52 protein-coding genes (2 of these 52 cut by a window edge) are annotated in these 57,671 nt (G+C 41.5%); 43 read left to right on the plus strand and 9 right to left on the minus strand.

The features are described 5' to 3' along the window. The 6 genes in view from HKX39_RS05855 to fdx are tightly spaced (at most 24 nt apart) and all read left to right on the plus strand, a layout consistent with a single transcriptional unit that may run on beyond the window. On the plus strand, window positions 1–698 hold the 3' portion of the coding sequence (locus HKX39_RS05855; RefSeq protein ID WP_171680391.1) for an IscS subfamily cysteine desulfurase. The gene continues 514 nt to the left of window position 1, outside the view; the window shows 698 of its 1,212 coding nt (coding positions 515–1,212); its start codon lies off the left edge, out of view; it ends in the stop codon at window positions 696–698. A 24-nt stretch (window positions 699–722) separates the two neighbouring features. Next, window positions 723–1,103, plus strand: a complete 381-nt coding sequence (gene iscU / locus HKX39_RS05860) for a Fe-S cluster assembly scaffold IscU (protein ID WP_171680392.1) — start codon at window positions 723–725, stop codon at window positions 1,101–1,103. 10 nt (window positions 1,104–1,113) lie between these two features. After that, complete coding sequence (iscA, locus tag HKX39_RS05865) at window positions 1,114–1,437, plus strand: iron-sulfur cluster assembly protein IscA (RefSeq protein ID WP_171680393.1); 324 nt, start codon at window positions 1,114–1,116, stop codon at window positions 1,435–1,437. A gap of 12 nt (window positions 1,438–1,449) precedes the next feature. Continuing rightward, on the plus strand, window positions 1,450–1,950 hold the full coding sequence (gene hscB / locus HKX39_RS05870) for a Fe-S protein assembly co-chaperone HscB (RefSeq protein ID WP_171680394.1): 501 nt from the start codon (window positions 1,450–1,452) through the stop codon (window positions 1,948–1,950). A 6-nt stretch (window positions 1,951–1,956) separates the two neighbouring features. Continuing rightward, window positions 1,957–3,816 (plus strand): Fe-S protein assembly chaperone HscA, encoded by a 1,860-nt coding sequence (hscA, locus tag HKX39_RS05875; protein WP_171680395.1) that lies wholly within the window; start codon window positions 1,957–1,959, stop codon window positions 3,814–3,816. A gap of 14 nt (window positions 3,817–3,830) precedes the next feature. Further along, the gene (gene fdx, locus HKX39_RS05880; protein WP_171680396.1) at window positions 3,831–4,172 is read left to right on the plus strand and encodes an ISC system 2Fe-2S type ferredoxin; all 342 of its coding nucleotides are present in this window, start codon (window positions 3,831–3,833) and stop codon (window positions 4,170–4,172) included. Between the two features lie 96 nt (window positions 4,173–4,268). Here fdx and HKX39_RS05885 read toward each other — a convergent pair whose 3' ends face one another. Continuing rightward, window positions 4,269–5,432: an NAD(P)H-dependent flavin oxidoreductase gene (locus HKX39_RS05885; protein WP_171680397.1), complete on the minus strand. Its 1,164-nt coding sequence runs from the start codon at window positions 5,430–5,432 to the stop codon at window positions 4,269–4,271. Between the two features lie 336 nt (window positions 5,433–5,768). On the opposite strand from HKX39_RS05885, the gene HKX39_RS05890 reads away from it, so the two are divergent. The 11 genes from HKX39_RS05890 to HKX39_RS05940 all read left to right on the plus strand — a co-directional run bounded on the left by HKX39_RS05890 (window position 5,769) and on the right by HKX39_RS05940 (window position 14,294). Further along, a complete protein-coding gene (locus tag HKX39_RS05890; RefSeq protein ID WP_171680398.1) occupies window positions 5,769–6,623 on the plus strand; it encodes a peptidoglycan DD-metalloendopeptidase family protein in 855 nt (284 codons plus the stop codon). Beyond that, entirely contained in the window at window positions 6,623–7,057 is a 435-nt protein-coding gene (locus HKX39_RS05895; RefSeq protein ID WP_171680399.1) for a GNAT family N-acetyltransferase, read from the plus strand. The genes HKX39_RS05890 and HKX39_RS05895 overlap by 1 nt, the downstream gene beginning before the upstream one ends. Window positions 7,058–7,198: 141 nt before the next feature. Next, on the plus strand, window positions 7,199–7,507 hold the full coding sequence (locus HKX39_RS05900; protein ID WP_171680400.1) for a type II toxin-antitoxin system RelE/ParE family toxin: 309 nt from the start codon (window positions 7,199–7,201) through the stop codon (window positions 7,505–7,507). Further along, window positions 7,500–7,790 (plus strand): helix-turn-helix domain-containing protein, encoded by a 291-nt coding sequence (locus HKX39_RS05905; protein ID WP_171680401.1) that lies wholly within the window; start codon window positions 7,500–7,502, stop codon window positions 7,788–7,790. The genes HKX39_RS05900 and HKX39_RS05905 overlap by 8 nt, the downstream gene beginning before the upstream one ends. A gap of 118 nt (window positions 7,791–7,908) precedes the next feature. Continuing rightward, entirely contained in the window at window positions 7,909–9,105 is a 1,197-nt protein-coding gene (locus HKX39_RS05910; protein ID WP_171680402.1) for an ATP-binding protein, read from the plus strand. A gap of 196 nt (window positions 9,106–9,301) precedes the next feature. Continuing rightward, a complete protein-coding gene (rpmI, locus tag HKX39_RS05915) occupies window positions 9,302–9,499 on the plus strand; it encodes a 50S ribosomal protein L35 (protein ID WP_171680403.1) in 198 nt (65 codons plus the stop codon). 12 nt (window positions 9,500–9,511) lie between these two features. Then, complete coding sequence (gene rplT, locus HKX39_RS05920; protein ID WP_171680404.1) at window positions 9,512–9,871, plus strand: 50S ribosomal protein L20; 360 nt, start codon at window positions 9,512–9,514, stop codon at window positions 9,869–9,871. Between the two features lie 87 nt (window positions 9,872–9,958). Beyond that, window positions 9,959–10,981, plus strand: coding sequence for a phenylalanine--tRNA ligase subunit alpha (gene pheS / locus HKX39_RS05925; RefSeq protein WP_171680405.1), 1,023 nt, complete (start codon window positions 9,959–9,961; stop codon window positions 10,979–10,981). A 27-nt stretch (window positions 10,982–11,008) separates the two neighbouring features. Continuing rightward, window positions 11,009–13,411: a phenylalanine--tRNA ligase subunit beta gene (gene pheT, locus HKX39_RS05930; protein WP_171680406.1), complete on the plus strand. Its 2,403-nt coding sequence runs from the start codon at window positions 11,009–11,011 to the stop codon at window positions 13,409–13,411. Continuing rightward, entirely contained in the window at window positions 13,395–13,751 is a 357-nt protein-coding gene (locus tag HKX39_RS05935; RefSeq protein WP_257050422.1) for an integration host factor subunit alpha, read from the plus strand. Before pheT ends, HKX39_RS05935 begins: the two co-directional genes overlap by 17 nt. A 162-nt stretch (window positions 13,752–13,913) precedes the next feature. After that, window positions 13,914–14,294: a MerR family transcriptional regulator gene (locus tag HKX39_RS05940; protein WP_171680407.1), complete on the plus strand. Its 381-nt coding sequence runs from the start codon at window positions 13,914–13,916 to the stop codon at window positions 14,292–14,294. 116 nt (window positions 14,295–14,410) lie between these two features. On the opposite strand, the gene HKX39_RS05945 is transcribed toward HKX39_RS05940, so the two are convergent. From HKX39_RS05945 to HKX39_RS05955, 3 genes are read right to left on the minus strand one after another with little or no spacing between them, the layout of a single operon-like run. Then, window positions 14,411–16,006, minus strand: a complete 1,596-nt coding sequence (locus tag HKX39_RS05945) for a PhoH family protein (protein ID WP_171680408.1) — start codon at window positions 16,004–16,006, stop codon at window positions 14,411–14,413. A 24-nt stretch (window positions 16,007–16,030) separates the two neighbouring features. Next, a complete protein-coding gene (locus HKX39_RS05950) occupies window positions 16,031–16,495 on the minus strand; it encodes a peroxiredoxin (protein WP_171680409.1) in 465 nt (154 codons plus the stop codon). 13 nt (window positions 16,496–16,508) lie between these two features. Further along, complete coding sequence (locus HKX39_RS05955; protein ID WP_171680410.1) at window positions 16,509–16,943, minus strand: MTH938/NDUFAF3 family protein; 435 nt, start codon at window positions 16,941–16,943, stop codon at window positions 16,509–16,511. Between the two features lie 228 nt (window positions 16,944–17,171). Here HKX39_RS05955 and alaC point away from each other — a divergent pair, with 228 nt between their 5' ends. The 5 genes from alaC to HKX39_RS05980 all read left to right on the plus strand — a co-directional run bounded on the left by alaC (window position 17,172) and on the right by HKX39_RS05980 (window position 25,766). Next, a complete protein-coding gene (gene alaC / locus HKX39_RS05960; RefSeq protein ID WP_171680411.1) occupies window positions 17,172–18,359 on the plus strand; it encodes an alanine transaminase in 1,188 nt (395 codons plus the stop codon). After that, window positions 18,356–19,666: a homoserine dehydrogenase gene (locus HKX39_RS05965; RefSeq protein WP_171680412.1), complete on the plus strand. Its 1,311-nt coding sequence runs from the start codon at window positions 18,356–18,358 to the stop codon at window positions 19,664–19,666. The genes alaC and HKX39_RS05965 overlap by 4 nt, the downstream gene beginning before the upstream one ends. Then, the gene (gene thrC, locus HKX39_RS05970) at window positions 19,663–21,066 is read left to right on the plus strand and encodes a threonine synthase (protein ID WP_171680413.1); all 1,404 of its coding nucleotides are present in this window, start codon (window positions 19,663–19,665) and stop codon (window positions 21,064–21,066) included. The genes HKX39_RS05965 and thrC overlap by 4 nt, the downstream gene beginning before the upstream one ends. 167 nt (window positions 21,067–21,233) lie before the next feature. After that, the gene (locus HKX39_RS05975) at window positions 21,234–24,437 is read left to right on the plus strand and encodes a YadA-like family protein (protein ID WP_171680414.1); all 3,204 of its coding nucleotides are present in this window, start codon (window positions 21,234–21,236) and stop codon (window positions 24,435–24,437) included. 105 nt (window positions 24,438–24,542) lie between these two features. Further along, a complete protein-coding gene (locus HKX39_RS05980; RefSeq protein WP_171680415.1) occupies window positions 24,543–25,766 on the plus strand; it encodes an NnrS family protein in 1,224 nt (407 codons plus the stop codon). 39 nt (window positions 25,767–25,805) lie between these two features. Here HKX39_RS05980 and HKX39_RS05985 read toward each other — a convergent pair whose 3' ends face one another. Next, on the minus strand, window positions 25,806–26,663 hold the full coding sequence (locus HKX39_RS05985) for a squalene/phytoene synthase family protein (protein ID WP_171680416.1): 858 nt from the start codon (window positions 26,661–26,663) through the stop codon (window positions 25,806–25,808). Between the two features lie 275 nt (window positions 26,664–26,938). Between HKX39_RS05985 and HKX39_RS05990 the strand changes: the two genes are divergently transcribed. From HKX39_RS05990 to HKX39_RS06005, 4 genes are all read left to right on the plus strand, one after another. Then, window positions 26,939–28,225 (plus strand): dicarboxylate/amino acid:cation symporter, encoded by a 1,287-nt coding sequence (locus HKX39_RS05990; protein ID WP_171680417.1) that lies wholly within the window; start codon window positions 26,939–26,941, stop codon window positions 28,223–28,225. A gap of 285 nt (window positions 28,226–28,510) precedes the next feature. Then, window positions 28,511–29,398, plus strand: a complete 888-nt coding sequence (locus HKX39_RS05995) for a LysR family transcriptional regulator (protein WP_171680418.1) — start codon at window positions 28,511–28,513, stop codon at window positions 29,396–29,398. 199 nt (window positions 29,399–29,597) lie between these two features. Next, on the plus strand, window positions 29,598–33,896 hold the full coding sequence (locus tag HKX39_RS06000; RefSeq protein WP_171680419.1) for an autotransporter outer membrane beta-barrel domain-containing protein: 4,299 nt from the start codon (window positions 29,598–29,600) through the stop codon (window positions 33,894–33,896). Window positions 33,897–33,913: 17 nt separating this feature from the next. Next, on the plus strand, window positions 33,914–35,065 hold the full coding sequence (locus HKX39_RS06005) for a porin (RefSeq protein WP_171680420.1): 1,152 nt from the start codon (window positions 33,914–33,916) through the stop codon (window positions 35,063–35,065). A 67-nt stretch (window positions 35,066–35,132) separates the two neighbouring features. Here HKX39_RS06005 and HKX39_RS06010 read toward each other — a convergent pair whose 3' ends face one another. Next, window positions 35,133–35,795 (minus strand): NAD(P)-dependent oxidoreductase, encoded by a 663-nt coding sequence (locus HKX39_RS06010; protein ID WP_171680421.1) that lies wholly within the window; start codon window positions 35,793–35,795, stop codon window positions 35,133–35,135. A 170-nt stretch (window positions 35,796–35,965) separates the two neighbouring features. Here HKX39_RS06010 and HKX39_RS06015 point away from each other — a divergent pair, with 170 nt between their 5' ends. Next, window positions 35,966–36,856, plus strand: a complete 891-nt coding sequence (locus HKX39_RS06015; RefSeq protein WP_171680422.1) for a LysR family transcriptional regulator — start codon at window positions 35,966–35,968, stop codon at window positions 36,854–36,856. 21 nt (window positions 36,857–36,877) lie between these two features. Here the strand turns inward: HKX39_RS06015 and cuyB are convergent, their stop codons facing one another. After that, on the minus strand, window positions 36,878–37,570 hold the full coding sequence (cuyB, locus tag HKX39_RS06020) for a cysteate racemase (RefSeq protein ID WP_171680423.1): 693 nt from the start codon (window positions 37,568–37,570) through the stop codon (window positions 36,878–36,880). A gap of 118 nt (window positions 37,571–37,688) precedes the next feature. Between cuyB and alr the strand changes: the two genes are divergently transcribed. The 15 genes from alr to HKX39_RS06095 all read left to right on the plus strand — a co-directional run bounded on the left by alr (window position 37,689) and on the right by HKX39_RS06095 (window position 52,574). Then, window positions 37,689–38,822, plus strand: a complete 1,134-nt coding sequence (alr, locus tag HKX39_RS06025; RefSeq protein WP_171680424.1) for an alanine racemase — start codon at window positions 37,689–37,691, stop codon at window positions 38,820–38,822. Continuing rightward, a complete protein-coding gene (radA, locus tag HKX39_RS06030) occupies window positions 38,822–40,180 on the plus strand; it encodes a DNA repair protein RadA (RefSeq protein ID WP_171680425.1) in 1,359 nt (452 codons plus the stop codon). Before alr ends, radA begins: the two co-directional genes overlap by 1 nt. A 22-nt stretch (window positions 40,181–40,202) precedes the next feature. Continuing rightward, window positions 40,203–40,622, plus strand: coding sequence for a group II truncated hemoglobin (locus HKX39_RS06035; protein WP_171680426.1), 420 nt, complete (start codon window positions 40,203–40,205; stop codon window positions 40,620–40,622). Then, complete coding sequence (locus HKX39_RS06040; RefSeq protein ID WP_171680427.1) at window positions 40,615–41,325, plus strand: 3-deoxy-D-manno-octulosonic acid kinase; 711 nt, start codon at window positions 40,615–40,617, stop codon at window positions 41,323–41,325. The genes HKX39_RS06035 and HKX39_RS06040 overlap by 8 nt, the downstream gene beginning before the upstream one ends. A gap of 93 nt (window positions 41,326–41,418) precedes the next feature. After that, window positions 41,419–42,522, plus strand: coding sequence for a polyamine ABC transporter substrate-binding protein (locus tag HKX39_RS06045; RefSeq protein ID WP_171680428.1), 1,104 nt, complete (start codon window positions 41,419–41,421; stop codon window positions 42,520–42,522). A gap of 114 nt (window positions 42,523–42,636) precedes the next feature. After that, window positions 42,637–43,761 (plus strand): ABC transporter ATP-binding protein, encoded by a 1,125-nt coding sequence (locus tag HKX39_RS06050; RefSeq protein ID WP_171680429.1) that lies wholly within the window; start codon window positions 42,637–42,639, stop codon window positions 43,759–43,761. Beyond that, a complete protein-coding gene (locus tag HKX39_RS06055) occupies window positions 43,758–44,672 on the plus strand; it encodes an ABC transporter permease subunit (protein ID WP_171680430.1) in 915 nt (304 codons plus the stop codon). The genes HKX39_RS06050 and HKX39_RS06055 overlap by 4 nt, the downstream gene beginning before the upstream one ends. Next, complete coding sequence (locus HKX39_RS06060; RefSeq protein ID WP_171680431.1) at window positions 44,672–45,475, plus strand: ABC transporter permease subunit; 804 nt, start codon at window positions 44,672–44,674, stop codon at window positions 45,473–45,475. The genes HKX39_RS06055 and HKX39_RS06060 overlap by 1 nt, the downstream gene beginning before the upstream one ends. Continuing rightward, window positions 45,472–45,813 carry a Spx/MgsR family RNA polymerase-binding regulatory protein gene (locus HKX39_RS06065; RefSeq protein ID WP_171680432.1) on the plus strand — a complete coding sequence of 114 codons (342 nt, stop codon included), beginning with the start codon at window positions 45,472–45,474 and terminating at the stop codon, window positions 45,811–45,813. The genes HKX39_RS06060 and HKX39_RS06065 overlap by 4 nt, the downstream gene beginning before the upstream one ends. A 21-nt stretch (window positions 45,814–45,834) precedes the next feature. Beyond that, complete coding sequence (gene rpiA, locus HKX39_RS06070) at window positions 45,835–46,512, plus strand: ribose-5-phosphate isomerase RpiA (protein ID WP_171680433.1); 678 nt, start codon at window positions 45,835–45,837, stop codon at window positions 46,510–46,512. Between the two features lie 68 nt (window positions 46,513–46,580). After that, window positions 46,581–47,285 carry a phosphate signaling complex protein PhoU gene (phoU, locus tag HKX39_RS06075; protein ID WP_171680434.1) on the plus strand — a complete coding sequence of 235 codons (705 nt, stop codon included), beginning with the start codon at window positions 46,581–46,583 and terminating at the stop codon, window positions 47,283–47,285. An 89-nt stretch (window positions 47,286–47,374) separates the two neighbouring features. Continuing rightward, on the plus strand, window positions 47,375–48,403 hold the full coding sequence (locus HKX39_RS06080) for a LacI family DNA-binding transcriptional regulator (protein WP_171680435.1): 1,029 nt from the start codon (window positions 47,375–47,377) through the stop codon (window positions 48,401–48,403). 102 nt (window positions 48,404–48,505) lie between these two features. After that, window positions 48,506–49,909, plus strand: coding sequence for a hypothetical protein (locus HKX39_RS06085; RefSeq protein ID WP_171680436.1), 1,404 nt, complete (start codon window positions 48,506–48,508; stop codon window positions 49,907–49,909). Continuing rightward, window positions 49,902–51,071 (plus strand): iron-containing alcohol dehydrogenase, encoded by a 1,170-nt coding sequence (locus tag HKX39_RS06090; protein WP_171680437.1) that lies wholly within the window; start codon window positions 49,902–49,904, stop codon window positions 51,069–51,071. The genes HKX39_RS06085 and HKX39_RS06090 overlap by 8 nt, the downstream gene beginning before the upstream one ends. Before the next feature lie 60 nt (window positions 51,072–51,131). Beyond that, window positions 51,132–52,574: an NAD-dependent succinate-semialdehyde dehydrogenase gene (locus tag HKX39_RS06095; RefSeq protein ID WP_171680438.1), complete on the plus strand. Its 1,443-nt coding sequence runs from the start codon at window positions 51,132–51,134 to the stop codon at window positions 52,572–52,574. Window positions 52,575–52,651: 77 nt separating this feature from the next. Here the strand turns inward: HKX39_RS06095 and HKX39_RS06100 are convergent, their stop codons facing one another. Both HKX39_RS06100 and argA read right to left on the minus strand, forming a co-directional pair. Next, window positions 52,652–52,921: an oxidative damage protection protein gene (locus HKX39_RS06100; protein ID WP_171680439.1), complete on the minus strand. Its 270-nt coding sequence runs from the start codon at window positions 52,919–52,921 to the stop codon at window positions 52,652–52,654. 14 nt (window positions 52,922–52,935) lie between these two features. After that, window positions 52,936–54,291, minus strand: a complete 1,356-nt coding sequence (gene argA / locus HKX39_RS06105; protein WP_171680440.1) for an amino-acid N-acetyltransferase — start codon at window positions 54,289–54,291, stop codon at window positions 52,936–52,938. 212 nt (window positions 54,292–54,503) lie between these two features. On the opposite strand from argA, the gene hrpA reads away from it, so the two are divergent. Next, window positions 54,504–57,671, plus strand: partial view of an ATP-dependent RNA helicase HrpA gene (hrpA, locus tag HKX39_RS06110; RefSeq protein WP_425500270.1) — the 5' portion only. It continues 669 nt past the right edge of the window; 3,168 of the gene's 3,837 nt are visible here — the first part of the coding sequence; it begins with the start codon at window positions 54,504–54,506; its stop codon lies off the right edge, out of view.

The following is a 57,671-nucleotide window of genomic DNA, read 5'->3' on the forward strand; positions in this document are numbered from 1 at the left end:
AAGGTATTGTTTTCCATGTAGATTCAGCTCAAGCCGCAGGTAAAGTAGAGATTGATTTAACGAAGTTAAAAGTGGACTTAATGTCATTCTCTGCACATAAAATTTATGGCCCAAAAGGTATCGGTGCACTTTATATTCGTCGTAAACCACGTGTCCGTATCGAAGCGCAGATGCATGGTGGAGGTCATGAACGTGGTTTCCGTTCAGGTACATTGCCAACGCACCAAATTGTTGGTATGGGTGAGGCTTTTGCGATTGCAGAAGCAGAGATGGCAGAAGAAAATGCACGTATCCGCCGTTTACGGGATCGTTTATTAGCAGGTCTATCAGAAATTCAAGAGACCTATGTGAATGGTGACATGGAACATCGTGTACCCCATAACTTGAACATTAGCTTTAATTATGTAGAGGGTGAATCGCTCATTATGGCGATTAAAGAACTTGCCGTATCAAGTGGTTCTGCGTGTACATCAGCGAGTTTAGAGCCTTCGTATGTATTACGTGCGTTGGGACGTAATGATGAGTTAGCACATAGCTCTATCCGTTTTACCATTGGTCGCTTTACGACGGAAGCAGAGGTGGATAGTGCGATTGAACTATTAAAAACGCGAGTTGGTAAATTACGTGATATGTCACCTCTATGGGAAATGGCACAGGAGGGTATCGACCTCAATACGGTGCAATGGGCAGCTCACTAAGATTGAATAAAAGGAATTATTATCATGGCATATAGCGATAAAGTATTAGATCATTATGAGAATCCTCGTAACGTAGGCTCTTTTGAAAAGGGTGATGATAGCGTAGGTACAGGTATGGTGGGTGCACCAGCCTGTGGTGATGTAATGAAATTACAAATCAAAGTGAATGAAGCAGGCGTGATTGAAGACGCTCGCTTTAAAACATATGGCTGTGGCTCAGCGATTGCATCTAGTTCATTAGTGACAGAGTGGGTAAAAGGCAAGACATTGGATCAAGCGCTAGAAATTCGCAATGCTGATATTGCAGAAGAATTGGCATTACCACCGGTAAAAATTCACTGTTCAATTCTTGCAGAAGATGCGATTAAGGCAGCAGTAGCAGATTACAAAAGCAAAAAAGCATAAGTGAACGATTATGGCGGTTACTCTTACTGAAAAAGCAGCAAAACATATCCAACGTAATATCGATAAGCGTGGTAAGGGCTTAGGCTTGCGTGTGGGTGTACGTACATCAGGTTGTTCTGGTATGGCTTATAAACTGGAATACGTGGATGAACAAGATGCACACGATCAAATCTTTGAAAGCTTTAATGTTAAAGTATTTGTTGATCCTAAAAGTCTCCCTTACATTGACGGAACAGAGCTTGATTTTGTCCGTGAGGGCTTAAACGAAGGGTTTAAATTTAAAAACCCTAAAGAAAAAGCAAGCTGCGGTTGCGGTGAGTCTTTCTCTGTTTAAGACGAGAGAGTTATGGATAGCTATTTTAGTCTATTAAACCTTGCGCCTACGTTTGCTCTTGATGCGGATGCATTGGAGCGTGCGTGGCGTGAGGCTTCCGCACGTGTACATCCTGATCGTTTTGCGACAGCGAGTGCCGCAGAAAAACGTGTGGCGATGCAATGGGCCTCTCGTATTAATCAGGCGTATGAGGTATTGCGTAAACCCGTAAAACGAGCAGCATATCTTTGCGAGCTTGCTGGACATTCTGTTGATGCTGAGAACAATACTCGCATGGATACGGCTTTTTTGATGAAGCAGATGCAATGGCGTGAAGAACTCGAAGAGGCAGCAGGCGATGCTACCGCATTACAAGCGCTTAAAACCACGATTGACGCAGAAGAGCAAGCGTTGGAGCGTTGTTTAACTGAGCTTTTGGATAGTAAAAAAGACTATGCAACAGCAAGTGAGAAAGTCCGTCAATTGATGTTTATCACTAAAATTCAACAAGAAATTCAATCATTAATCGCATAAATTTATATGGCACTTTTACAAATTTCAGAGCCTGGTCAAGCCCCAGCACCGCATCAACGTAAATTAGCGGTGGGGATTGATTTAGGTACAACGCATTCTTTGGTCGCTACGGTGCGTAGCAGTGTGGTTGAGGTTCTTCCTGATGAACAAGGCAAAGAACTTTTACCGTCAGCGGTTCGCTATTTGAAAGATGGAAGTGTGCATATTGGGATACCTGCTGTCAAAGCACAAAATCGCGATCCTTATAATACCTTATTATCTATTAAACGTCTCATGGGACGCTCTTATGAAGAGTCGGTAGAGTTGGGCTTGCCATATCGTCTAGAAAAAGACGGTGGTAGCGTCCGTGTTAAGACGATTCAGGGCGATGTGAGTCCTGTCGAAGTCTCAGCACAAATTTTAGCGAAATTACGTCAGCGTGCCGAAGACTCTCTTGGAGATGATATTACGGGGGCTGTCATTACGGTACCTGCGTATTTTGATGATGCACAACGCCAAGCGACAAGAGATGCTGCACGTCTAGCGGGTCTGAATGTATTGCGTTTATTAAATGAGCCGACAGCCGCAGCGATTGCTTATGGTTTGGATAACGAAGCAGAGGGTATCTATGCGGTTTATGACTTAGGTGGTGGCACGTTTGATATTTCTATCTTGAAATTGAGTAAAGGTGTTTTTGAAGTGATTGCGACAGGGGGGGATACCCAGTTAGGTGGCGATGACTTTGATGAATTAATCGTCAATGATGTGATGAAGCATCATGATATGAGTACCTTAAATGCTCAAGATAAACGTTTGCTGTTATCGATTGCTAAAACAGTCCGTGAGCGTTTGACAACACAGACAAAAGCCTATTTCCAAGTTTCTTTATCGGATGGCTTACATATTGATTTAAATTACCCACGTAATCATTTTGAAAATCTTGCTTCGCATTTAGTCAATCGTACCTTAGAGCGTGCTAAGCAAGCCCTTAAAGATGCCAATCTAAAAAATAGCGATATCAAAGGTGTCGTGATGGTAGGTGGTGCGACACGTATGCCTATCGTCCAACAGATGGTGGGAGAGTTTTTTGAGACGACACCCTTGACCAATCTTGACCCAGATAAAGTGGTGGCGATGGGCGCTGCTTTACAGGCCAATAAATTGGTGGGTAACCGTACAGCAGGGGAAGATTGGCTATTACTAGACGTAACCCCTTTATCGCTTGGGATTGAAACTATGGGTGGTCTAGTCGAGCGGATTATTGAACGCAATAGTACGATTCCGGTCGCACGAGCGCAAGAGTTTACCACCTTTAAAGATGGTCAAACAGCGATGAGTATTCATGTGTTGCAGGGCGAGCGTGAATTAGTGGATGCGAATCGCTCCTTAGCACGTTTTGAGTTGCGTGGTATTCCGCCAATGGTAGCGGGTGCTGCACGTATTCGTGTGACTTTTCAAGTCGATGCAGATGGCTTATTGAGTGTGACAGCTCGTGAGATGAGTACAGGGATTGAATCCGCTATCACTGTCAAGCCGAGTTACGGTTTAAGCGATGAGGCAATTACCCAAATGCTTGAAGAGGGTATGTCGCAATCTGATTATGATGCTCAACAACGTATGTTGCGTGAGGAGCAAGTCAATGCTAAGCAATTGATTGAGTCTGTTCAGTCTGCACTAGCTTCAGATAAAGATTTATTAAGTGAAACAGAATTGGCAGCGATTGAGACTAAATTACAAGAGACAATAACTGTTGCTACCTCTGATGATGTGAATCATATCCGTAAGCAAATCGCCGAATTTTCACAATTAACCGATGAGTTTGCTGCTCGCCGTATGGATCGTAGTATCCGCCGTGCTTTGGCTGGTAAAGCTCTAGATGAACTTTAATGGAATGAAATAGCATGCCAAAAATTACCGTATTAGCTCACGAAACCTTATTACCAGAGGGTAAAGTCATTGAAAATGTCAAAGCGGGAGAATCCATTCTTGATGTTTTGCTCGCTAATGATATTGAGTTAGAACACGCTTGTGAAAAGTCGTGTGCCTGTACAACGTGTCATGTTGTTGTGAAAGAGGGCTTTAACTCACTAGAAGACGCCACCGATGATGAAGAGGATTTGCTCGATAAGGCATGGGGTTTGAAACCTACCTCTCGTTTATCTTGCCAAGCATTAGTGGCGGATAGTGATTTGGTGATTGAGATTCCAAAGTACACGATTAATCACGCGAAAGAGAATCACTAAATCCTATGGATTTAGTAATTCCGGCGAACACGGTACTTCTGTCTATGACAGAAGTCGACGCAGTCGGATAGCATAGCTAAACCGTGTGAGACAAAATCACTCAATCGGAATAGCTTTCCCTGTCAGTAAAAACTGCATCGTCTCATAAACACTACGAATTTGCTCACCAAACGGTAAAGGGTCTTTTCCTCGGAAGAAAAGCCCTTTTTTTACGTCACCATTAAGGGCATCGGTAAGACGCTGGTCAATACAAAACTGTCCGATTTTGCTAATGCCATCACGTAAGCCGCAGGTTTGTAAGCAGTTAAGGCTTTGTACGCAACGGCGCGGGTCAGCCTTAGCATTGGCTTGAAGTTTGGCTTCATTTTGTAGGTATTTCTTTAAGAATGGGGTTAGCACGCCACGCGCAGGTAAACCTGCTACGGACATAAATTCCACGATATCCTCAGGTTTTGCTTCAGATAAGGTTTTCTTGAAATTGATATGGGCATCACCTTCTTGGGTAACAGCAAAGGCAGTGCCGATTTGGACGGCATTGGCTCCCCATTCGGTGAGGGCGGTTTTGATTTTTTTAAAGTGCGCCATACCACCGGCGAGGATAAGGGGGATTTTTTCACTTTCTAAGCCGAGTTGTTTGAATACTTCTTGGGTTTCTTCGAGTACTCGTCTGAAGCTAAAGCGCTCATGATTTAAATCGGTGATTTGTTGTGCGCCTAGATGTCCACCTGCATGGTTAGGGTGTTCGATAATAATCGCATCGGGCAAGCGATTTTTCTTCATCCAACGTTTGAGTACCACGCTAATACCACGTGATTCCGACAAAATCGGTAAGAGGGCAACATCAGGGTGTTCTTGTGTGAGTTCAGGTAGCTCAAGAGGCAGTCCAGCTCCCATTACGATAGCTTGTGCACCAGACTCGCAGGCTTGCTTGACGAGGTTAGGGTAGTCGGTAACGGCTTTCATCACATTAACAGCGATGAGTCCTCTGTTATCGGCGCTTTTGAGAGCGGCTTTTATCTCACGGTCAAGCGCGATACGATTGAGTTTGTCGTAGTTTTCTTGAATGGGATTTTCTTTTGATTTGGCGAGTAAGTCGGGGTGAAGGTGGCGTAAATCAATACTAGCAATCGTACCGATGGCATTTTGTTGTGCGACTGCCGAAGCAAGCTGATGGGCAGAGATACCGACACCCATGCCTCCTTGGACGATAGGGAGTAGCGCTTTAGAGCGAATGGTCAGAGGAGGATAGATAGTGTGCATGATATAAGCGCCTAAAAGAGAGTAATGCATTAATTCTAACGCTGTTTGAAAATTTGTATGGTAATAGTTTTACGCCGTGAAAGGTCTATAGAGAAAGGCTATCTAATAAAGTTTTTAGATAATTATTTTTAGTGCTAAATTTGCTTTTTATTTGATATAACGCATTGAATTTCATTAATTTTATGAGGTGGGTGATTAGATTTTGGATGTGAATTTGCTTTTTAAAGGTGTGGGTGTTAAATAGAATTAACATTTGTTATAAGAAAGCTTGTTTCAAGAATGCCCATAGAGGTAGTGAGAATGAGTACAATAAATCATTCTTTTAGGGGAAAATAAATGTTAGCTAAATTACTTAAACCAATGGCCTTTGTTGGGCTGATGACGATTAGTGGTATGGCTGCCGCTAATCAATATATTATTGATCGTCTAAACAAGCCCGTGCCGGGTGGTGTTGCCGTACTTCCTTTGGAAATCAAAGGTGGGCAGTTGCCAGAAGTGACCTACCAAGGACATCGCGTATTGGTCGTCCCATCAGAGGGGAAGGCTTTGGCGATTGTCGGTATTCCTCTCAAAACTTCGGCAGGGCAACAGTCTGTGCAGGTCAAACAAGGTGGACAAACACAAGCGGTATCCTTTACGGTAGGCACGAAGAAATATAAAGAACAACATATTAAGTTAAGTAGCAATAAACATGTGACACCGTCAGCTGAAAATGAGGCGCGATTTAAGCGAGAGCTTGATGAACAAATGAGTGCTTACAAACAGTATCGTGAAGGAGTGGTGCCGAGTAATGTAGTGCTAGATAGACCCGTAGACGGTGGACGTTATTCTAGTCCGTTTGGATTACGACGTTTTTTTAATGGTCAAGAACGTAACCCACATTCAGGTTTAGATATTGCTGTGCCGACAGGTACGCCGATTAAAGCGGCTGCTGATGGTGTTGTGACGATTGTAGCAGACTATTTTTTTAATGGAAAAACGGTATTTGTGGACCATGGTCAGGGCATGATTACCATGTATTGTCATATGTCGGCCATTGATGTGAAAAAAGGACAAGTGGTTAAACGTGGCGAATTGCTAGGTAAGGTAGGCTCGACAGGACGTTCAACAGGGCCTCATCTACATTGGAATGTTAGCTTGAATAATGTCCGTGTGGATCCGGCGATTTTTGTGGGGGCATTTCAGCCTTGATGATACGTTTGCTGAACGAAAATGACTTTTCGAAATGGCTGCCTTTATGGCAGTCTTACCTTGGTTTTTATCAAGCAGGCTTAAGTGAGGAAGTGACCTTGCATACGTGGCAAGGTCTGATTTCTCGTCCAAATATGCGAGCGTTTGGTGCGTTTAATGAGCAGGGTGATTTATTGGGTTTTGCGCATATTGTGATACACCCGAACACATGGAACATCACCGAATGTTGTTATTTAGAGGACTTATTTGTTGCACCACAGGTCCGCCGTCAAGGTATTGCGAAGCAATTGATTGAAGCGGTTTACCAATTTGCGCAAGATAATCATTGCCATCGCGTTTATTGGGTGACGGATGAAAGTAATACGAGTGCGCAAACACTCTATGAGCGATGTGCGATAAGGATGAAGTTAGTGCAATATAGGAAGAGTTTTTAGGGTATTTCCTAGTAGGATAAAAGCTAGCAAGGAACTTGTTGTTTTGAGTTATATCTATCACTATAAAACTTTCAAATTTATATTTGAATAACTAATCAGTTATTGAAATATAATATCTTTTAAGTTATTATGGTGATAAGAGTGAACAAAATATTCTTTTATTGTGATTCAAAGGGTCGAGAGCCTGTTAAAGAAATTGTTGTAGAGTTATCATCTCAAAACTCTAAAGATAGTCGTATCAGGCTCTCAAAAATTAGGGACTATATACAAGTCCTTAAGGAGCATGGAATTCACCGAGCATGTGAGCCTTATATTAAACATGTCGGTGAAAATGCATTTATTCTTTTACATATTTTTATTAAGAAAACAATGAAAACACCAAAATCAGAGATAGAACGTGCCAAAACGTATCTAGATGATTTTTATGCTCGAGAGGTATCTGATGAATAAAAATAAGGCTATTGGCTCAGAGTGGGATGACAATTTCGATAAAACTATTCTTACTACAGAGGAGATTGTAGAAAGCGATTTGAGAGCGGCTTTGATCAATGAACTTATCATGGCACGTAAAGAATTAGGCATTTCACAAAAACAATTAGAGGTACTGAGCGGCGTAAAACAACCTGTGATTGCTCGTCTAGAGTTAGGGCAGAGCAGTCCTCAATTATCCACGTTGCTTAAAATTTTAGCGCCTTTAGGAAAGACGTTAGCGATTGTGCCTATGCCAAAATAAACGTTTCTATTACACTAGAAAATTTCCTATAAATTAAAAGTTTTTCTACTATAATAGAAAAACTTTTAATTCTCCAAATTATTTCTGTTATAGTAGAAATAGTTCGGAAGGGAATTTTATGTTAACTCGTCAACCTTACTTACAGTGGCTAATAAATGCCAAAGACAATGAGTTTGTTAAGGTCATTACTGGAGTGCGTCGCTCTGGTAAATCTGTACTTTTGCAGCTCTATCAAGAGTATCTTTTATCTCAAGGCGTATCGCCTGTGAATATTATTTTTTACAACTTTGAACATCCGCAAAATTTTAAATTTGCTGAGGCGGAGATATTGTATGCACAGCTAGAGCAACAAGTTCAGGGTGTCAAAGGCAAGATTTATTTTATTTTTGATGAAATCCAAGAAGTTAATGGTTGGCAAAAGTTGGTCAATGGCTTGCGGGTAGCTTTTGATGCGGATATTTATATCACGGGATCCAATGCTAATTTATTATCGGGTGAATTGGCGACATATCTTGCTGGGCGTTATATAGAGCTGACGGTATATCCGTTTAGTTTTAAAGAATTTGTGGATTACCAACAATCTAAAGGTCGTCAAGATTATCCTGATAAGCTTTTCCAAGAGTATCTTGTATGGGGTGGATTTCCTAGTCTAATGGATATTTCTGATGAAACAATCCGTCGTGATATTTTACAGGGTGTTTGCGATAGTATTGTTTTAAAAGATGTGGCAACGAGAGGGGCTGTGCGTGATATTGCCGCATTAAGAAAGGTGGTGGTTTATTTATTGGATACCATAGGCTCATCGACATCTATTAAGCGTGTCACTGATATGCTGAACTCAGAACGATTAAAAATTACGGTAAGTAGTGTTGATAAGTACGTGCAATTATTGAAAGATTCGTTTGTTTTTTATGAAGCATTGCGTTATGACATTCGAGGGCGTGCGTATTTGCAGACCCAAGGGAAGTATTATGTTATCGATACGGGGATTAGAAATACCGTGCTAGGGCAGGTAGGTAGTGTAGGTTCGCAATTAGAAAATATCATCTATATTGAGCTAAAGCGTAGAGGCTATGATGTATTTGTAGGTAAGCTAGATAGTGAGGAAATTGACTTTGTTTATTTTAAAGGAGATGACAGGCAATATATTCAGGTCGCTTATCAGCTACCATTGGACAATCCGCGAGAGCAAAGAAATCTTTTACATATTAATGATAATTACAAAAAAACAATCCTTACCTTAAATCGTATGGATGTCGGAAGTAAGGAGGGTATTCAGGTGGTTCATGCGGTGGACTGGTTGTTGTCAGAATGACAACTTACCACACTAAAACATTGATTTTCTTTAAGTTTCTAGACAAAAGTAGAAATCAATGCTAATATTATCAGCTTGTCCCGTTCTTAGGCTTATTTAAGTTCGAACGAAATGTGGGCAAGGCGATTAACTTGGGTTTTACAAGACTTAGCGTTTTTGGCTAAGCACCTGAAGTTAACATTTTAAGAGTACTATTATGCCTAAAATGAAAACCAAGAAAAGTGCTTCTAAGCGCTTTCAGGTACGCGGTAGCGGTTCTATTAAGCGTGGTCAAGCGTTTAAACGCCACATTCTTACTAAGAAAACCACTAAAAACAAACGTCAATTACGCGGTTCAGCTGCTGTTCACGAGTCTAACGTGGCTTCAGTTCGCGCGATGATGCCTTTTGCTTAATAGGAGAATACTATGCCTCGCGTAAAACGCGGTGTAACCGCACGTGCTCGTCACAAAAAAGTTATTAATGCTGCTAAAGGTTATCGTGGTCGTCGCGGTAACGTGTTCCGTATTGCTAAGCAAGCGGTTATGCGTGCCGGTCAGTATGCTTACCGTGACCGTCGCAACAAAAAACGCACTTTCCGTGCTTTATGGATTACTCGTATCAATGCTGCTGTTCGTGAACAAGGTTTAACATACAGCGCATTCATCGCTGGCTTGAAAAAGGCAGCTATCGAGTTAGACCGCAAAGTATTAGCCGATATGGCTGTTAATGATAAGGCTGGTTTTGCAGCTGTTGTTAACCAAGCTAAATCAGCCCTAGGTGCTTAATCACTGCTTAATTGCATTGGTTTAACGAAACCCTCAAGCGGGGCTCATTTCTTGAGCTCCGTTTGTTTTTTACAAAATGGTAATGTCATGTCTCAGACTCTCGATGATTTAATTCAACAAGCTAAAGAAAGCTTTGAAAATGCTCCAAATATTGCAGCGCTCGAAAATGAGAAAGCGAAATTTTTAGGAAAGAGCGGTAGTATTACAGCGTTGATGAAAGGTTTAGCACAGCTTTCTCCCGAAGAAAAACGAGCAGAAGGTGCGCGTATCAATCAAGCTAAACAAGCGGTTGAACAATTATTAAATGAGCGTCGTGAGGCGTTTGCGCAAGCGGAGTTAAATACTCGCTTAGCTGCAGAAACAATTGATGTAACGCTAGCAGGTCGTGGGATTGATGTGGGTGGTATTCACCCAGTGATTCAGACATGGCAGCGTATTGAACAAATTTTCCGATCTATTGGCTTTTCAGTAGCCGATGGTCCAGAGATTGAAGACGACTGGACTAACTTTACGGCACTCAACAATCCAGAAAACCATCCAGCCCGTTCTATGCAAGATACTTTCTATGTCGATATGAAAGATGAGAAAGGCTTGCCTTTATTGCTTCGTACACATACAAGCCCGATGCAAGTGCGCTATGCACGTATGCATAAACCTCCTATCAAAGTCATCGCACCAGGACGTACGTATCGTGTGGACTCTGATGCGACTCACTCACCGATGTTCCATCAGGTAGAGGGTTTATGGATCGATGAAAATATCTCATTTGCTGATTTAAAAGGTGTGTATACGAATTTCCTCCGTGCCTTTTTTGAAACAGATGATTTATGTGTGCGTTTCCGTCCTTCTTTCTTCCCGTTTACAGAGCCTTCTGCAGAAATTGATATGATGTTTACTTCTGGTCCTAACAAAGGACGTTGGTTAGAAATTTCTGGCTCTGGTCAAGTGCATCCTGTGGTGATTCGTCACTATGGTTTAGATCCTGAGAAATACGTTGGTTTTGCATTTGGCTCAGGCATTGAACGTTTGACGATGTTGCGTTACGGTGTTAACGACTTACGTCAATTCTATGAAGGTGATTTGCGTTTCTTAAAGCAATTCAATGTTTAACCTTAAATAAATGTCTGGATACTGAATATGTTAGTTGTAGAATCTTGGTTACGTGAAGTTGCTAACCCAAATTTAAATACAGAAGAATTGGCTCATCGTTTGACGATGGCGGGTCTTGAAGTCGAAGGAGTTGAGCCTGTTGCCCCTGAGTTTTCTGGTGTCGTGGTTGCTGAGATTAAAGAAATCGCTCAACATCCTAATGCGGATAAATTACGTATTTGTCAGGTTGATGCCGGTACAGGCGAACTTTTACAAATTGTATGTGGTGCACCGAATGCAGCGAAGGGGATTAAAGTTCCTTTAGCAATGATTGGTGCCGTATTACCAGGTAATTTCAAAATTAGTAAAGGCAAATTACGTGGTGAAGAGTCTTTTGGTATGCTTTGTTCAGCTAAAGAGCTAGGTATCTCTGAAGAAAGCTCAGGTCTATTGATTTTGGATGAGAGCCTATCAGTGGGTCAAGACATCCGTGAAGCTTTAGATTTAAACGATAAAGTTTTTGAAATTAAACTTACACCGAATCGTGCGGATTGTTTATCCGTCTATGGTGTGGCACGTGAAGTGGCAGCATTGACTGATGCACCATTAAAATCTTTTGATTTTTCGCCAGTAGCGGTTGAAATTAACGATACCTTAAAAGTAAATGTAGCGGCACCTGATCTATGTGGTCGCTTTGCGGGTCGAGTGATTCGTGGTGTCAATGCGAAAGCCGCCACACCAGACTGGATGAAGACACGTCTAGAACGAGCAGGTCAGCGCTCTGTATCTGCTTTAGTGGATATTTCTAACTATGTGATGTTAGAGCTTGGTCGTCCAACCCATATTTTTGATTTAAATAAAATCAAAGGTGATTTGACTGTGCGTTGGGCAAAAGAGGGTGAGTCACTTGAGCTCTTAAATGGTCAGACAGTCGCTTTAGCGGGTGATGTTGGTGTGATTAGTGCAGGCGATACGATTGAGAGCCTTGCTGGTATTATGGGTGGTGAAGCGACAGCGGTATCACTAGAGACGACAGATATTTATCTCGAAGCGGCTTTCTGGTATCCAGAAGCGATTGCAGGTCGTGCACGTCGTTTTAAATTCTCATCAGAGGCAAGTCATCGTTTTGAACGTGGTGTGGATTTCCAACAAATTCAGGAGCACATTGAGTATATTTCTCGTCTTGTGTTAACGATTTGCGGTGGTCAGGCAGGTCCTATTGATGATCAAATTATCAATCTACCTAAACGTGAGCCTGTGCAAATGCGTCTCGCACGTTGTCAGAAAATTCTCGGTATCGAAGTTGCAAAAGAGCAGGTAGCCAGTATCTTTACGCAATTAGGGTTGGTTTTCACAGAGAAAGACGATGTCTTTACCGTGACACCGCCATCGTTCCGCTTTGATATTGAGATTGAAGAGGACTTGATTGAGGAAGTTGCTCGTATTTACGGTTTTGATAACATCCCTGATGTTGCTCCTATCGTACCTGCGGTGATGCTGCCGACAGAAGAAACTGTACGTAGTGAGCACACCATGCGTCAGGTGATGGCATCACAAGGCTATCAAGAAGTGGTCAATTTTAGCTTTGTAGAACGTGACTGGGAAGAGAAGTTGATGGGCAATAAAGACCCAATCGCTTTATTAAATCCTATCGCTAGTCAATTAGCGGTTATGCGTTCTGGTTTGATTGCTGGTTTAGTCGCTAATATCGTTTATAACGCAAAACGTAAACAAAATCGCGTAAAAGTATTCGAATTGGGTCGTGTGTTCTCTCGCAATGCTGAGGTAAAAAATGGTGACTTAACGGTTGCTAATGTGGATCAGCCACTTCATCTTGCGGGTGCTTCTTGGGGCTTGGCTTATCCAGAGCAATGGGGCATGCCTTCGCGTCAAGTGGATTTCTTTGATGTGAAAAAAGAGTTACAAAACCTTTACGGAAGTGCCTCAAATCAATTACAATTCATACCCTTAAAAGACCACCCAGCATTACATCCAGGACGTAGTGCAGAAATTCGTCTACATGGCGAAGTGGTGGGTATGATTGGTGAGCTACACCCAGTATGGGTACAAGCGTATGATTTAAATCATGCGCCAGTTGTTTTTGAAGTGACTGTTGCGTCATTAAAGGACCAAGCTTTACATCAACCAGGTGAATTATCGAATCAACCAGTCGTTATTCGTGACTTGGCGATTTGGGCTGCGAATACCTTAGAGGTTCAGTCGTTAATTGACGCGATTAAGCATTCACGTAGTGAGGAACTCGCCATTATTCAAGATATTAATTTATTTGATATCTGGAAAGATACAAAGAGTGATACGCCAGAGCGTAGCCTTGCTTTCCGCTTTATCCTACAAGATTCAGCGGTCACGTTAGAGGATGCGCGTGTTGAACAATGTATGGCAAAGGTTTTGGATACCTGGGTAAGTCAGTTTGGTGTACGCCAACGTTAATAAAAGGAAGTTATTTATAATGTCAGGTGAAAATAAAACCTTAACAAAAGCAGATTTAGCAGAAATGCTATTTGACTTTGTGGGCTTAAACAAAAGAGAAGCGAAAGATATTGTCGATACGTTTTTTGATCAAATTCGTGAGTCTTTGGCTAATGGTAATTCCGTAAAGTTATCTGGTTTTGGTAATTTTCAGGTGCGTGATAAACCTGCACGTCCGGGGCGCAATCCAAAGACAGGGGAGGTTATCCCTATTGAGGCACGTCGAGTGGTGACATTCCATGCAAGTCAAAAGCTTAAAGGAATTATCGAAGATCCTTCTAGTGTAGATTTATCCTCTTAAGATAAAAGATATAAAGCCTGTTTTGAATAAAACAGGCTTTTACTTTGAATAATTGTTTTTCTAGTGTAAAATCAAAGTCATTTTAGAAAAAGTTGAAGTAAATTCAACATAGAAAGTATCTATCCTTAGATAAGGATAGATAGGGATTTGGAATAGATTTATATGATGCAACCAGATATGTTATCGACGGCGACTTTACCGCCTATTCCTGCTAAACGTTATTTTGCGATTGGTGAGGTGGCAGAGCTATGTAATGTTAAGCCGCATGTCTTGCGTTATTGGGAGCAGGAATTTACCCAATTAAACCCCGTAAAGCGTCGTGGTAATCGTCGTTATTATCAACATCACGAAGTACTCTTAATTCGTAAAATCCGTGAGTTACTGTATGATCAGGGGTTTACGATTAGTGGTGCACGTAATCGCTTAGGCGATGTTCGCGAGGTGAAGCAGGCGGAAGCAGCGGTTCGTTTTAGTGCCCAAGAAATTCAGTCTTTACGTAGTGAGTTGACAGGCATTCTGGCCGATTTAGATAAGATGTTATAAATCTGCTCACGCAGCAGAAAGATTATCTCATTGTTTTTTGCTGTGAGACGAATAAAAATATTTACCCCATATGGAACTGTCCGTATGGGGTAAATTTATTGGTAATGTGACTCTGGTTACAAAGCGTCGCTAGCATAGTCGGCGAGACGAGAGCGTTCGCCTTTTTGTAGCGTAACATGCCCTGAATGCTGCCAACCTTTAAAGCGATCGACAACATAGGTAATACCAGAGCTACCTTCGGTGAGGTAAGGGGTATCAATTTGGGCAATATTGCCTAAACAAACAATTTTTGTTCCCGGACCTGCACGTGTGATAAGTGTTTTCATCTGCTTTGGTGTGAGGTTTTGCGCCTCATCAATAATCACAAATTTATTTAAAAACGTGCGCCCACGCATAAAGTTCATCGATTTGACTTTAATATGGGATTGGATAATTTCCTTGCTGAGGCTACGTTCCCATTGTATTGAGCTATCTTTACGTGCTTGGGTATTTAAAAACTCAAGATTATCTTCTAATGCCCCCATCCAAGGTTGCATTTTTTCTTCCTCTGTTCCCGGTAAAAAGCCAATATCTTCACCGACAGGAACAGTAACACGTGTCATAATAATTTCTGTAAAGCGTTTGGTTTCTAATACCTGCGTCAAGCCAGCTGCCAAAGCAAGAAGCGTTTTACCCGTTCCTGCTTGTCCTAAGAGAGTGACAAAGTCAATATCAGGGTTCATTAAAAGATTAAGCGCAAAGTTTTGTTCACGGTTACGAGCACTTACTCCCCAAACATTGTTTTTCGGGTGTGTATAGTCACGAATAGTGGCTAAAACAGCTGTTTTGCCACTCACTTCTTTGACTTGTGCATAGAGAGGATTATCACCCTCAAAGTATACAAATTCATTCACACGGAAATTGTTTACTAATGGACCACGGATTTTATAAAAAGTGGTGCCAGCTTGCGTCCATGATTCCATATCTTTGGCATGACGAGTCCAGAAGTTATCAGGTAAAAGAACACTACCCTCATAAATCAGGTCAGAGTCTTCGATGCTATGGTCATTAAGGTAATCCTCTGCCTTTAAGCCTAAAGCTCTGGCTTTAAGACGCATATTAATATCTTTGGAAACAAGAATAACAGCACGAGCAGGGAATTGATTATGCAAACTCTGAACAACGCTCAGAATCATATTATCGGCTTTGCTATCAGGGAGCTGGATGCTTAGCGGGTCGTCTAATTTACTGGTTTGAAACCAAAGTTGTCCAGTCGCCTCTTTATTCCCTAAGCAATCGAGAGGGATGCCTGCTAATAAATCATTGACCTCAGAACATAAATCATCTAAGGTGCGACTGACTTGGCGTGCATTGCGTGCCACTTCGGTCATGCCTTTTTTATGGTGATCCAGCTCTTCGAGTGCAACCATAGGTAAGAAGATATCATGTTCTTGAAAGCGGAAGATAGAGCTTGGGTCGTGTAGCAATACATTGGTATCCAACACAAATAACTTACGTTCACCAGTGCTTGTTTTTTTCGCCATCTTCTTGCTGGTGGATGTGGATGTTTTTGTAATAGCCTCATCTGCTTGGGAGACCTTTACCTCTGGAATTGCAAGTGTTTCCGCCTTTTTAGGGGATGCTTTTTTACTTGGTTGACGATAGTCTGCTTTAGGTTCTTTAGTAAGATCAACTTTATCCGCTAATTGAGTCGGTATTTTTGGTAAAGGCATTATTTTCCCAGTAGTAAAGAGTGATTAAAGAGCTTTAATAGTTTCAAGGACTTTATCAACATGTCCTGGCACTTTTAAACCTCGCCATTCTTGAACAAGTACACCTTCCTCATTAATGAGGAAAGTTGAACGTTCAATGCCACGAACTTGTTTGCCGTACATATTTTTCATTTTCATCACACCAAACATCTCACAAAGCTTTTCATCAGGGTCAGAAATGAGAGTAAAGGGGAGTTCTTGTTTGGTGATAAAGTTCTGGTGTGACTTTAGAGAGTCACGAGACACGCCGATAATGACGGTGTTTTCAGTAGTGAACTCGGTAACTAAGTCACGAAAATTTTGTGCCTGAGTTGTGCAACCCGGCGTGCTATCTTTGGGATAAAAGTAAAGTACAAGACGTTTACCGGCAAAATCACGAAGTGATATCGTGCCATTATTGCTTTCAGCTGTCCAGTCAGGGACTTTTTTTCCTAATTCTACTTGGCTCATTTTTGTTAATCCTTTAATCAATTAATAGTGCAACAGCGACCTTGCGCCCCTCGGACATCAGAACATTGTAGGTACGAGATGCTGCTTTTGAATCCATTGTCTCTATACCGATTCTTGCGTGTAATAATGGTGCAAGAATCGCAGGGGAAATAAAAGCTTGACGTTTACCAGTCCCGATAATAATGACTTCGGGTGCGTTGAGGTAACGAGGCGATACATTTTCTTCCAAAAAGTCAATGGCAGAGGCTTTTTCTGTTACGAGATTTGCGGCTATTTCAATATCTTTTAATGTAATCTCACTAAAGTGTTTAACCTGCCAATGACGTACCTCACCCTCAGGACCAAAGCAGATAGGGTGGTGATAACGTTGATCATTGACTTCAATATAGTCCTCGCCATAACCCGTAACGGTATTTAGCGCGGTTCGTTGCTCTCTATGTAATTGCACTGGAACTCCAAATTTTTACTTATGCTAGGTCATTTATATGACAGTTTTATTATAACGAAATATTTAAACATTCTTGCTGCTTAGATAAGGCTTAGGGAAGCGAGTTTTTCTCATGGGAAAGAAGGGAGAAAAATTTTTTAAATAAATTCCCAAAATCCCTTGCAAAATAAGGTGAAAATACGCTATTTTTTTAAGTTTATTCTTCTTTTATTTTTAAGGTTATCTATCATGAGACACTTTCCACGCATTGAACGTTTGCCTCCCTATGTATTTAACATTACTGGCGAGCTAAAAATGGCCGCGCGCCGTCGTGGAGAAGATATTATTGATATGTCGATGGGTAATCCTGACGGTGCTACACCAGAGCATATTGTGAAAAAAATGGTGGAAGCTACACTTCGACCAGATACCCATGGTTACTCTGTATCAAAAGGGATTCCTCGTTTACGTAAAGCGATTACGGATTGGTACTTACGTCGTTATGACGTGGCGTTTGATCCAGATTCAGAGGCGATTGTCACTATCGGTTCAAAAGAGGGCTTAGCCCACTTGATGTTAGCGACGCTAGATGAGGGAGATACCGTATTAGTACCCAATCCGAGTTATCCAATTCATATCTATGGTGCGGTGATTGCAGGTGCGAATGTGCGCTCAATTCCCATGGGACCTGGAATTGATTTCTTTGCTGAGATTGAGAGTGCTATTCATAATACGTTCCCCAAGCCTAAGATGTTGATTATTGGATTCCCAAGTAATCCAACTGCACAATGTGTGGAATTAGAGTTTTTTGAGCGAATAGTTAAATTAGCTAAGCAAGAAAATATCATTGTTGTGCATGACTTAGCATATGCGGATATTTGCTTTGATGGCTATGTTGCACCTTCTATTATGCAAGTACCTGGCGCCAAGGATGTGGCCGTTGAGTTTTTTACGATGAGTAAGAGCTACAATATGGCAGGTTGGCGTGTTGGTTTTATGGTCGGTAATGCAGAAATTGTATCCGCATTAGCGCGCATTAAAAGCTATCATGACTACGGTACGTTCACACCGATTCAAGTGGCATCGATTGCTGCTTTGGACGGTCCGCAAGATTGTGTGACGGAAGTGGTTCAAGAATATCAAAAACGTCGTGATGTTTTAGTAAAAGGTCTACATGAGGCCGGTTGGATGGTCGATATTCCTAAGGCCTCTATGTATATTTGGGCAAAAATTCCAGAGCAATATGCTCACCTTAAATCTTTAGAGTTCTCTAAGAAATTATTAGCTCAAGCTAAGGTTGCCGTATCACCGGGTGTGGGGTTTGGTGAGTATGGCGATGATTATGTACGTTTTGCTTTAATTGAAAATGAGCAACGCATCAAGCAAGCGGTACGTGGTATTAAAGATATGTTTAAAAAGGATGGCTATTTAAAATGAGTCAATTAAATCCAATTAAAGTTGGTTTATTAGGTTTCGGTGTCGTGGGTAGTGGTACTTGGAATGTATTAACACGCAATGCCGAAGAAATCGCTCGTCGTGCAGGCCGTCAAATTGAGATTGTACGTATTGCTACACGTACGACCTCTAAAGCAACAGCGGTGGTTGGTAATGCTGTGCCTGTGAGCGATGATATGCTGTCGGTGGTTAATGACCCCAATGTTGAGGTGGTTGTTGAACTGATTGGTGGTACAACATTAGCAAAAGAACTCGTCCTTAAAGCCATTGAAAATGGTAAGCATGTGGTGACCGCCAATAAGGCTTTATTAGCCGTGCATGGTAATGAAATTTTTAAGGCGGCTAGTGAGCGTCAAGTCACCGTGGCTTTTGAAGCGGCAGTAGCTGGTGGTATTCCGATTATTAAAGCGATGCGAGAGGGTTTAACAGCCAATCGTATTCAATGGTTAGCGGGTATTATTAATGGTACAACTAACTTTATTCTGACAGAGATGCGTGAAAAAGGACTCTCTTTTGCTGAGGTGTTGAAAAAAGCGCAACAGTTAGGTTATGCGGAAGCCGATCCGACATTTGATGTCGAGGGCGTAGACGCTGCGCATAAATTGACCTTGTTAGCATCGATTGCCTTTGGTATTCCAGTTCAGTTTGACAAGGTGTATGTTGAGGGTATTAGCCGTCTTGCACCTGAAGATGTGGTGGCAGCGGGTCGCTTAGGCTATCGTATTAAGTTATTAGGTTTGGCGATTCGCCGAGATAGTGGTATCGAGTTGCGTGTCCATCCTTGCTTAGTACCCAATAGCAAGTTAATTGCAAGTGTTGAGGGACCGATGAATGCTGTCGTTGTTAAGGGCGATGCGGTCGGTGAGACTTTATACTATGGCGCAGGTGCGGGCTCTGAGCCAACAGCCTCTGCGGTGGTGGCAGATTTAGTGGATGTGACACGCCTACTTACTGCCGATCCAGAACACCGTGTACCACCCTTAGCCTTCCAAGCTAATGCCTTAGCAGATTATCCAATTCTCCCAATTGAAGAAGTGACCTCTTCGTATTATTTACGTCTACATGTCGAGGATCGTCCTGGGGTAATGGCAGAGATTGCCACCATTTTAGCCAAGGGTAATATCTCTATTAATTCGATGATTCAAGACCCAGAGACAAATGGTGCTTCGATTATTTTCTTAATTCATCAAGCTCGTGAAGGCAATGTGCTTGAAGCTATTAAGCAAATTGAGCGTTTGTCGTTTGTTCAATCTAAAGTGACTATGATTCGTTTGGAAGAATTATCATGAAATATGTATCAACGCGTGGTGGTGTAGAGGCAGTAGAGTTTTCATCTGTGCTACTAGAAGGTTTGGCGCGTGATGGTGGTTTAGCGATGCCAGCGCAAATGCCTAAGGTCAATAGTGAGACCTTAGAGTCGTGGCGTAAACTGAGTTATGCTGAATTAGCGACTGAGGTATTAAGCCTATTTATCACGGATATTCCTAAAGCGGACTTAGCGACATTATGTGCGCGCAGTTATAATACGCAAGCCTTTAACTCGCCGGATATCGTACCATTAAAAAAATTAGATGAGCAGATTCAGATTGTGGGTCTCTCAGAAGGTCCTACTCTAGCGTTTAAAGATATGGCCATGCAGTTCTTAGGCAATATCTTTGAATACGTATTGGCTAAACAAGGTCGTACTTTAAATATTCTCGGCGCCACTTCGGGTGATACGGGATCTGCTGCCGAATATGCATTACGAGGTAAAAAAGGTGTTAAGGTGTTTATGCTGTCGCCTTTTGGTCGTATGAGTGAGTTCCAACGTGCTCAGATGTATTCTTTGCAAGATGATAATATCTTTAATTTATCGGTTAAAGGTGTTTTTGATGAGTGCCAAGACATTGTTAAAGCACTAGGTAATGATTTAGCGTTTAAAGAGCAATATCACCTAGGGGCAGTGAATTCGATTAACTTTGCTCGTATCTCGGCACAAGTCGTGTATTACTTCTGGGCATGGTTGCGTGCGACTCAATCATCAGGCGAAACAGTCTCGTTTACCGTACCGTCGGGTAATTTTGGTAATGTTTTATCAGGGCATATTGCACGTCAGATGGGCTTGCCTATTCGTCGTCTTGTTGTGGCAACCAATGAAAATAATGTATTAGAAGAGTTTTTTAATACGGGTATCTATCGTCCTCGTTCGCCAGAGCAAACCTATGCTACATCAAGTCCTTCGATGGATATTTCTAAAGCATCGAATTTTGAGCGTTTTATCTATCATTTTGTTGGAGAAGATGGGACACAAGTCAAAGCGCTATGGCAAGAATTGGCAGATAAAGGGCAGTTTGATTTAAGTGCACGTAAAGCCGAGTTTGAAAGTCAGTTTGGTTTTGTCGCAGGTGTGAGTACGCATGAGGATCGTTTGTCCACGATTAAAGCGGAGTTTGAGCGTAATGGTTATTTACTTGACCCACATACAGCAGACGGTGTCAAAGTAGCACGTGAATTTGTGGAAGAGGGTATACCGATGTTAGTCTTAGAAACTGCCTTACCCGCAAAATTCACAGAGACTATTCAAGAAGCCATTGGTCAGCCAGCCCCTGTGCCTGAGCATTTAAAAGGTCTAAAAGACTTACCACAACGTGTTGAAATCATGGATTGTGATGTCGAAAAAGTCCGTGCGTATATGATTAAGCATATTTAAGCGATATATCAAACCCCGTAAGATAGGGGGTGGTGGTATTACCTATTGAAATTCGTTGAAACATTTCTTAGAATATAACGTTAAGTTATTTAAACAACTGGAAAAGAAATATGATGTCGTATGTACCCCCCCCCCCCCCTAAAAATAAACTTCGCTATGGAGGTTTAATGATGTTTAAACCCCATATTCTTGCACTATATCTCGGAATTTCGCCAGTCGCCTTGGCAACATTACCCGAGGGAATTACCGCAGGGATTCAAAATATCGCCTTAGGTGAGGGAAGTTTTGCGAGTGGTACTTCCTCTCAAGCGGTGGGTCAGGGGGCTGTGGCGACTGGGGGCAATATTACCCCAGAAGCCTTTGCTCAAGCGTATGCGCAGTATACAGATTTAATCGCGCAGATTAACAACTTACGCCAAGAGATAGCTGGGGTAGAGCGTCAGCAAGGAATTAAGCAACTCGAAGAGCAGGATATTCAGCAACAATTAACCCAACTAGAAACTCTTATTGCCGCAGCACAGCTCAAACTAGATAAGCAAGCAGAGATTGCCTTACAAAAACAAGGGAAAGAGACATTACGTCAACAAATGCAGGGTGAGCTTGATACGCTACAACAGACCTTTAATACTAATAGCTTTAATGTGCCCGGCAATAAAAAGACGGTTTATGATAATTTTATTTCCGTATTAAATGCATTGGATTGGGAAAAACTCAAGCAAGCGGGCGGGCGTGATGCTCTTGTTCAAGATTTAAAAACAGGGATTGAGCGAGACTTCGGATCCAGTGTTAATTTTCCTATTGAGAAATATAATCAATTGATTGATGGTTATATCAATATACAAGGCAATCGTACTTTTTTAGAAGAGCCTTTTAAGCGACGTCTAGTCGGTGATTTTCGCGTAGCTGATATTTTAGTGAGGGATAGTTTCCTCAAAACAGAAGAATTTAGCAGTTTTGGTGGTTATGCCTCTGTGGGCTTTAATGATGTGGCACTTTTAAAACTTGGTGCTCAAGTTGATGAACGTGATGCCTCTGCAAATGAGATGCTGTTACGGGTACTGGATCCTCGCGAACGACCGTCTAATGCACCCGTATATTCTGCAGAAGATTGGGCTGGTTCATATAGTGACTGGTATGATACGGTTCATACAGGATGGTATAACACCAATGTGATTCCTGTTGAAATGGGGAATCAGCTTGTACGATCGGCATTGCAACGAAGTCTACGTTTGTTATCGTCAGATTCTACGAGTAAGGTAGCTAAATTATTGAAACAGTATCAGGCTCCTACCGATGACGATGTATTGTATAGACAAAATCGAGCTCCTTTGAGTGTACTCGTCGCTCCTGTATTAACGCGACGGCTTACTCTTGAAGAAGGCAATGCTTTATATGAGTATGATGGTCTCAAGCAATCGTTTGGTAAAGAATTAACACAATTCGAGTTTCAGCAACTTGAAAAATGGCATCAAGGACAACGGACATTATTGTCATTGATTGACTATAACTCTGATGATTGGCTCTTTGATAAAGAAGAGCATCGCCAATTTGTAGAGGATAAGGTCAAACCTTTTCTCACAAAAGTTGAGCAATTTACCCGTACCATGCGCCGTTTAGAGGACACTTCTCTCACGCCTGAAGAGCGTGATGCGATTTCCGCTGAGGTGATTGAACTACGAAAGCAGTTAGCTGTCGCTTATCAGGACAAGCAAAATCACCTATCAGGGTTTAGACCCACGAAGTGGACAGATGATGCCTTAAATAATTTAATGGTGGAGTCACGAAATTTAATGCTAGCTTATCAAGATGAGGCATTACGGACATTACTGCCGTATTCTCAGAGTGATATTTTTGTTAAAGAATTAGGACTTGCAGTTAATAAGCAATTACAAGCCTTAGCAGATAAGCAAACAGCGATTACTCAAGTCGATAGCCAAATCGCGGCTTTGCAAGCCGAGTGGGACAGCTATCGTCTGACGCTAGACGAACAAGAGGCATCCACTCAAAAAGTTGAATGGGAGAGACGTCTTGCCGATAAGCAACAAGAGCTTCAAGCCTTGGCAGACCAATTAAAAACTCAGCGCGATACCTTATTAGGTTTAAATACCCAAGTGGATAACTCTCCTTTAGGTGGTCAAGGACAAAATGCCATCGCTCAAGGGACCGATGCCTTTGCTTCTGGTGTGGATAGTATGGCGATTGGCACTAAGGCACTCGCCATCGGCGATAAGAGTATCGCTCAGGGGGCGGAGGCTGTGGCTAAAGGGGAGCATAGTATTGCCCTAGGCACACAAGCACAAGCCCTTAAGGCACGGGCGATTGCGATAGGACATCAAGCCATTGCTAATGCAGAAGGGGCAGTCGCGATGGGCGATCGTGCTGGCGTGGGTGAAAAAGGTATCAATGCCATTGCCATCGGAACCGAGAGCCTCGTCGATGCGGAGAATGCCGTCGGCATTGGTACTAAGGTGGTTGTTACTGGTGTAAATGCTGTTGGTATTGGGGCAGAGAGTATTGTGTCGGGTGAGAAGGCGGTGAGCGTCGGTTCGAACAATACGGTGACAGGCGATAATGCCGTGAGTATCGGCAGTGGTAACCAAGTGCTGCATGATAAGGCAATTGCCATCGGCGCAAATATCACCGAAACTGCCGCCAACTCCGTCAATCTCGGACATGAGTCAGTCGCCGTCGTCACGCCTAATGAGCAAACAGCGGGTATGGCAAGCTATGCTTATTCTCCTTTGCTCAGTGAGGTCTATCAATTTGCCGCCAGCCAGCCGGCAGGGGTGGTGACGATTGGGGCAAAAGGCAGTGAGCGTCGTTTACAAAATGTTGCCGCTGGCTTGATTGCACCGACCAGTACCGATGCTATTAATGGTAGCCAACTCTATGGGGTAATCCGTGCGGTCGATGAGGGGCAGATTGGTTTAGTCCGTCAGAATCGTCAGACTGGTGAGATTGGTATTGCGACTCATTTATCGGGCAATGTCGTCAATCTTAGTAACAGTCAAGGCATGGCGCGTCAACTCAGTGGAGTCGCTGATGGAGTGGCACCGACCGATGCCGTGAATATGCGTCAGTTTAACCGTGAGGTAGGGCGCTTGGATGGGCGAGTCAATAAGGTCGAGCGTGATGTCAAATCCATCAAAGGCTCGGTCGCCAATGCGGTTGCCATGGCAAGTATGTCTCAAGCGCATATCCCAGGTAGCCATCATCTCTCGGTAGGTACAGGGCATTCTTTGGGCGCGACTGCTTTGGCGATAGGTTACAGTCGTCTTAGTGATAATGGCAAGATGTCTTATCGTTTAAATGGCAGTGCCTCGACAAATAATAGCTATGCCGTAGGCGCTAGTCTTGGTTTTTCATGGTAGTTGTTGTAGTACCTATTTAGAAAAAAGGGATATTCATCTGATTTCCATAAAAGAGCGTAGAATATTAATAGACTAAATTAGTCAGATATTTTATGAGGATATAGTATGGGTTTGATACAGATTGATATCCCTTCACCCAGCGAGCATAAGCGCTCTACTTTTGATGTGATATTCGCACTAGGTTTTCGACCGATTTATTTGATGAGCGCCATTTGGGCAGCGATTGCCATTGCCTTATGGATTTATATGCCCCAGCTTCTAGTCGGTAAGATGACGAGTGTATGGTGGCATGCGCATGAGATGCTATGGGGATTTATTGCCACGGTTGCGGTAGGTTTTCTATTGACAGCGAGTGCGACATGGACAGGCAAGAATCCTTTAAAGTCAACGCCATTAGCGTTGCTTTGCTTATTATGGCTGATTGCCCGCATTGGTTATCTGATACCTGGTAATATCAGTTTCACAGTTGCTGCCCTTGCCGATGTGAGCTTCTTTATTTATGCGGCGATAGCTTTGGCACGCGTACTCTATAAAGCAAAGAGTAAGCAAAACTATCCTTTGGTGGTCGCATTGTTGGGTCTTGCGGCGAGTAATGCTATGTATCTGAGCTGTATTGCTTTAGATAAAGTCGATTATTTACGCACAGGGTTTCAGATTGGTTTACTCGTGATGGCATTTATTGCCTTATTAATTGGTCGTCGTGTGATACCTTTTTTTACACAGCGCGGTGCAGGCTTAGACATCCCACGTAGCGAACAGTCGGGCAAATATCAGCTATGGTTAAGTGGATTAGCGGTGGTGAGTTTAGTCTTAGGATTATCAAGTCTTACCGCCATTTTATTATTTGCTTTGGGCGGTATTACACTCTATCAATTATATACATGGCAACCATGGGGCGTCCGTAAAGTCCCTTTGCTTTGGGTGCTTCATATTTCCTACTTTTTTTTAGGTTTAGGGTTACTAATCGCAGGGGTATATTTTTTACCTGTGACTGTTAATGTATTACCACCAGCGACGTTTGTTCATACCATTGGCATGGGTGGCTTTGCCGTGATGATTATTGGCATGATGACGAGAACGGCATTAGGACATACGGGGCGTCCTTTAAAGGCAAGTCAGCTCATGGTAGTCGCCTATGTTTTAGTGATTGTGGCGACGGTATTACGTTTAGCAGCATTATTTGTGCCGAGTATCCTACCAGCGGCTAGCCAAGCCATCGTACCTTTATGGCACAGTTCAGCCGCTTGTTGGATTGTGGCTTTCCTTGCGTATGCCTATCAATATGCGCCGTACTTAACGTCACCTCGTGCGGATGGACGTCCTGGTTAATTAACACAGGTACCGCATTGGCTACGGTCTGGTGCAGTATTAACCCAATAGCCAGACTTTAGCCGCTGTGAAGAGTTTGCTGAGTGGTGATAGACTGATACCTTTATCCAGTACTCGCCACTGATCTTTTTCGATGGCTTTAAGTAGCTTTAACGAGAGCTTTGCCCTAATAATACAAGGGCGTAGCTCTTTTTTGCTGGCTTTGTTTAGGTTAGCATAAAGCGCAAAGGCTTCAGTAAAAAGTTCATGAGCACGATGGCCTTGTGCTTGCATAAATGCTTTAAATTCGTCTGAATACTTACCATTTAAAATATCTGCAGCTTTTAACTGATGCTCACGTAAAAAATCCATTGGAATATAAATGCGACCTTGAGCAGCGTCTTCGCCGAGTTTGCGTAGTAAATTCGCAAATTGAACCGCAATGCCCATCTGTTGAGCAAAACGAATATTGGTTTCAGTAGTATCACTAAGCACTTGTGTAATCAAACAAGCAAATGCACCTGACTGCATTGTGCAGAAATTCTTTAAACTTGTCCAATCAAGATAACGATTGTGGCTAAGATCCATCTCAACAGATTCAATAATGTAGAGGAAATACTGTTGACTAAGTCCATAGGTCTTAACCGCCTCCATGAGTGCTTGGCTGATAGGGTGTTCGGCTTTACCATGAAAGAGTTTATCGATTTCTTCTTTCCACCACGCTAATTTAATACGAGCCACAGAACTATCACTTGTGATGTAGAGAATATCGGTGACTTCATGCAAAAAAGCATAGAGATTTTCAATCACCAGCCGTTTGTCTTCGGAAACAAAAAGATAGGAGTAGTAGGCACTTGAACCGTGCTTATATGACTTTTCTTGGCGGTATTGAGAAGAAGGAGTGTGCGTATTGCTCATGTAGAATTTGAACTGAATCCGATAAAAGAAATCACATTATACAAATAAGCGTGACGCTACATTATAAAACCCATAGTGATTTTGAGAGATAGCGATGGTTGGTCGTATTTTCGTAAAAAGCATGATGTTTGATGATATTGGTGCTTGTTAGAAGTACAGTTTTTGACATATTTTGTAATAGTATTTGAGATAAACTTATGACGATAGATTTCGTTTTATAATCCTTGCCTTACTCTATATGTGTTTAGAGTTTTTTTATTAATGAGGAATGACGTATGTCTGCGCTTAAAAGCCTTTTTTCCTGCTATTTTAAGATTAACCTATTACTTAAAATTTTAGTAGGTCTGATTCTTGGTGCCATTGCTGGGATGATTTTCCAAAATAATGGAGAGATGATTGCCTTTCTGACACCATTTGGTGATTTATTTATTCGTTTATTAAAAATGATTATGGTGCCAGTCATTGCCTGCACGCTAATCGTAGGTGCGAGTACAATTGCACCGTCTCATCTGGGACGTATTGGTGGTAAGCTAGTGCTGTTTTATATGATTACTTCAATATTTGCGATTATTATTGGTTTGGCGGTGGGTACAGTTATCCAACCAGGGACTGGATTGGAATTGGCTGCGGTAGAGGGTAAGGCTCGTGTGGCTGAGTCGCCGACCTTAATGAGTATTTTGCTCAATATTGTGCCAACTAATCCGATGAGTTCATTATCAGAGGGATCCGTTTTACAGATTATTTTCTTCTGCTTGTTATTTGGTATTGCACTTGCCTTTGGTCGTGATAGTGCAGACGAAAATGTACGCAAAGCATCGGACACGGTGTATCACTTTATTGAGGGTGTGAGCCAAGCCATGTTTAAAATTGTTGGCTGGGTGATGCAATATGCGCCATTTGGTGTGTTTGCCTTAATTTTTATCGTGTTTTCAAAGAACGGAGCAACAGCTTTTGGACCTTTAGCAGCCGTAACAGCTAGTGTATATATCGGTTTGGTGTTGCAAGTGGTATTGGTGTACTTCGGTGTTTGCTTAATTATGCGTTTAAGCCCATTAAAGTTTTTATCAAAAGTGCGTAACCCTATGGTCACGGCATTTGTAACGCGTTCATCTGGTGCAACATTACCTGTATCTATCGATGCGGCAGAAAAAATGGGTGTACCAAAATCAGTCTACGGTTTTGGCTTACCCGTAGGGGCAACCATTAATATGGACGGTACAACGATTTATCTAGGCGTATGCGCAATCTTTATTGCTAATGCAGTAGGTATGCCTTTAGATAGCTCGCAACAATTGACGATTGTATTGACAGCGGTATTAGCATCAATCGGTACCGCGGGTGTACCAGGTGCGGGGGCGATTATGTTGCTGATGGTTTTAGAATCAGTGGGACTGAAAGTCGAAGCAGGTAGTGCAGTTGCTGTGGCTTACGGTATGATTTTAGGTATTGACGCTTTATTAGATATGGGACGTACATCAATGAACGTAGTCGGTGATATGTCTGGTGTCGTTGCTGTAGCCAAAAGCGAAAAATCCCTTGACATGGATAAGTGGAATAGCTAGGACCAGAAACAGCCCTCTGCGGGCTGTTTCGCGCCTAGCTATTCTGAGGAGCTCTGCGACGAAGTGGAGGCTAGGACAGCCTAGCTATTCTGAGGAGCTCTGCGACGAAGTGGAGGCTAGGACAGCCTAGCTATTCTGAGGAGCTCTGCGACGAAGTGGGCTGGGGCAGAGAAGTCCGTCATTTTTTGACGGACTTTTTTATGTTTATTCATTATTATATTTGTTGCAAAATAAAGAATAATAGGTTAAATTAAAAATTAAAGTTTCAATAATAGAACAAATAATATGCCTAAAAATTTCCATAAAATTGATTTAAATGATATGCGCTTGTTTGTATCGGTCGTTCAAGCCGGGAGTTTAACGAGAGCATCCGAATTATTAGATGTTCCTAAGTCACATTTGAGTCGTCATCTGACAGAACTTGAAAATAGTTTAGGCACTACCTTAATGGATAGGGGGCGTAGAGGAATCGTATTAAATGAATTGGGGCGGCGATTTTTACATAATGCACAAGAGATGTTACGACTTGCTCAAATGGCGATTGATGATATTCAGACCAATTTACAAAAACCGAATGGTTTATTACGGATGTCGGTTTCTACAGAGGTAGGCAGAGGGTTTTTAATGCATCATTTGCCAGCTTATTTTAAGCGTTATCCTGATGTTAATGTGGAGGTTCAGATTGATAACCGTAAGGTGAATATGATTCAAGACGGTATTGATATTGCTTTACGAGTCGGCTCAATTAATAACGATAATGTGGTGGCACGTAAATTATTTGATTTGGAGTTAGGTGTTTTTGCTTCACCCGGTTATTTAGCGCAATATGGTATTCCTCAAACACCGCATGAATTGTATGGACATCAATTACTCTATAAGTATGACGGCCCTGAGTGGGCATTTCAAAAAGAGCAACATCGAGTCGTGATTGATGGACAGCACAAGCTTAGAACCAATGATTTTAATCTAATTGCTCAGATGGTATCGGAGGGGTTAGGTATTGCTGTACTACCCTGTTTTGATAATATGATTAAAGAGGATTGGATAAAAATTTTGCCTGAATGGACCTTGGAAACCGTCCCTGTTTATGTGGTTTATTATAAAAATCGAGGGGCAACTTCTGTAGTTCGGAGCATGGTTGATTTCCTATTAGATATTCCTCAAAAAACTTAAAATGTCATTGAATGATTGATTACTTTTTCCTTCTTTATTAGACCTCGGTGCTTCCGAGGTCTTTTTTTGCTTGGTATAGAGTTTTTTCTATAAATTAGCACTATTTAATACAAATAGAAATGATAATTATTTTTATTTACAATTTTGATAAAAAAATATACAATTCGGGTATTAAAAATAAGGGAATGGTCTGTTTACTATGGTTGTACACGAAAAAATACTTTTAGAGATGATGGTGCTAAGTGCTTTGTTTACGTTGGGGATGATGCCTGCTAATGCGTATCAACAAGGAGAGGGGGTGATAGCAACAATTGAAAAGGGTGAGTCTGTTACTAAACAAGAGAATGTGACGGCGGAATCACTAGGCTCAGTAGTTAGTGGAAGTTTAAATAGGGCTGGTAATCCAGTTCGCATTATTTGGTATGGTAATGAAAATGATGCAGACGGTAAGGTCCCACAGACTGGCCTATTAAATGATGGTTTTATTCAGGGTAAGGTGCGGGCAGTAGGACAAAATACAACTGAGAAAGAAGAGTATGCTGGCAGTGTTGTTATTGAAGGACAAGGGAATGCTGTAGATGCTTTGGGTTGGACGGCCCACACTAATCCCAATGATGTTGTTTATGCTTTAGAACAGCTCACTAATACTCGTCTTGTACAAGGTGAGGCAGAACTTATTGGAGGGCAGGCCAAGTTATATGGTAATGTTAAAAGCTTTGCATCTGGAAATGGTGTTTCAGTTGTTGGTGCAGTAGATTTTGGGAAAGGATATAGTGGCGTTGATGGCATGAGTGGTGCTACGAATTCAGCAAGTTCACCAACAGGCCTTATTTATAGGGAACAGCGAGGAGTAGAGGAGAGTGACAGTCAAATTGAATTCTTAGCTAATCCTAAAAATGTAGATGTTAGCGTTACCTCCGTTGATAACCAAGGAAAAATTTCAGGTAAAGTCATTGCACAAGGGGCAACAAGTCCAGATGGGCAAAATAGAGATACAGAAGAAACGCCGCTATATGCGGTAAAAACGGCAAGTTCAGCTAATGCGATATCGGTGAGTAGTTATGCATTTACACCATCGAATCCAGGTTGGACTGGTCCTGACTCATCGACATATAAAAACTATGCAAGTTTGAATAAGGTGAATAATACGGGTTTGTTAAGTGCAGAGGCTCAGTTATCAGGAGGTATTCATGCTAAAGATACCTATACTGTTGCTAAAGCGGTTGCAAATGGTATTTCTGTAGCGGCACTTTCTAATAATGAAGTGGTCAGTAGCACTGGTGGGTCGACAGGTTATGCAGCACATAAAACACAAGCCTTATTATCCGAAGGTGTTAATAATCAAGGAAGAATTAAATCAACACTACATCAAACCTCAGGTGATAATTCTTTAGTAAAAATTGGTGCTTACTCTATCGCAGAGGCGATAGCTAGTGGTAGTGCAGTTAGTGTATATGCAGAGAGTACTTCTTCTAAAACAAAAGAGAATAAGGCTATCATTGGTACTATTCAGAATAATGGTGAAATGACAGCAAAAGCGGTTGTCTACGCAGGTAATGGTGCCGGTGATTTAAGTGTCAAAGTAAAAGGCGTGGGTAATGGTGTCTCAGCTTATTCTAGCGCTTATTTATCAAAAGGTAACGCATCGATTGACAATATCACTAATACAGGAGTTATTTCTGGATTCGTTGAGACTAAGCCAGGGGTTTCTGCTTTAGGTACGAATAAGGATATTCCTGTAGAAGCGGTGAAAATTGCTGTCGCCAATAGTGCCAATAAGGGCAATTATCCTAAACATTTGCCAATGACACCAAATAATTCAACAGAAAGCTCAGCAATTACCAGAAGTTATCGTGCCGACAATGAAGTTTTTGCGAGTGGTAATGGTATTTCTGCATTTACAGGGGAAAGCTCGCGAAATAACGAGGGTGCGACCTTAGGTAATATTGATAATACTGGTGTGATTAGTGGTTTTGCCAATATGTACCATGGTTTTAAATCAGGGGGGAGCTACTCAAGTAAGGGTTATCAACCAGTAAGATTTACAGCGGTAGGCAGCGGTATTGTGGTAGATAATAAAATCACTAACGATATTATTAATGCAGGTATTATCTCTGGAAATCATGCTGCACTGATGGCTAAAGGGGATGCCGGTTTTTCTCGTAACTCTCCAAATTATGCTAAAACGTCTTATGAGGGTAAGTTAGAAAATTATGGTTTAATGGCTGGAGCTATGATTGAAGGACATTACCATTATAACGAGGACTATAGCATGATGTCAGATACGATGGGACAGCCCTATCGTTATTATGAATCAGATCAGCAGGTATTAAAAAATGCAGGAACTTTAGTCTATCTGAAGAAGGGGCTTTCAGGGACTCAACGCTCAACAGTGAGAGATGAGGATGCCGGCAAAATTGAACGTATCGTTGTCGGTGATGCAAGCGCCTATACAGCCAAAGATGGTCAGGTTTATTCTGTTATTAATGCAGAGGTAAATGCAGCGGGAACTGATAGTACTCATCGATTAGCACAGCAAGATTTAAGCAATACTATTGTTAATGGTGTTGGTTTAGAAGATGGTGCTTTATTAGTTGAGCAGGATGCTTCATTAGCAAATATTATCGTAAATGGCTTTAAAACAGCACTTAAACTTGCTTCTGATGTTACTGTTAATATTCAAAAAAGTACATTTAATAGTAATGGTTTTTTAGTAAATTTAGACCAAAAGCCTTTAGCTATCAGTGGTGATAATGGTGCGAATCAGTTGGTGTTGTCTCAAAGCACTGTTGTTAATGGAGATATTCATTTAAATGAGGGCGATGATATTTTAACGGTGGGTGATGCTAGCGTTAAGATGAATGGGTCTGAGTTAAATTTCGGTACAGGCAATAATACTTTACTTCTAGGGCAGCAAGCAACCGCAAGTAATGATTCAATAAAAATAGATTATCGTTTAATTAATGCGACAAATATCGATGTCAATCAACGTTCACGATTAACTGCTGATGCTCGTGTTCAAGGAACAGATGCGATAGCATTGAATGAAGAGCTTGTTTATGAGGTTAATGGTGACAAGGATCATGCTCTTTATAGCGATACTCGTCAAGATAATGTATTGTTGACAGGGAATGGTTTATTCACCTTAGACATTTCTAAAGACTTATATGGAGATCCAGCCGAGAGAGTAGTGGACTTTGGGGGCTTTGATTTAGCAGCAGAGGATACTGTTCGATATGCAACGAGCAACGTTTTACAAAAGGTGCGATTAGAAAATGGTGACCTTGTTATTAGTGTAAAAGAAGCTCAACTTCCACCAACAGAGGTAACGCCACCAACAGAAGTGACACCGCCAACAGAGGTGACTCCTCCAACAGAGGTGACTCCACCAACGGAAGTGACTCCTCCAACAGAGGTAACGCCGCCAACAAACGTTGCTAATACTCTGTTCGTAACACCGTACGTTGATGCTTACAATAGTTTTGTGGATTCTTGGAAACAAGGCAATGCTAATTTCTTAGCTAATTCAGCCTCTACAAAAGATAAAACAGAAGCACAAGCAAGTCGTGCAGTAAATGACTACTTAGGTAAAGTAGTGAATGAAACGATTTATGGTGCATTACCAAGTATGGCAACAAATACCTTGCAATCTTTTAATCAGGCATCTGTAGGGACGTATGCAAAACGTTTAAATGCAGGAGAATTAGATGTCTATGCTTCAGTAAGTGGTGGACTTTATCGTTATCAAGACATCGTGATGAGTGGGCATAATACGCAGGGTCTCATTGGGATGAATTATGGTGTATCTAATCGCCTGAGTTTAGGTGGTAGTGTCGGTGTTAGTCATCATAAATTAGATGGTTATCAAGGAAGTTATCTCAAAGGGAATACAGGTCTTGTCAATGTTTATGCAATATTAGGATGGGATAAATTTACCTGGCGCAGCGGTGTAGCTTATGGAAAAATGAATCTAAAAGGTATGCGTTACATTAGCAATGGTTATGATAGTCATTCTTTCAAGGTGAAATTAAAGCCTACAGTAGCTAGCATATTTACAGAGCTGAAATATGCATTGCCTATTAGTGATTCATTAAGTGTTGAGCCAAAATTGGGATTGTCTTATAACATGGTGAAAATTGATCGCATGCAAGAACAAGGAGCAGGCGCTCTAACGCTAAATAACAGAAACTATAAAACACTCGATATTGCGGTTGGTAGCGATATTGTGCTAAACAAAGTCTTGATGCCAGGAGGAACATTAAGCTCTAAGCTGTCCGTGGATTATGTACATACAACAGGGGCACATAAACTTTCAGCAAGTTTTGCAGGAGGTAATGATTTCACTATTAATACGTTGAATAATCGTAATGCCGTAAGAGTTGGTTTAGGTCTTGAATATGAACAAAAAGGATTTTTTGTTCGAGCAGGAGTAGCGAATAATTTCCAAAAATCAGGAAAAGCTTTAACAGCTCAACTTGGTTTGGGAATTAGATTTTAACCGTAATGAGGAAGAAAATGAAAAAAAGCATTTTATTTGTAGCATTAACATCCGCTTTAGCAACATCAGCACACGCTGAAAGCTCGGTTCGTTTGTATGGGTTAGTGGATACAGCCTATGGATTTCAGCAGGTGAAGGTAACAGAAACCTTGGCGAATGGAACATTGTCTTCTAGCGTGAAGTCTAGAACATTGGGTATGGACAATGGATTTGCTGGTGGTAGTTATTGGGGTTTAGAGGGTGAAGAGGATTTAGGAAATGGTACTCGTGCACTCTTTGCTTTAGAAAGTGGTTTTAATTCAAGCAATGGTTCTGCAGAAGAAGCTGGTGTTTTATTTAATGGCCATGCTTATTTAGGTTTAAGTAATGACAATTGGGGAAGCCTCACTATTGGTCATCAAGGTAATGTTGCTGATGAGTTTATGTCAGATGTTGATCCTTTTGGCACTGATTTTGGTCAAGCGGGTGCGGGTAGTGTCTTTGGTGATTCTTTAGGTGCTACATATAGTCGCTCAATTAAATATATGAGTCCTGATATGGAGGGCTTTCAGTTTGGTACCGCTATTATTTACAATAAAACAAAACAGACACTCAACGGAGCTAGCACGAGAGAAGACAATACTGGTGTGAGTTTTGGTTTGAAATATGGTACGGATAAAGCTTTCTTTGGACTTGTGTATGATACATTGAAATCAACGGGCTCTGTACGTTCACATTCTTGGGCGATTGGTGGTAGTTATGATTTCGATGTAGCAAAAGTTTATGGTGCTTTTGGTCAACAACGTGATGGGATGTTTGGTGATCTTTTCCCTTTAGCTAAGGAACAAGAAAATAATGGTGTAGTAGAGGCTACACCTTGGAATGGTAAGGGTTACCGTCAAAATGCTTGGTTGGCTGGTTTAAGTGCACCAGTGGGTGATAATGGTACTGTGATGTTCTCTTATCAAGGTATTAGTGCGAAGAACAAAGTAGCTAGTGAGCCTGTGAAAAGTAAAGCACATATCTTTAGTGTAGGCTATAGCCACGATCTATCAAAACGTACAGCGGTATATGGCTTTGCTTCTTATGGTAAAGCTAAAAATCGTTTATATACCTCGACAGGTGCTTTAGATTACACAGAAAAAGTGAAATCAACACAGGTTGCTATTGGCTTAAGACATTACTTCTAGTATTGTTTTATTTATTTCCGTAAGAAGAGTGACCCATCTTGTCTTGAGATGGGTCATTTTTATTCATCTAGCTGTTGCTTGCAACGGTAAAACGTTTAAATAAATGTGCCTGTTGTTCAACATCATCAGCAATTGCAATGGCTAAGTCAGCAACGCTGATACCAGCAGGAATCTCACCATTCATCAGTAAATCCTCAGTACCTAGACGATAAGAACCTGTACGCTCTTCACTAAATCCAGCAGTTACGCCTAAAAGAGCTGGAGGAGAAACAAAGGCCCAGTTCACATCTCGGCGATCACGCAAATCATTAAGTAGATGGCGAGCAGCATTAGCACCATCAAAAATCTCTTTTGGAAAGTCTGGCGTATCAATCAGTTGTACATTAGGTGCAACATATAAGCTCCCAGCACCACCTACCACTAATAAATAAGGTACATTTGCTGCTTTAGCGGCTTCTACAATTGCGTTAGCACCACGAGTAAAGTCAGTACCAATATTAGGATTTGTCCAGCCTGGATTAAAAGCACTAACAACGGCATCAAACCCTTCTAATGCTTGTGCAAAATCAGTAGAAGTTACATCAGCAGCAACAGCTTTAATATTTGCATGTTGAGCTACTTTATTAGTATTACGTGCAAAAGCGGTAACTTGATGACCACGATTGGCTAATTCATTTACAACGGCTTGACCTACATAACCTGTTGCACCGATAACTGCGATTTTTTTCATGTTGAATTCCTTTGTGTAAAAGCGATATTTGAATCAATAATTAGCATTATATAGAAATAAAAAATATGAAAAATAGCTTTTTTTGAATATAATTATTTCTTAATATGAAATAAAATGGTGTGATAAATAAATCCTAGTCATTTCATTTATAAGGCGAAATTGCATAGAAGATGGACAAACTAACAGCGATTAAAGTTTTTCTTTCTGTGGCAGAAAGTGGCAGTTTTACTAAAACATCCGAGCAAATGGATATTTCTAAGCCGATGATTACACGTTATGTGGCTTTGATGGAGGAGTGGTTAAATGCGCGTCTTTTTCAGCGAACCACACGTAAGGTAGCACTGACAGAGGCAGGTGAACAGGCGCTTATGTTTTGCCAAAAAATCATGCAGTCGACCATAGAAATGGAGCAAGAAATGTTGGCAAGACAGGGGGAATTACGTGGTTTAATAAGAATTAGCAGCAATGGTTCTTTTGGTGCAACGCATTTAACGCAGGCGATTAATACATTTCTCGTACAGCATCCTAAGGTGAGTGTCCAGTTAGATTTAAGCGATCGATTGGTGGATTTAGTTGCAGAGCGGATGGATTTAGTGGTGCGGATTACTAACCATCCTGACCCTAGTCTTATTGCGCGTAAGCTTGCTGATTGTCATTCAACATTGGTGGCTACGCCTACCTATATCGCTCAATATGGTGAGCCTTTGCATCCTGAGGATTTACACCAACATCGCTATTTAACACATGCGAATATTAATCGACGTGAATGGCGATTTTGCAAAGGCAAAGAAGAAGTCTTATTGGAGTTGCATAGCCAATTCACCAGCAATGAAACAGGTGCTTTATTAAATAGCGTTTTGGCGAATAATGGTATCGCTATGTTGCCTAACTATATGGTAGAGGAGTTTGTTCGAGCAGGACAGCTAAAGGCGGTGATGAGTGATTGGCAATTGCCTGTTCATCAAATTTATGCCATGTATCCTTCTCGACATAAATTACCTTTAGTTGTCCGTAAACTCATTGATTTTTTAGTGGAGAGTTTTCAGGGTAAAGCGTGGTAAATAAAAGTGTCTATATAAGATTTATTTTTCAAAGTACCACTTAACGGCACGTTTTACTAGCACCAATGTTGCATCGATATAGCGACGAGGTTCAGCTTTTGCCTCTTGTGCTAATAGAATCGGCACTTCGGTACATCCTAGAATAATCGCTTGTGCCCCTTTTGCAAATAGTGCCTCTTTTTGAGCTTGCATCATTTTTTGTGCTGTCGCCAAATCACCAGCTTTGAGTGTATAAATACTCTCCATAACTTGCTGTTGTTCTGAACTGTCAGGCTCAATATAGGTGAGACCGCGTTTTTCGATTTCTTGCTTATATAAACCAGTGGCTAATGTGGCATTGGTGGCAAGAATACCGATGTTTTTTAAACCACTGTTTAACGCAGCATCAGCTGCCGTTTCAATCATGCTTAAAATGGGTACAGGACAAGTGGCTTGTAAGTCTTTATACCAATAATGGGCGGTATTGCAAGCAATGACGATACACTGTGCACCACCATTGACTAAACGCCCGACATAGTCTTGCATAGCCGGGAGAGGAGATTCTCCATTTTTTAATAGCGCTGTACTACGATCAGGAATATCTGGGATAGAGGAAATTAATAAAGGGATATGTTCTTGATCTTTTGTTGCAGGGGTAAGTTGAATAAATTTTTGGAACATATCTGCTGTTGCAGCAGGCCCCATGCCACCAAGAATACCGATAATTTTTTTCATAACATGCCTGAAATAAATACAAAATAAGCTCACTATTATACAACAAGCAAAATGTCTCAAAACTCGATATAAAGTCTTTATAATATGGGCAAAAGAGATTTAACTAGGAGAATTACGCATGCCTCGTCCCATTCAAGCCATTATTTCTACACAAGCAATGGCACATAATTTAGCACAGGTACGTACCCGTGTTGGAGAAATACAGGAACAAGCGAAGTCTTCTAATACAGTGAAAACACTTGCCATTATTAAGGCTAATGCCTATGGGCATGGTACGCTTAATGCATTAAAAGGCTTTGCGGAAGCGGATGGCTTAGGTATGATTGATTTAGAGGATGCTGTTCTATGTCGTCAGCAGAGGTGGCAAAAACCGATTATTTTATTGGAAGGTTTTTTTCATCAGGCTGATGTGGAGATTTTGCAGCAATATCGTATTACGACTGCAGTACATTCTTTCTATCAAATAGATTATCTTAAACAGGCGAAACTGGGGATGTCTCCTATTGATGTGATGGTGAAGTTTAATACGGGGATGAACCGTTTAGGTTTCTTGGCATCACAAGCACAAGAAGTATTATCTTTACTGAAGGCATTACAGACCAAAGGAATCGTCGGGCGTATTGGCTGTATGAGTCATTTTGCTAATGCAGACTTGGACAGTCGTTATGTGAATGAGGCAGCCGAACAGGTTATGCAGCTCAGTACGTCTTTTGATGGTCCTTTAAGTATGTGTAATTCGGCAGCTAGTATTCGTTATCCTCAATTTGGTATTCACGCTGCTGAAAACTGGTTGCGTCCGGGAATTTGCTTATATGGTTCGGTACCTTTTGATACTCAATTGGAAGGTTTTACTGATGTGACTTTTAAACCTACGATGACGTTAATGGCGGATATTATCGCGATACAAACATTACAAGTGGGTGATAGTGTGGGTTATGGTTCAACCTTTACGGCGGATAGACCCATGAAAATCGCCGTCGTGGCTTGTGGTTATGCCGATGGTTATCCTCGTAGTGCCGCAGAAAATACGCCTGTTACTGTGGATGGACAGCCTGCTCGCCTGGTTGGACGAGTATCGATGGATATGTTGACGATTGATATCACCCATTTACCTCATGCACATATTGGCTCTAAGGTAGTGTTGTGGGGTGAGCAAGGGCCAAGTATTGATGTGGTCGCTGATTATTCAAATCGTATTGGATATGAGTTAATGTGTGGTTTAACTAAGCGTGTTCCTGTGCAGGTGATTTAATGGCAAAAGCAAAAACGAGTTATGTCTGTCAAGAATGTGGCGGCACCAGTACAAAATGGCAGGGGAAATGTCCTCATTGCCATAGCTGGAATACGATGGTGGAATTTGTGGAAAAACCTGTGTCAAGCAGCAGTAATCGTTTCGCTCATTTGGCAGAGGCGGCTCCCGTTAAAGTGCTTGCCGAAGTAGTAGCCACAGAAACTCCACGGATTACGACAGGATTATCAGAGTTGGACCGTGTTTTGGGTGGGGGATTAGTTCCTGGTGGAGTGGTTCTGATTGGTGGCGATCCTGGTATTGGTAAGTCGACCTTATTAATACAAGCTTTATCCTATCTATCTGCACAGCATAATGTTTTATATGTGACAGGTGAGGAATCTGCAGAGCAAGTGGCATTGCGGGCACAACGCCTAGAGCTCAATACACAAAATGTCAAACTACTTGCTGAAATTCAATTGGAATCTATTCAGCAAGCTTTGCAACAAGAGCAGCCTAAAATTGCAGTGATTGATTCTATTCAGACTTTGTTCTCTGGTGAATTGACGGCTGCCCCAGGTTCAGTATCACAAGTGCGCGAATGTGCAGCTCAATTGACGAGAATAGCCAAACAAAATGGTATTTCTATCGTGATGATTGGTCATGTGACTAAAGATGGTACTTTAGCGGGACCACGTGTATTAGAACATATTGTGGATACGGTTTTGTATTTTGAGGGGGAGAGCGATTCTACGCATCGCCTTATCCGAGCCTTTAAAAATCGTTTTGGTGCCGTCAATGAGTTGGGCGTATTTGCCATGACAGATAAAGGTCTAAAAGGAATTAGTAATCCATCGGCTATCTTCCTCTCTCAGCATAATGATGAAGTGGCTGGTTCTTGTGTGATGGCGACTCAAGAGGGAACTCGCCCGCTTTTAGTGGAAATCCAAGCTTTAGTGGATAATGCTCATGTGCCTAATCCACGTCGCCTGAGTTTAGGGGTGGATGGGAGTCGTCTTGCGATGTTGTTGGCGGTATTAAATCGACATGTAGGTGTCGCGACATTTGATCAAGATGTCTTTGTCAATGCGGTAGGTGGCGTTCGTATCACCGAGACAGCGGCAGATTTACCGGTGTTACTTTCTATCCTATCCTCATTGCGTGATAAGCCTTTACCTAAAGGATTATTAGCGTTTGGGGAAGTAGGGTTAGCGGGTGAAATCCGTCCTGCTTCTAGAGGGCAGGAGCGCTTAAAAGAAGCGGCAAAGCTAGGCTTTAAAATTGCGATGATTCCTAAGCATAATATGCCAAAACAAAAAATAGAGGGGCTAACGATTTGGCCTGTATCGCGTCTAGATGATGTGATAGATTATTTACGCTAAGTAAGAGAAACAAGAGAGTGAAATGGTAAAAGCAACGATTCAAACCCCTTCATTAGAAGAGTTGGTGACATATTATGACCGTTTGGGCGGTGAGCAGGGCGTGCGTGATATTGTTGAACGATTTTATGACTTAATGGATTTAGATCCACAATTCAAAGAGCTTCGGGATACCCATGGGGCTACATTGGAGCCAGCTCGTATGAAGCTTTATTTATTTTTAAGTGGGTGGTTAGGTGGTCCAGATTTATATGTCGAGCGATTTGGACATCCTCGCTTAAGAGCACGTCATATGCCTTTTTCGATTGGAATAGTAGAGCGTGATCAGTGGCTACAATGTATGGCACAGGCTTTGCAAGATCAAGGTGTAGAGGGTGAGTTATTTGATAAATTAATGGCCGCCTTTTTTGGTGTGGCAGACTGGATGCGTAATCGAGATGATTAGCCCTAAGGATAGCCGTATCGTATGTTCAACTTCTCTACAAGACATACTCAATAGTGATTTTTTTGGTTTAGAGCAAGAAGAGTCTTTGAAGCGTGTGTATGCATCGGTTCGCGCTGTTGCAGTGGGGGGGCGAAATGCCGCTTGGTTTGTAGAGCATCCCTTATTTTCTGGTGTGTTGCGTCATTATCGTCGAGGAGGTTTAATCGCGAAACTGATTAAGCAATCCTACTGGTGGCTAGGTGCTGAAAAAACGAGAGCTTGGGAAGAGTTTAAAGTGATGCAATATCTTGCCAATCATCATTTTCCTGTCCCTACACCATTGGCTGCAATGTATGTTCGACAAGGTTTTTTTTATAAAGCCGCGTTATTGACAGCGACTATTCCTAATGCCAAAACTTTAGTTGAATATCTCCGGTCGCTAAAAGAGCAAGATTATCCTGATTTGGCCATAAAGGTTGCGCAATCTATTCATCAGATGCATCGTCTTAACGTAAATCATGCTGATTTAAATGCTTTTAATATCTTATTAGATGAGCAAGCACGTGTTTATATTATTGATTTTGATAAAGCAAGGATTGAGCTAGCTCAAGGACAATGGTGTTGGGATAATATCAATCGGTTAGAGCGACATTTACAAAAAGTGTTGGGAGAGCAAGGTCAAACATTTATGGTATATATCAGACAAAATTTAAATAAATCTTAAAAAGTTGCGTAAAAAATGTATCAATTCTAGAAAAAAGCCTTATTATTACCTTTCTAATTCATACCTTTTAACTTTGTCATAGAGGGTCATTCAATGAAACTTAACTTTTTAGGCAAATTTACCGTTGCCGCTACTATTTTGGGTGCTTCATTATCTGCAGCATGGGCGCAAGAAAAAGTAGTTAATGTTTATAACTGGGCTGAATATACAGCGGAAGATACAATTCCTGGCTTTGAGAAAGCGACTGGTATTAAAGTGCGTTATGACACCTACGATACAAATGATATTTTGCAAGCAAAATTATTAACAGGTAATTCAGGTTACGACGTCGTTGTTCCATCTACACACTATGCAGCACGTCAAATTGAGGCGGGTCTTTTACAAAAATTAGATAAAAGTAAACTACCAAACTGGCAACATTTAGATCCTGCGATTATGGATGTGGTGGCACAAGTTGACCCAGGTAACGAATATCTTATTCCATGGGGCTTTGGTACCAATGGGCTAGGCTATAACGTCACTAAAGTGAAAGAAATCTTTGGTGAAAATGTTGATTTAGGCAACTGGGATATGTTGTTTAAACCTGAAAATGCAGAGAAACTCAAACAATGTGGTATTTCTGTATTAGATGAGGCTGCACAAGTCTTTCCTGCGGTTTTACACTATTTAGGCAAAGATCCTAATAGCGAAAACGAAGCTGACTATCGTGAGGCTTTAGATTTATTGAAGAAAGTTCGTCCGTATATCCGTCAATTTAGTTCATCAGGTTATATTGATGAGCTAGCGTCTGGCGATTTATGTATGGTTTATGGCTTTAATGGCGATGTACTCATTGCGGCAGACCGTGCAAAAGAAGCGAAAAAACCTTTTGTCGTGGATTACTATATTCCAAAAGGTGGTGCACCAGTATGGTTTGATACCATGGCTATCCCTAAAGATGCTAAAAACTTAGATGCAGCGCATGCATTTATTAACTACATCGAAACACCAGAAGTACATGCAGCGATTACTAACGAAATGTTCTATCCAAATGCGAATAAAACAGCACGTGAGCATGTGAAGGCAGATATTGCGAATAACAAAATGCTATACCCTGATGAAGAAGTGGCGAAAACATTATTTGTGATTAAGCCACAATCATTAAAAGTATCGCGTTTACAAACTCGCTTATGGGCAGAGTTAAAGTCTGGTAAATAAGCCAATTCAGTCTTATGACTGTCATAGAAATTGTATAATGTAGGCGTGCTAGTCTCTTTTCTGAGATTAGCACGCCGAAAAACTTTATAAAGAGCAAGGAACAACAAAAAAATTATGGAAGAAAGTCGCTTTACGACGCAGTCAGGAGATCCTGATGAGTTCGTCAAATTGGTGGATGTGGTAAAAATCTTTGGTGAGACAGTTGCGGTTAAATCAGTGAATTTATCGGTACGTCGTAATGAGATTTTTGCTTTGTTAGGAAGTTCAGGTTCAGGTAAGTCGACTTTATTGCGTATGTTGGCGGGTTTTGAACAACCAACATCGGGTCAGATTCTATTAGATGGAGTGGATATTTCTACCATTCCTCCCTATAAGCGTCCCGTTAATATGATGTTCCAATCCTATGCTTTGTTCCCACATATGACGGTGGAAGCCAATGTGGCATTCGGCTTAAAACAAGAGGGTGTAGATAAGCAAGAGATTCATGATCGCGTTTTTGAAGCCTTGGATTTGGTACAAATGGCTGGTTATGCACGTCGTAAGCCATCACAATTATCCGGTGGCCAACAGCAACGTGTCGCATTAGCCCGCAGTCTTGTTAAGCGTCCAAAGCTCTTATTACTTGATGAGCCTATGTCGGCATTAGACAAGCAAATTCGTCAGAAAACACAGATTGAATTAGTCAAAATTCTTGATTCGGTGGGTGTGACTTGTATTATGGTGACACATGACCAAGAAGAGGCAATGACAATGGCTCATCGTCTAGCGGTAATGACAGATGGTCGTATTATTCAATCAGGTACACCACATGATGTCTATACTTTCCCTAACTCACAGTTTGTGGCGAGTTTTATCGGTTCGACCAATATCTTTACAGGTACGATTGTCGTTGATGAGCCGGATCATGTGGTCATTGAAAGTGATGAATTAATGCGTCCGATGTATGTTAACCATGGGGTATCAGAACCATTAGGCATGGAAGTCTTTGTGTCTATCCGTCCAGAACATATTCGTGTGTTACGAGATCAACCCGAAGATGAAACTAATGTGGGGCATGGTATTGTGACGCATGTGGCGTGGATGGGGTCTTATCTACGTTACCAAGTACGTTTGGATGCGGGTAAGATTATTGAGGCTAGTGTTCCTAATAGTCGTATTGGTCAAGAAGAGCCTCCAGGCATTGATGATGAAGTCTATGTAACTTGGGGTCCTGATAGCGCAACGGTTTTACCATCATGATAAGTTTCTCTGCTCTTAAAAAGAAGTTAAAACCCGATCAAGACAAATTGGCGATTATCCCACCATTTGCTTGGTTGGTATTATTCCTTTTATTACCTTTCTTTATTGTTCTTAAGATTAGTTTTGCGGAGTCGTCATTTGGTATTCCGCCATATACGCCTCTCTTAGAATTTAAAGAAGGGGTTATTCGCTTAGCGATGCATTTGGAAGGCTATATCCTTATCTTTACGGATGGATTGTTTATTCATGCCTATCTAAATTCACTAAAAATGGCCGCAATCACGACGTTGATTTGTATTCTTATTGGTTATCCAATGGCATACTATATCGCACGTTCAGAACCTAAAATGCGTAACTTATTGTTATTGCTAGTGATTTTGCCTTTCTGGACATCGTTGTTATTGCGCGTTTATGCTTGGATTGGTATCTTACGTAATGAGGGTTTACTCAATAATTTCCTCATGTGGTTGGGTATTATTGATACGCCTATTGAGATTTATCGTACGGATATTGCGGTCTATATTGGATTGGTTTACACCTATTTACCATTCTTTATCTTGCCACTCTATACCAATTTATTAAAACTAGATCAGCGCTTATTGGATGCGGCATCTGATTTGGGGGCAAAACCATTGAGTACATTCTGGAATGTGACTTTACCTCTATCTATGCCAGGCGTTATTTCAGGGGCGATGTTGGTATTTATTCCTTCGGTGGGTGAATACGTTATTCCTGAGTTATTGGGTGGTACAGATACGTATATGATTGGTCGAGTGATGTGGGATCAATATTTTACGGATGCTAACTGGCCAGTAGCGGCAGCAGTGGCGGTATGTATGATTCTTCTCTTATTAGTTCCTTTGGTTATTTATCAACGTAACCAGGCTAAATTGATGAAGGAGGGCGCATAATGCAAAAGTCCAATATATGGTTTAAATGGCTAGCCTTAGGTTTAGGATTTGCATTTTTGTACATTCCTATTATCAGCTTAGTTGTATTCTCATTTAATGATTCAGCGCTTGCGTCGTCATGGTCTGGATTTTCATTCCGCTGGTATCGTAGCTTATTGGATGATCAGGCTCTTTTAAGTGCAGCATGGTTATCGTTCAAAATCGCCGTAATGTCAGCGACGATGGCGGTCATTGTGGGGACATGGGCAGGATATGTGTTGGCACGTAAAGGTCCTTTCCGTGGCTTTGCTTTATATATCGGTATGTTAAATGCCCCCTTAGTTATTCCCGATGTGATTTTGGGTATTTCATTATTATTGATGATTATTGAAATTCGCAATTTAGTGGGATTCCCAGAGGCTAATGGTTCGTTTACGATTTGGTTAGGGCATGTGACATTATGTGTGGCCTATGTTTCTGTGGTGGTTTCTTCTCGTGTCCGTGAGCTTGATCGTTCATTAGAAGAGGCAGCTTTGGATTTAGGAGCAACGCCAACACGCGTATTTTTTGCCATTACCTTACCATTGATTGCACCAGCTTTAGTATCCGCATGGTTGCTTGCCTTTACACTATCATTGGACGATGTTGTAATTGCTTCTTTCTTAAATGGTCCGGGTTTTACCACCTTACCGATTGAGGTGTTTTCTCGCGTTCGTTTAGGAATTAAGCCAGAAGTCAATGCATTGGCGACGATTTTCATTGTCGTCGTCGGAACGATAGTGATTGTGGCTAATCGCATTCAACTAAAAAATAAATCAGTATGATTCATATATTTGGATTAAAAAATTGCAGTACTTGCGTTAAGGCACAGAAAATGCTGACGGCGCAAGGACTTGCATTTCAGTTTCAAGATATTCGTCAAGTACCACCAACCACAGAGCAGCTTAAAAACTGGTCTGCTCAGCTTGGTTGGGATAGTTTAATCAACAAAAAGTCACAAACTTGGCGTGGATTAACTGATCAACAAAAGCAATTGAGTAATGAAGCAGATTTAATTGCTTTGGTGCAAGAACAACCCTCATTGATGAAGCGTCCATTGCTGGTTCAGGGTGATAGACTTATTTTAGGGTTGGATGAAAAAGCTTATCAACAATTGGCGTAATACAGATAGAGAGTTTTTACGATGACATTTTCTCAGCAAGAGCTTAAAGAACAAGTGGCAAAAGCTGCAGTAGACTATATTTTGCCTTTATTGACACCAGGAAGTGTTGTAGGGGTAGGAACTGGTTCGACAGCGGATTTATTTATCGATCAGTTGGCTAAACATAAAGATGCCTTTCGTGCTGCTGTAGCGAGTTCTGAGCGTAGTGCTAAGCGCTTGACTAATCATGGTATTGCCGTTTTGGATCTGAATGAAGTCCAAACCATGCCCGTTTATGTGGATGGGGCTGATGAGATTAATGCCTTACTACAAATGATTAAAGGTGGTGGTGGCGCATTAACACGAGAAAAAATCGTAGCATCAGTGGCTGAGCGTTTTGTATGTATTGCCGATGAAAGTAAAGTCGTTGCCGAGTTGGGGGCATTCAAGTTGCCAATTGAAGTATTACCGATGGCATTGCAAAGTGTCTCTCGTCAAGTAGCTAAATTAGGGGGGCAAGCACAACTTCGACAAGGGTTCACAACGGATAATGGTAATCCTATTCTCGATGTGGCGGGTTTTAGTGTCGCTGATGCGCGTTCACTAGAGTGCCAGATTAATGATATTCCGGGGGTGGTGTGTTGTGGATTCTTTGCAAAATCTCCTGCAACAGTCGCATTGATTGCGACACAAGAGGGCGTTAAGACATTAACGGTCTAAACGTTAATTGTCATATATTCGTCATAAATGCCCTCTATAATGAGGGCATTATTTTTTATAGGTGCGATATGACTGAACATACAAGTAAGCGCTACGAGAGTGAGTTAGAGACTATTCGATCGACGTTTTTAAGAATGGGCGGACTGGTTGAGTCCATGATTCAAGATTCATTAACGGCGGTGGAAACAGGCTCTGTAGAGTGTATTACGCAAGTATTAGAAAATGAAAAAATCGTTAATTCTATCGAAGTAGAATTGGATCATAAAATTGCCGAAGCGATTGCCAGAAACCAGCCAACAGCCATTGATTTACGACTATTAATCTCTGCCCTCAAGATGATTACAGATATGGAACGTTCTGCGGATGAGGCAGAAAAAGTCGTAAAAATGGCACGTCGTTTGCATGAAAATAATCCTCGCTACGAGCCTTTAGTTGAGATTCGTCATATTTCTACCTTGGTATCATCAATGTTAAATAAATTTTTGGATGCTTTTGCTCGCAATGATGCCGTGGTTGCTGCTGAGGTAGTAAGAGCAGATAAGCAAGTGGACAAAGAGTGGAAGTCATTATTACGCACTTTAAGTAGCTATATGATTGAGGATCCTCGCAAGACATCGGAAGCGATTGATTTGATTTTTATCGCACGTGCTTTAGAGCGAATCGGTGATCATGCTAAAAATATGGCAGAACGCGTTATTTATCTTGTACAAGGTGAAGATGTACGCCATAAAGGTGTAAAAAACGCAGAGAAAGTCGCTAGAGGTGAGGAATAAACCCCTTAAGGTGCTTTAAAAAGAAGTGAGTTGTCTAGTAGAATATATAATGACAATTGTAGACAATCTCACTTACTTAAAAAATAGATATGCCTTCTTCTAAAGATGTTGCTAAAAAAGCGGGGGTTTCCCAAACAACGGTTTCAAGAGTTCTGAATAATCCATTGACTGTCTCTGAAAAAACTAGAGCAAAAGTCATGGAAGCAATTGATGCATTGGGTTATATTCCTGATGCTAATGCTCGTAGTCTAGTTAGTCAAAAGACACATACTATTTCTTTAATTTCTGGACCTTTACACAATCCTTTTTTTGTGGATTCAACCTCGGAAATTATTCGCTATGCGAATCAGTTGGGTTATAAGGTCAATGTGCATTTTTCTGATGGTGAAATTGATTCTGTCTATGATATGGTATTGAGTCATAAGACAGACGGATTAATCATGTCTTGTGTCTTATTTAATGACCCTATCGTCTATCGTTTCCAAAAGTTAAATTTACCTTTTATTTGTTTTAATCGCCGTCATGAGTCGGTAGGTAACTATGTAGAAATGGATAATATGGATGCTGGACGTTTAGCGGTCAGACATTTATTATCACTGGGTCATCGAGATATTCTTTGGATTGGTGGCAGCATGTTAATGAGTACATTTCGTCATCGATATTTGGGATTTAAAGAAGAGTGTGATAGGGTGGGTGGCTTGCCTGCTTATCAGGGGCTGCGGATTAAGACGGTAAATTACAAAGAAACGGATTATCCTGATTTAGCGATGATGATGCATAGTTTGATTAATAATCAAGCTATGCCGACGGCGATTTGTGCAGCAACGGATGCATTGGCGATTGAAGTCATGAACACCTTAATTTCCCTAGGCTATTCTGTCCCTGATGATGTAAGTGTTATCGGTATTGATAATGTACGTAATAGTGCGACACCCTTAGTTCAACTCACCACTATTGGTATTTCGGATCAAAGTCAGTTGGGTGAAATTGCTATCCGTATGTTGATTCAAAAAATTGAGTCAAAAGATAATGCAGAAGCACAGACTAGGAATATCAGAATTACAAAGTCAGTTTCTTTATTTGAAAGAAAAACGACAAAAGCTTTGGCTATTTTGTAAAAAAATATTGCAAACAGGGTAACTCTTCTCTAAAATGAATACGTAAACATTTTATTGGTTACGTATTCATTTAATAAACACAAAATTCTCAGGAGAAAATAAATGGGAATCGCTTTATGGAAAAATAGAAAAGAAGGTGAGGAGGCGCCATATATTCCATGTGGTCCTTTTAAGATTCGTTTGCCTTTTATTCATTATCGTTTTGAATGGCCAGACTATTTCCAAGGTTTACTGATGTGTGCAGTGGATTTAGCCGCTATCCCATTACTTACTACGTTGTTAGGAATGCCTTTTGAGGTAGCTTTAGCTATTGTTATTCTCAATGGTCTTTTCTATTTGACACACCATTTGTTGGGTGACCCTTGTGTCCCTGGATGGATTACACCTGCTATTCCCTTAATTATGGCGTATTGTCAGCAATTTCCAGAGGGACCTGAGCGCATTCACTCATTGATTGCCTTTCAGATGACATTGGGGATATTGTCTATTTTCCTCGGCGTTACAGGTTTAGCAGGGAAAATTGTTCGATTAATTCCTGCTGCAATTAAGTCAGGTATCATTATCGGCGCTGGGTTAGCCGCGATTATTTCTATTTTCCAAGTAGGCGGTCGTTTTGAATCATTCCCTTGGTCAATTAGTATTGCCGTAGGTATTGCATTTTATTTACTATACTCAGCACATTTCGCACAATTACAAGCGCGTTTCCCAGCTTTTGCAGTATTAGGTAAATTAGGTATTTTTCCAATTATCATCTTAGCGGTTGTTGTGGCACCTATCTTTGGTGAAGCACCATGGCCTAGCATTGAGTGGGGATTCTCTTCGCCTGATTTTACGCGTCTATGGAATGAATATACCGTATTTGGTATCGGTTTCCCTCCAGTTGAGATGTATTTAACAGCGATTCCAACGGTACTAGCGACATATATTGTTCTTTTTGGTGATATCTTACAAAATCGTGCCTTGATTACTGACGGTCAAAAATATCGTCCAGATGAAAAAGTGAAATATAAATCAACACGTGCACATTTGATTTTTGGTGGACGTAATGCTGCGATGAGTATTCTTGGTCCTGATGTCACGATGTGTGGTCCGATTTGGTCTGCCATGCAAGTAGTGACCATTGAGCGTTGGAAAAAAGGTCGTAAAGCGATGGACTCTTTCTTTGGTGGTATAGGTTCATTCCGCTGGGGTACAAATACAGGTCTATTATTGATGCCTATTGTGAGTTTAGTTCAACCAATTTTGGGTATTGCGCTGGCGTTGACCTTACTTATCCAAGGCTATGTCAATATGAAAATTGGTGTATTAGAAGCACGTAGTGGTAAAGACTTAGGTATTGCGGGTATTGTTGCGGCTATTTTAAGTATTAAAGGTGCGGCATGGGCATTTGCCGCCGGTATCTTACTGTGTTTTTTAATTTATGGTAAGAAGTTCTTTGAAGGTGAGGTTGATTATACCTTTACCAAAGATCATGACCGTCAATTGGAGACTGAAGCAGATGATTAAAACAAGTTTTGTTACGCGTAACTTTAATGGATGGGGTTGTTTGAGTGTTTTGCCCGAAGAAGTCAAACGCTTAAAAGCCAACAATGCACTGATTATTACGGATCCTTTTTTAGCTCAAAACGGTTTAGCGGCTCAGCTGGCGAAGATGCTAGAAGAAGTGGGTATTAAGACCATTATTAATAGCGATGTGGTTCCTGAACCTCCTTTAGCTGTAGGTGAGCAATTAGTGAGTTTCTCTCGCCAACAAGCGGTGGATTTAGTGATTGGACTGGGGGGCGGTAGTGCGATTGACTTAGCGAAATTAGTGGCTGCTCTTGCGACTCAAGAAGGGGAGGTAAAGGATTATCTTAATCTTACTGGTACACGCGCTTTGGAAAAAGCCAGTTTGCCTAAGATTATGATTCCGACAACATCAGGTACAGGTTCGGAAGTGACTAATATTTCTGTACTCTCGTTAGAAAATAGTAAAGATGTTGTCGTTCACGATAATCTATTAGCCGAAGTGGTCATTGTTGATCCAGAGTTAACGGTATCTGTGCCTCCGAGAGTGACCGCTGCCACAGGGATTGATGCCTTAACACATGCCATTGAGTCTTATGTGTCTGTGAATGCGACACCCATTAGTGAAGCTTTGTCCTTACAGTCTATTCGTCTGATTGCCCGTTCTATCGTGACAGCGGTTGAAGATGGTCAGAATAAACAAGCTCGTACAGATATGAGTTATGGAAGTTATTTAGCAGGGTTGGCCTTCTTTAATGCAGGTTGTGCGGCGGTACATGCCTTAGCTTATCCTTTAGGTGGGCAATTTCATATCGCCCATGGGGAATCCAATGCCGTCCTATTGCCTTATGTGATGGGTTATATTCGTTCTTCATGCGAGAAGAAGCTGAAGGATATTTATGAGGCGATGGGGTATAGTGCATCACAGCTTTCACAAGAAGAAGCCTCAGTCGAGTGTATTAAAGCGTTGCAACGTTTGGTCAAACAAGTGGGTATTCCAGCCACATTACAAAATTTTGATATTCCTGAGACTGCTCTAGGCGATTTAACGCGTGCGGCAATGTTGCAAACGCGTTTATTGCAACGTAGTCCAATGAAATTAAATGAAGTGGATGTGGGCAAAATTTACGAAGCGTGTTATCACGGTAAAACGTTTTGTTAATACAATGTTTATCAGGGAGGTGAGATGTCTTACATCCCTGATATTGGATAAGGAGCAATAATGTCGTTAAATCCATTACTTTTTAAAACTCAGGCTTATATTGATGGAAAATGGGTGAATGCCGACAAGGGCGGCGTCATTGAAGTGACTAACCCAGCCACCGGTGAGGTGATTGGTAGCATTCCTAATATGGGTAAAGCAGAGGCAGAGCGTGCAGTACTAGCTGCTGAGGCGGCTCTAGCCGTGTGGCAACAAAAGAGTGCCAAAGAGCGTGCCAATATTTTACGTAAATGGTTCAACTTGATGATGCAACACCAAGAAGATTTGGCGTATATTTTGACCATTGAGCAAGGTAAGCCCTTAGCAGAGGCTAAAGGTGAAATTGCTTATGGAGCCTCTTATATTGAATGGTTTGCAGAAGAGGCAAAGCGTATTTATGGTGATACGATTCCTGGGCCTTCTGCAGATCGTCGAATTGTCGTGCTCAAACAGCCAATCGGGGTTTGTGCAGCGATTACTCCATGGAATTTCCCTAATGCGATGATTACACGTAAAGCAGCGCCAGCATTGGCAGCGGGTTGTACGTTTGTGATTCGTCCAGCATCTCAAACACCTTTTTCAGCCTTAGCGATGGCGGTATTAGCTGAGGAAGCAGGTATTCCTGCTGGTGTATTTAATGTGATTACGGGTGATGCAGAAGATATCGGTCATGTTCTGACCGAAAGCCCGATTGTACGTAAATTTAGTTTTACGGGTTCAACACCGGTAGGTCGTCGATTAATGCAGCAATGCGCTTCAACGATTAAGAAAGTTTCTTTAGAGTTGGGTGGAAATGCACCATTTATCGTATTTGATGATGCGGATGTGGATGCGGCTGTACAAGGCGCGGTTGCAGCGAAATTCCGTAATGCAGGGCAAACATGTGTGTGTGCGAATCGTATTTATGCTCAAGCAGGTATTTACGAAGAGTTTACTCAAAAATTGGCGGCTGCTGTTCAGAAATTAAACGTCGGCGACGGTACAAAAGCTGGGGTAGAAATCGGTCCTATGATTGAACCTAAAGCCATTAAAAATACCGTGAGTTTGCTGGAAGATGCAAAAGCCAAAGGCGGTGAGGTGTTATGCGGTGGAGAGCATAAGGATTTATTCTTTATGCCAACGGTGATTAAAAATGCCAATACCGATATGCGTGTCTTTAGCGAAGAAATTTTCGGTCCTATTGCACCGGTCTTTAAGTTTGACACAGAGGATGAGGTCATTCGTTTGGCAAATGATACAGAATATGGCTTAGCGTCTTATTTTTATAGCGAGAATATGAGTCGTGTCATTCGTGTGTATGAGAAACTTGACTATGGTATGGTCGGTGTCAATACAGGAATAATTTCTAATGAGGCAGCACCGTTTGGTGGTGTTAAACAATCGGGTTTAGGGCGTGAAGGTTCTAAATACGGTATTGAGGATTATGTAGAAATTAAATATGTTGCGATTGCCGTGAAGAGCTAGGTTTTTGTGCATAGTGACTCAATAAACAAATGCTCCCATAGAGGAATTCTTTATGGGAGCATTTTTTATTGCTGAGTTTATGATTGCGGCACGTAACCTTGTGCCTCAACATTTTTATCTTCGAATAGATAACTTTCCATTTGCTGTTTGACGTATTTACGTGCACGAGCATCTGCTAGATTTAAACGGTTTTCATTGACGATACGCGTTTGTACATCCATCCAATTCATCCATGCTTCGCGAGAGATGTTCTGATAGATTTTTACACCAAGCTCACCCGGATAAGGAGGGAAATCTAACCCTTCCGCTTCTTTTTTTAGTTTTACACATTGAACCATGCGTGCCATAGATAAAATTCCTTTTAAAGTTTCTTGATGAAGATAAGACTATTTCTAGCTCGATTGTAATTCATTTGCTTTTCTGCGGGCAAGTCTTCAATAGTGCCTTGTACAAAACCACGTTTAATGAACCAATGTGATGTACGAGTGGTGAGGACAAAAAGACGTTTAATGCCTAAAGAACGTGCTTTGTTTTCTGTATGACGTAATAAAATCTCACCTTCACCAGAACTTTGCCAATCAGGATGGACAATAAGGCAAGCCATTTCTGCCATTTTTTCTTCAGGATAAGGCATTAAAGAAACGCAGCCATAAATAATTCCGTCATGTTCTAGTACCGTGAACTTTTCGACATCACGTTCAATAATATGGCGACCACGAGGGACCAGTGTGCCATCCGCTTCAAGAGGTTCAATAAGGCTAACAATAGCACCAATATCATCGACAGTCGCAGGGCGTAAATCATCTAAGGTGTCTTCTACTACCATGGTACCCACACCGTCGTGCGTAAAGTATTCGAGCAGAACACTACCGTCTAAGTCATGAGGAATAATATGCGCACGCTTAACACCACGACGAACCGCTTTTGACGCATGTTTAAGAAAGTTTGCAAATTCTTCATCCAGTTGGTGATCATCTGCTAATAGACGGTCTACATCAACACGAGCGACTTCAGTGATAATATTGCCTTGTTCGTCACGAAGCAGGCTGGATTTATTAAGAAAAATTAGTTTATCTGCCTTCAGGGCAATGGCTGTACTGGTGGCTAAGTCTTCCATCGCAATATTAAACGCTTCACCGGTAGGTGAAAAGCCAATAGGCCCCATGAGTACGACAGCACCGAGAGACATTGCTTTATTAATTGTTTCAATATCAAACTTACGGACCTTGCCCGTGTGCTTATAATCAACACCGTCAATGACACCTGCTGGTTGTGCCGTTACAAAGTTACCCGAAATTACGTGAATTTGAGAGTTTGACATGGGAGTATTGGGTAGCCCTTGACTAAAGGCGGCCTCAATATCTAGACGAATTTCCCCCGCCGCCTCTTTACAGCACTCTAATGCGACGGCAGAAGTAGGCTCTACTGATAAGCCAAATTGATAATCATAGCCTTTAAGACGAAGTTGCTCATTCACTTGTGGACGAGAACCAAAAACCAAAACCAGACGAACACCGAGTGCAGTAAGTAAGGATAAGTCTTGTACTAAAGCATTTAGTTTACCTTCTTGTACTAGATCGCCACCAAAGCCGACAACAAAGGTTTTGCCACGCATAGTATGCACATAAGGTGCAACTTCTCGGAACCAACGAACAAATTGAGCTGGTGCAAATTCGGGGGCATCAAGAGCAGAGAAGGTTTCAGTTTCGGTGGACATGGACGTGATGAACTCCTAAAGGGTGAAAATATTAACAATGACGACGAGAAAATCGCCGTTTAGGTATTAACAAATTATAATGTCGGATAGCTAGAAAATTAAGATATTTTATGAAAAATAAACAAAATTTAAGTTTGAAAGATTTGGCTAAGGCGCTAAAAGAGAAAGAGCCTGCCACACCCATAATCAATAAACTTAAGCAGAAAACACCAATACCTGTCGCCCCAAAAACCGTTGAGCCTGTGACAGCCGTCGTTACAGAAACCAGAGAACTGCCGGTTATCAGTTACGATGATGCTTTACCCGTGAGTGCTAAGCGTGATGAAATTGCTAAGGCAATTTTGCAACATCAGGTTGTGATTGTCTGTGGGGAAACAGGCTCAGGTAAAACCACACAACTTCCAAAGATTTGTCTTGAGTTAGGGCGAGGTAGTAAGGGACTCATTGGTCATACGCAACCTCGGCGTATTGCGGCAGTATCTGTTGCCAAACGAATTGCCCAAGAACTGAATACGGAGATAGGGGATTGGGTAGGTTATCAAGTTCGCTTTAACGATAAAACAGGTCCTAAGGCAGCGATTAAATTAATGACCGATGGTATTTTGCTTGCAGAAACGCAAAATGATCATCTCTTAAAAAAGTACGACACTATTATTATTGACGAGGCGCATGAACGTAGTTTAAATATCGACTTTTTGCTTGGCTTATTAAAAAATATTCTGAGAAAACGCCCTGATTTAAAACTGATTATTACATCCGCAACGATTGATGCGGATAGATTTGCTCGTCATTTTGCTGATAAAAATGGTAAAGCAGCGCCAGTTATTGAAGTATCAGGACGGTTATATCCTGTTGAGGTGCGTTATCGTCCGATTGGAGTAGTGGATGACGATGAAGAAACACCAAAAACCAATACAGAGCGTTTAGACCGAGATGAAGAAAAAGACCTGATTAATGGTATTGTGGATGCGGTAGATGAATGTCATCATGCAGGATCAGGTGATATTCTCATATTTTTACCGGGGGAACGTGAGATTCGTGAGGCGGCTGAGGCTTTGCGTAAACATAAGTTAGGAACAGGTCCTTCAGGGATGCAAGTTCTACCGCTATTTGCACGGATGTCACAGGCAGAGCAGGAGAAGATTTTTCAGCCTAATACCAATTTACGACGTGTGATTTTAGCGACCAATGTGGCGGAAACATCACTGACTGTACCCGGTATTCGTTTTGTGATTGACAGTGGTTTGGCTAGAGTCAAGCGTTATTCTTGGCGTAATAAGGTCGAACAATTACAAATAGAAAAAATCAGTCAAGCCTCAGCCAATCAACGCTCAGGTCGATGTGGGCGTATTGGTTCTGGTATTTGTATTCGTCTTTATGACGAAATGGATTTTAAGCGTCGTGCTGCATTTAGTGACCCTGAGATTTTACGGTCCTCTTTAGCTTCGGTGATTTTACGCATGAAGGCGTTACGCTTGCATGATATCGAACAGTTTCCTTTTGTGGATAAGCCAACAGGTAAGGCTATTGCTGATGGTTATCATATTTTGCATGAGTTGGGTGCGTTAAATGAGCAAAATCATTTAACTGCCGTTGGACGTACACTGGCGGAATTGCCATTGGATCCTAAAATTGCACGTATGATTTTATCGGGTAAAGAGCAACAAAGTTTACGAGAGGTATTAATTATTGCAGCTGCTTTATCGGTGCAAGACCCAAGAGAGCGTCCATTTGATGCCAAAGAACAAAGCCAGCAAGCGCATGCTAAATTTAAAGATGAGAAGTCAGAATTTATTTCCTATCTAAAACTTTGGGATTGGTATCACGATAAGGTGGCTCATAAAGCCTCTCAACGAAAATTGGTAGAGGGGCTACGTAAGGAGTATTTATCACCTATCCGTTTACGAGAGTGGCATGATATACATACCCAGTTACTCACCTTAGTGGCAGAAAAAGGTTGGCGCATTAATCAAACAGAGGCCACTTATGAGCAAATTCATAAAGCCTTACTGAGTGGCTTATTAGGTAATATTGGTTTAAAAAGTGAACAAGACGCTCAATTTTACCAAGGAGCACGTGATATCCGATTTGTGATTCATCCGAGTTCTAGTATGGTGAAAAAAGCAGGTAAATGGATTATGGCGGGTGAATTAGTAGAAACCTCTCGTCTCTTTGCGCGGGTGGTGGCAAAGATTGAACCGCAATGGATTGAGCAATTAGCCTCACATTTACTCAAAAAACAATGGTCCGATCCACAATGGAATCGTCAACGAGGTCAGGTTCAGGTGAATGAGCGTGCGTCTTTATATGGTGTCCAAATTTATCAAGGACGTAAAGTTCATTTTGGGCGAATTGATCCTAAAGCAGCACGAGAAGTGTTTATTCGTGAAGCATTAGTGACAGGGGAGATTGATAGTCAATTACCCTTTATCGTTAAAAATACTCAGTTGATAGAGGAAATTGAGCGCTTAGAACATCGCTCGCGTCGTCCGGATATTTTGGTGGATGATGAGCTGATTTATGCTTTTTATGATAAGTTGATTGCACCAGATATTTGCCAAACAGCGGGTTTAGAGGCTTGGTACAAAGACTTAAGTGATGAGCAAAAAGACGCTTTAGTATTGGATAAGCAAAATTTAATGCGTCATGAAGCGGCGGGTATTACGACGAATGTGTTTCCTAAGAAATTCACATGGGATGGGCTGGACTTACCTTTGGATTATCATTTTGAGCCAGGTTCCCCTAAGGATGGCGTCACCATGACAGTACCTGTGTATGCGTTACGACAAATAGATGCGGTTGCTGCTCAGTGGCTAGTGCCGGGGATGTTACGCGAGAAAGTACAGTTATTATTAAAGTCATTGCCACAAAAATTACGCCGCCATTGCGTACCTTTACCTGAGTATGCAAGAGATTTCCACTTGCGTCATGAGAGCCTTTTGGCTAAGCCTAATCGTCCTTTATTACAGGCTTTAATTGATGATATTTGGGAGCATACGCAAACGAGAGTGAAAGAAGAGGATTTTAAACTGGAAACCCTTCCTCCGCATATGCATATGATTTTTAAAGTGGTGGATGAGCATGGGCGCATGTTATCAGCAAGCCGTAATTTAGGTTTGCTAAAGGCAGAACATGCCTCTCAAACACAAGAAAGCTTTCAAAAAGTAGCGGGTAAGGATAAACAAGTCGCTGAGTTTTTAACGACAGATGAAATTGTTGATTGGAATTTTGGAGAATTACCTGAAATCCTTGAAATTAAACGTAAAAATCAATCGGTGATTGGTTATCCTGCTTTAATTGATGAGGGTACACATTGTTCTATCGATGTATTTGATGAATTAGAACAGGCACAGCAACAACATAAAAAAGGTTTGCTACGA

This window comes from Pelistega suis (assembly GCF_013133795.1).
Lineage (GTDB): Bacteria > Pseudomonadota > Gammaproteobacteria > Burkholderiales > Burkholderiaceae_B > Taylorella > Taylorella suis.

Excerpts from the sequence above, each read along its gene's own strand:
- iscU (WP_171680392.1), top strand. The coding sequence starts at position 723 with ATGGCATATAGCGATAAAGTATTAGATCATTATGAGAATCCTCGTAAC.
- iscA (WP_171680393.1), top strand. The coding sequence starts at position 1,114 with ATGGCGGTTACTCTTACTGAAAAAGCAGCAAAACATATCCAACGTAAT.
- hscB (WP_171680394.1), top strand. The coding sequence starts at position 1,450 with ATGGATAGCTATTTTAGTCTATTAAACCTTGCGCCTACGTTTGCTCTT.
- hscA (WP_171680395.1), top strand. The coding sequence starts at position 1,957 with ATGGCACTTTTACAAATTTCAGAGCCTGGTCAAGCCCCAGCACCGCAT.
- fdx (WP_171680396.1), top strand. The coding sequence starts at position 3,831 with ATGCCAAAAATTACCGTATTAGCTCACGAAACCTTATTACCAGAGGGT.
- HKX39_RS05885 (WP_171680397.1), bottom strand. The coding sequence starts at position 5,432 with ATGCACACTATCTATCCTCCTCTGACCATTCGCTCTAAAGCGCTACTC.
- HKX39_RS05890 (WP_171680398.1), top strand. The coding sequence starts at position 5,769 with ATGTTAGCTAAATTACTTAAACCAATGGCCTTTGTTGGGCTGATGACG.
- HKX39_RS05895 (WP_171680399.1), top strand. The coding sequence starts at position 6,623 with ATGATACGTTTGCTGAACGAAAATGACTTTTCGAAATGGCTGCCTTTA.
- HKX39_RS05905 (WP_171680401.1), top strand. The coding sequence starts at position 7,500 with ATGAATAAAAATAAGGCTATTGGCTCAGAGTGGGATGACAATTTCGAT.
- HKX39_RS05910 (WP_171680402.1), top strand. The coding sequence starts at position 7,909 with ATGTTAACTCGTCAACCTTACTTACAGTGGCTAATAAATGCCAAAGAC.
- rpmI (WP_171680403.1), top strand. The coding sequence starts at position 9,302 with ATGCCTAAAATGAAAACCAAGAAAAGTGCTTCTAAGCGCTTTCAGGTA.
- rplT (WP_171680404.1), top strand. The coding sequence starts at position 9,512 with ATGCCTCGCGTAAAACGCGGTGTAACCGCACGTGCTCGTCACAAAAAA.
- pheS (WP_171680405.1), top strand. The coding sequence starts at position 9,959 with ATGTCTCAGACTCTCGATGATTTAATTCAACAAGCTAAAGAAAGCTTT.
- pheT (WP_171680406.1), top strand. The coding sequence starts at position 11,009 with ATGTTAGTTGTAGAATCTTGGTTACGTGAAGTTGCTAACCCAAATTTA.
- HKX39_RS05940 (WP_171680407.1), top strand. The coding sequence starts at position 13,914 with ATGATGCAACCAGATATGTTATCGACGGCGACTTTACCGCCTATTCCT.
- HKX39_RS05945 (WP_171680408.1), bottom strand. The coding sequence starts at position 16,006 with ATGCCTTTACCAAAAATACCGACTCAATTAGCGGATAAAGTTGATCTT.
- HKX39_RS05950 (WP_171680409.1), bottom strand. The coding sequence starts at position 16,495 with ATGAGCCAAGTAGAATTAGGAAAAAAAGTCCCTGACTGGACAGCTGAA.
- alaC (WP_171680411.1), top strand. The coding sequence starts at position 17,172 with ATGAGACACTTTCCACGCATTGAACGTTTGCCTCCCTATGTATTTAAC.
- HKX39_RS05965 (WP_171680412.1), top strand. The coding sequence starts at position 18,356 with ATGAGTCAATTAAATCCAATTAAAGTTGGTTTATTAGGTTTCGGTGTC.
- thrC (WP_171680413.1), top strand. The coding sequence starts at position 19,663 with ATGAAATATGTATCAACGCGTGGTGGTGTAGAGGCAGTAGAGTTTTCA.
- HKX39_RS05975 (WP_171680414.1), top strand. The coding sequence starts at position 21,234 with ATGATGTTTAAACCCCATATTCTTGCACTATATCTCGGAATTTCGCCA.
- HKX39_RS05980 (WP_171680415.1), top strand. The coding sequence starts at position 24,543 with ATGGGTTTGATACAGATTGATATCCCTTCACCCAGCGAGCATAAGCGC.
- HKX39_RS05985 (WP_171680416.1), bottom strand. The coding sequence starts at position 26,663 with ATGAGCAATACGCACACTCCTTCTTCTCAATACCGCCAAGAAAAGTCA.
- HKX39_RS05990 (WP_171680417.1), top strand. The coding sequence starts at position 26,939 with ATGTCTGCGCTTAAAAGCCTTTTTTCCTGCTATTTTAAGATTAACCTA.
- HKX39_RS05995 (WP_171680418.1), top strand. The coding sequence starts at position 28,511 with ATGCCTAAAAATTTCCATAAAATTGATTTAAATGATATGCGCTTGTTT.
- HKX39_RS06000 (WP_171680419.1), top strand. The coding sequence starts at position 29,598 with ATGGTTGTACACGAAAAAATACTTTTAGAGATGATGGTGCTAAGTGCT.
- HKX39_RS06005 (WP_171680420.1), top strand. The coding sequence starts at position 33,914 with ATGAAAAAAAGCATTTTATTTGTAGCATTAACATCCGCTTTAGCAACA.
- HKX39_RS06010 (WP_171680421.1), bottom strand. The coding sequence starts at position 35,795 with ATGAAAAAAATCGCAGTTATCGGTGCAACAGGTTATGTAGGTCAAGCC.
- HKX39_RS06015 (WP_171680422.1), top strand. The coding sequence starts at position 35,966 with ATGGACAAACTAACAGCGATTAAAGTTTTTCTTTCTGTGGCAGAAAGT.
- cuyB (WP_171680423.1), bottom strand. The coding sequence starts at position 37,570 with ATGAAAAAAATTATCGGTATTCTTGGTGGCATGGGGCCTGCTGCAACA.
- alr (WP_171680424.1), top strand. The coding sequence starts at position 37,689 with ATGCCTCGTCCCATTCAAGCCATTATTTCTACACAAGCAATGGCACAT.
- radA (WP_171680425.1), top strand. The coding sequence starts at position 38,822 with ATGGCAAAAGCAAAAACGAGTTATGTCTGTCAAGAATGTGGCGGCACC.
- HKX39_RS06035 (WP_171680426.1), top strand. The coding sequence starts at position 40,203 with ATGGTAAAAGCAACGATTCAAACCCCTTCATTAGAAGAGTTGGTGACA.
- HKX39_RS06040 (WP_171680427.1), top strand. The coding sequence starts at position 40,615 with ATGATTAGCCCTAAGGATAGCCGTATCGTATGTTCAACTTCTCTACAA.
- HKX39_RS06045 (WP_171680428.1), top strand. The coding sequence starts at position 41,419 with ATGAAACTTAACTTTTTAGGCAAATTTACCGTTGCCGCTACTATTTTG.
- HKX39_RS06050 (WP_171680429.1), top strand. The coding sequence starts at position 42,637 with ATGGAAGAAAGTCGCTTTACGACGCAGTCAGGAGATCCTGATGAGTTC.
- HKX39_RS06055 (WP_171680430.1), top strand. The coding sequence starts at position 43,758 with ATGATAAGTTTCTCTGCTCTTAAAAAGAAGTTAAAACCCGATCAAGAC.
- HKX39_RS06060 (WP_171680431.1), top strand. The coding sequence starts at position 44,672 with ATGCAAAAGTCCAATATATGGTTTAAATGGCTAGCCTTAGGTTTAGGA.
- HKX39_RS06065 (WP_171680432.1), top strand. The coding sequence starts at position 45,472 with ATGATTCATATATTTGGATTAAAAAATTGCAGTACTTGCGTTAAGGCA.
- rpiA (WP_171680433.1), top strand. The coding sequence starts at position 45,835 with ATGACATTTTCTCAGCAAGAGCTTAAAGAACAAGTGGCAAAAGCTGCA.
- phoU (WP_171680434.1), top strand. The coding sequence starts at position 46,581 with ATGACTGAACATACAAGTAAGCGCTACGAGAGTGAGTTAGAGACTATT.
- HKX39_RS06080 (WP_171680435.1), top strand. The coding sequence starts at position 47,375 with ATGCCTTCTTCTAAAGATGTTGCTAAAAAAGCGGGGGTTTCCCAAACA.
- HKX39_RS06085 (WP_171680436.1), top strand. The coding sequence starts at position 48,506 with ATGGGAATCGCTTTATGGAAAAATAGAAAAGAAGGTGAGGAGGCGCCA.
- HKX39_RS06090 (WP_171680437.1), top strand. The coding sequence starts at position 49,902 with ATGATTAAAACAAGTTTTGTTACGCGTAACTTTAATGGATGGGGTTGT.
- HKX39_RS06095 (WP_171680438.1), top strand. The coding sequence starts at position 51,132 with ATGTCGTTAAATCCATTACTTTTTAAAACTCAGGCTTATATTGATGGA.
- HKX39_RS06100 (WP_171680439.1), bottom strand. The coding sequence starts at position 52,921 with ATGGCACGCATGGTTCAATGTGTAAAACTAAAAAAAGAAGCGGAAGGG.
- argA (WP_171680440.1), bottom strand. The coding sequence starts at position 54,291 with ATGTCCACCGAAACTGAAACCTTCTCTGCTCTTGATGCCCCCGAATTT.